This is a genomic window from Duganella sp. BJB476, from assembly GCF_003416895.1.
Classification (GTDB): Bacteria; Pseudomonadota; Gammaproteobacteria; order Burkholderiales; family Burkholderiaceae_D; genus Rugamonas.
In genome coordinates, this window is sequence record NZ_QVIO01000001.1 from 2,008,358 (window position 1) to 2,065,423 (window position 57,066).

52 protein-coding genes and 1 pseudogene (1 of these 53 running past the window's edge) are annotated in these 57,066 nt (G+C 66.1%); 25 read left to right on the top strand and 28 right to left on the bottom strand.

What is annotated here, in order from left to right; all coding sequences use genetic code 11:
- The 8 genes from D0T21_RS08780 to phaC form a co-directional block, all read right to left on the bottom strand.
- A protein-coding gene (locus tag D0T21_RS08780) for a TonB-dependent receptor (protein ID WP_158567985.1) crosses the window boundary here: on the bottom strand, positions 1 to 1,911 show its 5' portion. Its footprint begins 510 nt before the window's first position; the window shows 1,911 of its 2,421 coding nt (coding positions 1-1,911); it begins with the start codon at positions 1,909 to 1,911; the stop codon falls past the left edge of the window.
- A 155-nt stretch (positions 1,912 to 2,066) separates the two neighbouring features.
- Entirely contained in the window at positions 2,067 to 3,152 is a 1,086-nt protein-coding gene (locus D0T21_RS08785) for an ABC transporter ATP-binding protein (RefSeq protein WP_116990948.1), read from the bottom strand.
- Positions 3,153 to 3,154: 2 nt separating this feature from the next.
- Positions 3,155 to 4,093 (bottom strand): carbohydrate ABC transporter permease, encoded by a 939-nt coding sequence (locus D0T21_RS08790; protein WP_116990949.1) that lies wholly within the window; start codon positions 4,091 to 4,093, stop codon positions 3,155 to 3,157.
- 32 nt (positions 4,094 to 4,125) lie between these two features.
- The gene (locus tag D0T21_RS08795; protein WP_116990950.1) at positions 4,126 to 5,010 is read right to left on the bottom strand and encodes a carbohydrate ABC transporter permease; all 885 of its coding nucleotides are present in this window, start codon (positions 5,008 to 5,010) and stop codon (positions 4,126 to 4,128) included.
- A 3-nt stretch (positions 5,011 to 5,013) separates the two neighbouring features.
- Positions 5,014 to 6,273 carry an ABC transporter substrate-binding protein gene (locus D0T21_RS08800; protein WP_116990951.1) on the bottom strand — a complete coding sequence of 420 codons (1,260 nt, stop codon included), beginning with the start codon at positions 6,271 to 6,273 and terminating at the stop codon, positions 5,014 to 5,016.
- 57 nt (positions 6,274 to 6,330) lie between these two features.
- Complete coding sequence (locus D0T21_RS08805) at positions 6,331 to 7,707, bottom strand: GH1 family beta-glucosidase (protein WP_116990952.1); 1,377 nt, start codon at positions 7,705 to 7,707, stop codon at positions 6,331 to 6,333.
- 172 nt (positions 7,708 to 7,879) lie between these two features.
- Entirely contained in the window at positions 7,880 to 8,443 is a 564-nt protein-coding gene (gene phaR / locus D0T21_RS08810) for a polyhydroxyalkanoate synthesis repressor PhaR (RefSeq protein ID WP_020706485.1), read from the bottom strand.
- A gap of 201 nt (positions 8,444 to 8,644) precedes the next feature.
- On the bottom strand, positions 8,645 to 10,381 hold the full coding sequence (gene phaC, locus D0T21_RS08815) for a class I poly(R)-hydroxyalkanoic acid synthase (RefSeq protein ID WP_116990953.1): 1,737 nt from the start codon (positions 10,379 to 10,381) through the stop codon (positions 8,645 to 8,647).
- 46 nt (positions 10,382 to 10,427) lie between these two features.
- Between phaC and D0T21_RS08820 the strand changes: the two genes are divergently transcribed.
- Positions 10,428 to 10,652: a hypothetical protein gene (locus D0T21_RS08820; RefSeq protein ID WP_116990954.1), complete on the top strand. Its 225-nt coding sequence runs from the start codon at positions 10,428 to 10,430 to the stop codon at positions 10,650 to 10,652.
- A 17-nt stretch (positions 10,653 to 10,669) separates the two neighbouring features.
- On the opposite strand, the gene pgeF is transcribed toward D0T21_RS08820, so the two are convergent.
- Both pgeF and D0T21_RS08830 read right to left on the bottom strand, forming a co-directional pair.
- On the bottom strand, positions 10,670 to 11,458 hold the full coding sequence (gene pgeF / locus D0T21_RS08825; protein WP_116990955.1) for a peptidoglycan editing factor PgeF: 789 nt from the start codon (positions 11,456 to 11,458) through the stop codon (positions 10,670 to 10,672).
- Complete coding sequence (locus D0T21_RS08830; protein WP_116990956.1) at positions 11,458 to 12,504, bottom strand: RluA family pseudouridine synthase; 1,047 nt, start codon at positions 12,502 to 12,504, stop codon at positions 11,458 to 11,460. The genes pgeF and D0T21_RS08830 overlap by 1 nt, the downstream gene beginning before the upstream one ends.
- A gap of 65 nt (positions 12,505 to 12,569) precedes the next feature.
- Here D0T21_RS08830 and D0T21_RS08835 point away from each other — a divergent pair, with 65 nt between their 5' ends.
- Positions 12,570 to 13,370 (top strand): outer membrane protein assembly factor BamD, encoded by an 801-nt coding sequence (locus D0T21_RS08835; RefSeq protein ID WP_116990957.1) that lies wholly within the window; start codon positions 12,570 to 12,572, stop codon positions 13,368 to 13,370.
- A 57-nt stretch (positions 13,371 to 13,427) separates the two neighbouring features.
- Here D0T21_RS08835 and yaaA read toward each other — a convergent pair whose 3' ends face one another.
- Positions 13,428 to 14,198, bottom strand: coding sequence for a peroxide stress protein YaaA (gene yaaA, locus D0T21_RS08840; protein ID WP_116990958.1), 771 nt, complete (start codon positions 14,196 to 14,198; stop codon positions 13,428 to 13,430).
- A gap of 35 nt (positions 14,199 to 14,233) precedes the next feature.
- Between yaaA and D0T21_RS08845 the strand changes: the two genes are divergently transcribed.
- The 3 genes from D0T21_RS08845 to D0T21_RS08855 all read left to right on the top strand — a co-directional run bounded on the left by D0T21_RS08845 (position 14,234) and on the right by D0T21_RS08855 (position 16,949).
- Positions 14,234 to 14,683, top strand: coding sequence for a putative toxin-antitoxin system toxin component, PIN family (locus D0T21_RS08845; protein ID WP_116990959.1), 450 nt, complete (start codon positions 14,234 to 14,236; stop codon positions 14,681 to 14,683).
- 69 nt (positions 14,684 to 14,752) lie between these two features.
- Positions 14,753 to 15,943, top strand: a complete 1,191-nt coding sequence (locus tag D0T21_RS08850; protein WP_116990960.1) for a pyridoxal phosphate-dependent aminotransferase — start codon at positions 14,753 to 14,755, stop codon at positions 15,941 to 15,943.
- A gap of 16 nt (positions 15,944 to 15,959) precedes the next feature.
- Entirely contained in the window at positions 15,960 to 16,949 is a 990-nt protein-coding gene (locus tag D0T21_RS08855; RefSeq protein ID WP_116990961.1) for an HD-GYP domain-containing protein, read from the top strand.
- Positions 16,950 to 16,953: 4 nt separating this feature from the next.
- Here D0T21_RS08855 and D0T21_RS08860 read toward each other — a convergent pair whose 3' ends face one another.
- The 16 genes from D0T21_RS08860 to D0T21_RS08935 form a co-directional block, all read right to left on the bottom strand.
- Positions 16,954 to 18,015 carry a tetratricopeptide repeat protein gene (locus tag D0T21_RS08860; protein WP_229211388.1) on the bottom strand — a complete coding sequence of 354 codons (1,062 nt, stop codon included), beginning with the start codon at positions 18,013 to 18,015 and terminating at the stop codon, positions 16,954 to 16,956.
- Positions 18,012 to 18,905, bottom strand: a complete 894-nt coding sequence (locus tag D0T21_RS08865; RefSeq protein WP_116990963.1) for an ExeA family protein — start codon at positions 18,903 to 18,905, stop codon at positions 18,012 to 18,014. Before D0T21_RS08865 ends, D0T21_RS08860 begins: the two co-directional genes overlap by 4 nt.
- A complete protein-coding gene (mshL, locus tag D0T21_RS08870; protein WP_116990964.1) occupies positions 18,906 to 20,711 on the bottom strand; it encodes a pilus (MSHA type) biogenesis protein MshL in 1,806 nt (601 codons plus the stop codon).
- Entirely contained in the window at positions 20,708 to 21,079 is a 372-nt protein-coding gene (locus D0T21_RS08875) for an MSHA biogenesis protein MshK (RefSeq protein WP_116990965.1), read from the bottom strand. The genes mshL (D0T21_RS08870) and D0T21_RS08875 overlap by 4 nt, the downstream gene beginning before the upstream one ends.
- On the bottom strand, positions 21,076 to 21,873 hold the full coding sequence (gene gspM, locus D0T21_RS08880; RefSeq protein ID WP_116990966.1) for a type II secretion system protein GspM: 798 nt from the start codon (positions 21,871 to 21,873) through the stop codon (positions 21,076 to 21,078). The genes D0T21_RS08875 and gspM overlap by 4 nt, the downstream gene beginning before the upstream one ends.
- Positions 21,870 to 22,535, bottom strand: a complete 666-nt coding sequence (locus D0T21_RS08885) for an MSHA biogenesis protein MshI (RefSeq protein WP_116990967.1) — start codon at positions 22,533 to 22,535, stop codon at positions 21,870 to 21,872. The genes gspM and D0T21_RS08885 overlap by 4 nt, the downstream gene beginning before the upstream one ends.
- On the bottom strand, positions 22,532 to 23,470 hold the full coding sequence (locus tag D0T21_RS08890; protein ID WP_116990968.1) for an agglutinin biogenesis protein MshI: 939 nt from the start codon (positions 23,468 to 23,470) through the stop codon (positions 22,532 to 22,534). The genes D0T21_RS08885 and D0T21_RS08890 overlap by 4 nt, the downstream gene beginning before the upstream one ends.
- Positions 23,471 to 23,619: 149 nt before the next feature.
- Entirely contained in the window at positions 23,620 to 26,763 is a 3,144-nt protein-coding gene (locus D0T21_RS08895) for a DUF11 domain-containing protein (protein ID WP_116990969.1), read from the bottom strand.
- 10 nt (positions 26,764 to 26,773) lie between these two features.
- Positions 26,774 to 27,211, bottom strand: coding sequence for an agglutinin biogenesis protein MshP (locus tag D0T21_RS08900; RefSeq protein WP_116990970.1), 438 nt, complete (start codon positions 27,209 to 27,211; stop codon positions 26,774 to 26,776).
- A complete protein-coding gene (locus tag D0T21_RS08905) occupies positions 27,208 to 28,038 on the bottom strand; it encodes a prepilin-type N-terminal cleavage/methylation domain-containing protein (RefSeq protein ID WP_116990971.1) in 831 nt (276 codons plus the stop codon). Before D0T21_RS08905 ends, D0T21_RS08900 begins: the two co-directional genes overlap by 4 nt.
- Positions 28,035 to 28,595 (bottom strand): hypothetical protein, encoded by a 561-nt coding sequence (locus D0T21_RS08910; RefSeq protein ID WP_199538496.1) that lies wholly within the window; start codon positions 28,593 to 28,595, stop codon positions 28,035 to 28,037. The genes D0T21_RS08905 and D0T21_RS08910 overlap by 4 nt, the downstream gene beginning before the upstream one ends.
- A complete protein-coding gene (locus D0T21_RS08915) occupies positions 28,585 to 29,136 on the bottom strand; it encodes an MSHA biogenesis protein MshC (protein WP_116990972.1) in 552 nt (183 codons plus the stop codon). Before D0T21_RS08915 ends, D0T21_RS08910 begins: the two co-directional genes overlap by 11 nt.
- A gap of 31 nt (positions 29,137 to 29,167) precedes the next feature.
- Positions 29,168 to 29,653, bottom strand: coding sequence for a type II secretion system protein (locus D0T21_RS08920; protein WP_116990973.1), 486 nt, complete (start codon positions 29,651 to 29,653; stop codon positions 29,168 to 29,170).
- A gap of 68 nt (positions 29,654 to 29,721) precedes the next feature.
- Positions 29,722 to 30,258, bottom strand: coding sequence for a type II secretion system protein (locus tag D0T21_RS08925; RefSeq protein ID WP_229211389.1), 537 nt, complete (start codon positions 30,256 to 30,258; stop codon positions 29,722 to 29,724).
- Positions 30,258 to 31,493, bottom strand: a complete 1,236-nt coding sequence (locus D0T21_RS08930; RefSeq protein ID WP_116990974.1) for a type II secretion system F family protein — start codon at positions 31,491 to 31,493, stop codon at positions 30,258 to 30,260. Before D0T21_RS08930 ends, D0T21_RS08925 begins: the two co-directional genes overlap by 1 nt.
- Before the next feature lies 1 nt (position 31,494).
- Positions 31,495 to 33,201, bottom strand: coding sequence for a GspE/PulE family protein (locus D0T21_RS08935; RefSeq protein ID WP_116990975.1), 1,707 nt, complete (start codon positions 33,199 to 33,201; stop codon positions 31,495 to 31,497).
- 165 nt (positions 33,202 to 33,366) lie between these two features.
- On the opposite strand from D0T21_RS08935, the gene D0T21_RS08940 reads away from it, so the two are divergent.
- From D0T21_RS08940 to blaOXA, 16 genes are all read left to right on the top strand, one after another.
- Positions 33,367 to 34,083 (top strand): ABC transporter ATP-binding protein, encoded by a 717-nt coding sequence (locus D0T21_RS08940; RefSeq protein ID WP_116990976.1) that lies wholly within the window; start codon positions 33,367 to 33,369, stop codon positions 34,081 to 34,083.
- 2 nt (positions 34,084 to 34,085) lie between these two features.
- Complete coding sequence (locus D0T21_RS08945) at positions 34,086 to 35,003, top strand: ExeA family protein (RefSeq protein WP_116990977.1); 918 nt, start codon at positions 34,086 to 34,088, stop codon at positions 35,001 to 35,003.
- A 63-nt stretch (positions 35,004 to 35,066) separates the two neighbouring features.
- Positions 35,067 to 36,911, top strand: a complete 1,845-nt coding sequence (mshL, locus tag D0T21_RS08950) for a pilus (MSHA type) biogenesis protein MshL (protein ID WP_116990978.1) — start codon at positions 35,067 to 35,069, stop codon at positions 36,909 to 36,911.
- Entirely contained in the window at positions 36,908 to 38,434 is a 1,527-nt protein-coding gene (locus tag D0T21_RS08955; RefSeq protein WP_229211390.1) for a tetratricopeptide repeat protein, read from the top strand. The genes mshL (D0T21_RS08950) and D0T21_RS08955 overlap by 4 nt, the downstream gene beginning before the upstream one ends.
- Before the next feature lie 7 nt (positions 38,435 to 38,441).
- A complete protein-coding gene (locus D0T21_RS08960) occupies positions 38,442 to 40,151 on the top strand; it encodes a GspE/PulE family protein (RefSeq protein WP_116990980.1) in 1,710 nt (569 codons plus the stop codon).
- Positions 40,151 to 41,356 carry a type II secretion system F family protein gene (locus D0T21_RS08965; protein ID WP_116990981.1) on the top strand — a complete coding sequence of 402 codons (1,206 nt, stop codon included), beginning with the start codon at positions 40,151 to 40,153 and terminating at the stop codon, positions 41,354 to 41,356. Before D0T21_RS08960 ends, D0T21_RS08965 begins: the two co-directional genes overlap by 1 nt.
- A 7-nt stretch (positions 41,357 to 41,363) precedes the next feature.
- Positions 41,364 to 42,935 carry a hypothetical protein gene (locus D0T21_RS08970; RefSeq protein ID WP_199538497.1) on the top strand — a complete coding sequence of 524 codons (1,572 nt, stop codon included), beginning with the start codon at positions 41,364 to 41,366 and terminating at the stop codon, positions 42,933 to 42,935.
- Positions 42,932 to 43,600, top strand: coding sequence for a hypothetical protein (locus D0T21_RS08975; protein WP_116991069.1), 669 nt, complete (start codon positions 42,932 to 42,934; stop codon positions 43,598 to 43,600). The genes D0T21_RS08970 and D0T21_RS08975 overlap by 4 nt, the downstream gene beginning before the upstream one ends.
- Positions 43,601 to 43,602: 2 nt before the next feature.
- Positions 43,603 to 44,154 (top strand): hypothetical protein, encoded by a 552-nt coding sequence (locus D0T21_RS08980; protein ID WP_147328058.1) that lies wholly within the window; start codon positions 43,603 to 43,605, stop codon positions 44,152 to 44,154.
- The gene (locus D0T21_RS08985) at positions 44,144 to 44,863 is read left to right on the top strand and encodes a hypothetical protein (RefSeq protein ID WP_229211391.1); all 720 of its coding nucleotides are present in this window, start codon (positions 44,144 to 44,146) and stop codon (positions 44,861 to 44,863) included. The genes D0T21_RS08980 and D0T21_RS08985 overlap by 11 nt, the downstream gene beginning before the upstream one ends.
- A gap of 4 nt (positions 44,864 to 44,867) precedes the next feature.
- Entirely contained in the window at positions 44,868 to 45,572 is a 705-nt protein-coding gene (locus tag D0T21_RS08990) for a prepilin-type N-terminal cleavage/methylation domain-containing protein (RefSeq protein ID WP_116990984.1), read from the top strand.
- Positions 45,569 to 46,357: an ABC transporter permease gene (locus D0T21_RS08995; RefSeq protein WP_116990985.1), complete on the top strand. Its 789-nt coding sequence runs from the start codon at positions 45,569 to 45,571 to the stop codon at positions 46,355 to 46,357. The genes D0T21_RS08990 and D0T21_RS08995 overlap by 4 nt, the downstream gene beginning before the upstream one ends.
- Positions 46,354 to 47,073, top strand: a complete 720-nt coding sequence (locus tag D0T21_RS32030; protein ID WP_158567986.1) for a hypothetical protein — start codon at positions 46,354 to 46,356, stop codon at positions 47,071 to 47,073. Before D0T21_RS08995 ends, D0T21_RS32030 begins: the two co-directional genes overlap by 4 nt.
- Positions 47,074 to 47,135: 62 nt before the next feature.
- Complete coding sequence (locus D0T21_RS09005) at positions 47,136 to 47,690, top strand: prepilin-type N-terminal cleavage/methylation domain-containing protein (protein WP_116990986.1); 555 nt, start codon at positions 47,136 to 47,138, stop codon at positions 47,688 to 47,690.
- Positions 47,690 to 47,944: a hypothetical protein gene (locus D0T21_RS09010; protein ID WP_116990987.1), complete on the top strand. Its 255-nt coding sequence runs from the start codon at positions 47,690 to 47,692 to the stop codon at positions 47,942 to 47,944. The genes D0T21_RS09005 and D0T21_RS09010 overlap by 1 nt, the downstream gene beginning before the upstream one ends.
- Positions 47,941 to 48,711, top strand: coding sequence for a class D beta-lactamase (gene blaOXA / locus D0T21_RS09015; RefSeq protein WP_116990988.1), 771 nt, complete (start codon positions 47,941 to 47,943; stop codon positions 48,709 to 48,711). The genes D0T21_RS09010 and blaOXA overlap by 4 nt, the downstream gene beginning before the upstream one ends.
- Positions 48,712 to 48,714: 3 nt before the next feature.
- Here the strand turns inward: blaOXA and D0T21_RS09020 are convergent, their stop codons facing one another.
- Positions 48,715 to 49,320, bottom strand: coding sequence for a LysE family translocator (locus D0T21_RS09020; RefSeq protein ID WP_116990989.1), 606 nt, complete (start codon positions 49,318 to 49,320; stop codon positions 48,715 to 48,717).
- Positions 49,321 to 49,385: 65 nt separating this feature from the next.
- Between D0T21_RS09020 and D0T21_RS09025 the strand changes: the two are divergent.
- The 4 genes and pseudogenes from D0T21_RS09025 (at position 49,386) to D0T21_RS09040 (ending at position 57,046) form a co-directional block, all read left to right on the top strand.
- Positions 49,386 to 50,292 (top strand): annotated as a pseudogene (locus tag D0T21_RS09025) (LysR substrate-binding domain-containing protein).
- 67 nt (positions 50,293 to 50,359) lie between these two features.
- Positions 50,360 to 51,427: a phosphotransferase gene (locus tag D0T21_RS09030; RefSeq protein WP_116990991.1), complete on the top strand. Its 1,068-nt coding sequence runs from the start codon at positions 50,360 to 50,362 to the stop codon at positions 51,425 to 51,427.
- Positions 51,428 to 51,527: 100 nt separating this feature from the next.
- The gene (locus D0T21_RS09035; RefSeq protein ID WP_229211392.1) at positions 51,528 to 56,123 is read left to right on the top strand and encodes a PAS domain-containing protein; all 4,596 of its coding nucleotides are present in this window, start codon (positions 51,528 to 51,530) and stop codon (positions 56,121 to 56,123) included.
- Entirely contained in the window at positions 56,120 to 57,046 is a 927-nt protein-coding gene (locus D0T21_RS09040; protein WP_116990993.1) for a diguanylate cyclase domain-containing protein, read from the top strand. Before D0T21_RS09035 ends, D0T21_RS09040 begins: the two co-directional genes overlap by 4 nt.
- The last annotated feature ends 20 nt before the right edge of the window (positions 57,047 to 57,066 follow it).

Below are 57,066 nucleotides of genomic sequence, written 5' to 3' on the forward strand. Positions count from 1 at the left end.
GCCGCTGAAACGGTCGGCGCTGGTCGGACGATAGCTCCATTCCGCTTCGACGCCCTTCACCGAGGCGCCGGCCGCGTTGAAGTTCTGCAGCGTGTTGTTCACCACCTGCGATTCCAGCTTGTCCTTGTACTTCATCCAGAACGCGTCCAGGTTCAGCGACAGCTTACGGTCGAACAGGTCCGACTTGAAGCCGACTTCGTAGCTGGTCAGCTTCTCCGGCTTGGTGGTGGCGCCGCCGTCGCCGATGGCCGGCGAGTGGAAGCCGGTGGTCACCGAAGCGAAGGTCAGGATGTCCTTGGCGGGCTTGTACTCGACGCGGCCCAGCCAGGTGGACTGGCCGTATTTCAGGTCGGCTGTGTTGTCGCCGTAGGTATTGCCGCAGGTCTGCTGGTTCACCACGCCGCCAGGGCCGATGTTGTGGGTGTTGATGGTGCCCACGCCCGGCGTCACCAACTGTGCGATCTGGTTCGGCGTCAGGGCGACGGTGCCGCGCGGCGCGTTGTCCGGCCAGTTCGGACAGGCCCAGTTCTGGCCGCCGATGTCGAACTTATGGTCCTTGGTGTAGCGCGCGCCGCCGGTGACCTTCCACAGCGGATCGATGTCGTAGCTGGCTTGCGCGAACACGGCTTTCGAATGCAGTTCGCGGTCGCCCTGGATGAAGGACATCGCCGATGCATACTGGCCGACGGTCGGCTGCACGAAGATCACGCTGCCGCTGGCGATATCCTGGTCCAGCATCGCCTGCGAAATCTGGCTGCGATCGATGTCGAAGCGGATCTTGTTCTTCTCGCGGAAGAAGAACAGGCCGCCCACCCATTGCAGCGGAGATTCCGAATCCGAGCGCAGTTGTACCTCGTTGGAGACGCTGTCGAACTGGCTCCACTCGGTGCGGTTCTCGGCCTTGAAGCCTGGGTAGAAACCGGCGTCGGCATCGCTGCCGTTGGTGCGTTTCAAGCGGCTCCACGCGCCCAGGTACTGCGTCGCCAGGCCGTCCATCGGACGCCATTCAACCTTGGCCTTGGCGGTGATGATGGACTGGTCCAGCGTGCCCGGAGTGTCGATCAGCGCGGAGCGCAGGTTCTGGCCCGGCTTCGGTTCGGCCGACAGGTAGATGTTGCCGGCGCCGGTGTCGCTGTAGTAATCGCCGATGAAGGTCGCCTTCAGGTCCGGAGTGAACTTCCACAGCAGCGAGGCGCGCGCGCCCTGCTGGTCGCCAGCGCCGTATTTCTTGGTGCCCGGCTGGACGTTCGAACCTTTGAGGAAGTCGACGTAGCCGTCGTGCTGGTCCTTGATGGCGGCGATGCGCAGCGCGATGTCCTCGCTGAGCGGGATGTTCATCATGGCCTGGGTCTGGATATGATGGTAGTCGCCCAGCGTGATGCTGGCGGAGCCGAACGTCTTGGCGGTGCTGGGTGCGCCGGACACCAGGTTGACCGCGCCGGCGGTGGAGTTACGGCCGTTCAGCGTACCTTGCGGACCGCGCGCGACTTCGACGTGGTTCAGGTCATACATCAGCGCCGTCGCGCCCTGCGGACGCGGCACGTAGATGCCGTCGACGTAGAACGCCACGGCGGGGTCGCCCAACTCGGTGTGATTGGCCGAGCCGACGCCGCGCATGTAGACGTGCACGCCTCCCGAGTCACTGTGCGGCTCCACTACCAGGCTAGGCACCATGGCGGTCATCGTCGCCAGGTCCTTGACCTGGTTGTTGGCCAGCGTGTCCTGGGTGTAGGCGGTGATCGCCAGTGGCGTGTCCTGCACCAGCGTGTCGCGGCGGGTGGCGGTGACGATGATCTTTTCCACCTCTCCACCCGCTTGCGCCACCGGCGCGGCCTGCTGCGCCAGGGCGCCGCCGGCAAATGCGAACTGCGCGATCTGCGCAATACTCAGGGCTAAAATCGTTTTCTTCATTTTGTCTATCCTCGCTTCTTCCATCAGTTTAGTTTGCGTGCCCCGTTCTGTGTGACGGCTTATGCACGTGTGGAACCGGTGCCACCGCAAGGCGCACCGATGCGGCGGGCCATGCCGTGGCGGCCCGGTCTTACAACACAGCTACTGCTACGGTGTTAGAGCCGCTGTTCGCTGGCCCCGTCAAAAAGAGAAATGCGCTTGGTGCGGATCGAGAAGCTGATGTCCTTCTCGGTTTCGAGATGCTGCTGGTCCTGCACGATGCCCGCGACCTGGGTACCGTGGAAGTCCAGCCACAACACGCGGTGCGCGCCCATCGCCTCGATCAGCGAGACCGATGCGCACACCACGTTTTCAGCGCCGTCGCAATTGCCGACGTCGATGTCTTCAGGCCGCACGCCCAGCACACATTCGTGCTTGCCGGCCGGCTGCTGCTTGAATGGATAATCCGTCACGTCGACGGACATATGATCGTTGCGGAACACGGTGCGGCCGCCCTCCTGCTCCAACTTGCCCTTGAACAGATTCATGCCGGGCGAACCAAGGAAGGTCGCTACGAACAGATTGGCCGGCTCGCTGTAGATATTGGCCGGCGTATCGAACTGCTGAACCACGCCGCCCTTCATCACCGCCATGCGCTGCGCCAGCGTCATCGCCTCGACCTGGTCGTGGGTCACGTAGATCATGGTGGCGCCCAACTGCTTGTGCAGCTGCTTCAGTTCGCGCCGCAGTTCAGTGCGCAGCTTGGCGTCCAGGTTCGACAACGGTTCATCGAACAGCATCACGTCCGCCTCGCGCACGATGGCGCGGCCGATCGCCACGCGCTGACGCTGGCCGCCGGACAGGTTGGCCGGCTTGCGCTTCAACAGCGGCCCCAGTTGCAGCATGTCCGAAGCGCGCGCGACGCGGCGGGCGATTTCCGCTTTCGGCGTGCCGTTGATGCGCAGGCCGAAGGACATATTGGCCTCCACGTTCATGGTCGGGTACAGCGCGTACGACTGGAACACCAGCGCGATGCCGCGATCCTTCGGGTCGGCCCAGGTCATGTCCTTGCCGCCGATTTCGATCTGGCCGGAGGTGGTGTCGATCAAGCCCGCGATGGAATGCAGAAGCGTCGATTTGCCGCAGCCCGATGGGCCCAGCAGCACCACGAACTCCCCTGCTTTCACATCCAGGTTCAACGACTCGATGACCTTGTTGCCGCCCAGCTGAATCTGCAAATTACGAATAGCTACGTTAGACATGTTTAACCCTTCACTGCGCCAGAGGCGATGCCGCGCACGAACCAGCGGCCGGAAATGAAATAGAGAGCCAGCGGCACGACCGACGTCAGGATGGTCGCAGCCATGTTGACGTTGTACAGGCGCTCGCCGGTGGTGGTGTTGATGATGTTGTTCAGCTGGACCGTCATCGGCAGATGCTCGGAACCCGCGAACACCAGGCCAAGCAGGAAGTCATTCCAGATGCCGGTGACCTGCATGATGACGGCGACCACGATCACCGGCGTCGACATCGGCAGCATCAGCTGCAGGAAGATGCGCCAGAAACCGCCGCCGTCGATACGTGCGGCCTTGAACAACTCCATCGGCAGCGCCGCGTAGTAGTTACGGAACAGGAGCGTCATCACCGGCATGCCAAAGATCGTGTGGATCAGCACAATGCCGGGCAAAGAACTGAACAGGTTCACCGCAGCCAGCACGCGCACCAGCGGGTACACCATCACCTGCACAGGAATGAAGGCGCCCATCATCAGGACCGCGAACAGCAGGCCCGCGCCGCGCGGCCGCCAGAACGACAGCGCATAGCCGTTCACCGCGCCGATGGCGATCGACAGGATGGTACTCGGCACCACAATGGCGACCGAGTTCCAGAAGCCGCCGCGTATGCCGTTGCATTCCAGTCCCGTGCAGGCGGACTGCCACGCTTGCAGCCAGGGCTCCAGGGTCGCATGCATCGGCAGCGCGAACAGCGTGCCGAGGCGGATCTCCTCCATCGGCTTGACCGACGTCACCAGCATCACATACAGCGGCAGCAGGAAGAACAGCGCCGCCACGATCAGGAAGCCGTAGACGCCGATGCGGGCCGGCGTCCACGCCAGCTTGCGGCGCGGCTTGATGGCCGGCGGTGCACCAGCGATGCTGTCATTGGCGGCGGCGCCCGGCGCCAGCTCTGCTGCTTTTTCCATTCCTGCCTTATCGAGTTTGACGACCTGCCCCATCATGCCCCCTTCGCGGCGCGACGGTTGCGCACATAGTACAGCGGCGCGACAATGGCCAGCACCGTGGACAGCAGCACGATCGATGCCGCCGAAGCGAGGCCGATGTTGGCGCGGCCGAACAGGTAATCCATGATGAACTTGGCCGGCACTTCGCTGGCCGTTCCAGGCCCGCCCTGCGTCATCGCGACCACCGAGTCGAACACCTTCACCACCATCACGAACAGCAGCACGAAGGCGGTGGACACGGACGCCCCCAGCATCGGCAGCACGATACTGACGTAGACGCGCCAGCGCGGGATGCCGTCGATGCGGGCGGCCTTCCACAATTCCTCGTCGACGCCGCGCAGGCCGGACAACATCAGCGCCATCACCAGGCCGGAAGCCTGCCACACGGTGGCGATGACGATGGTGTAGATCGCCATGTCCTGGTCGACGATCCAGTCGAACTTGGCGTCGGCGAAGCCCAGCTTGTGCAGCACTTCCTGGATGCCCAGTTCGGGATTCAAGATCCACTGCCAGATCAGGCCCGTGGCCACGAACGACATCGCATACGGATACAGGAAGATGGTGCGCAGAGCGCCTTCCGCCATCACCTTCTGGTCGATGAACACGGCCAGCAGGAAGCCAATGACCAGGCAGGCGGCGATGAACAGCACGCCATAAACGGCGACGTTTTGCAGCGACAGCAGCCAGCGCTCGTTGTTAAACAAGCGGATGTACTGCGAGGCGCCGACAAAGTCGCTGGCCGGGAAGGTGCGCGAACTGCTGACCGACACGCGGGCCGTCCACAGCATCGTGCCCAGGTAGGCCAGCAGCACCGTCAATGCCATCGGTATCATGGCGACGTAGGCGGCGATGGAAACGCTTTGACGCTTCTTGGCCATGGCTTATTGGTCCTTCAGCGCGCGGGCAAAGGCTTTTTGCGCGTCGTCCGCCGACTGGTTCTTGTTCCAGTAGCTGGTCAGCACGTCCTGCAAGGCGCCGGTGGTGTCCGGGGTCGCCAGCATTTCGGCGTTCGGCAGCTGGCGGCTCTTGTCCTTGATGATGGCCAGGCCCTGCTTGGCGCAGATGTCCAGCGTCGATTCGTCGACATCGCCGCGAATCGGGATCGCGCCCTTGCGCGAGTTGAAGGCCACCTGCGCAGCCGGCGAAGTAACCACCGTCGCCAGCAGCTTCTGCGCCTTGACGGCGTTGGCGTCCGTGGTTTTCGGGAACACGAAGGCGTCGCCGGCGACGATGTACGGCGCTTTCGGACCGAAGCCGGGGAAGCAGCCGAAGTCCTTGCCCGCCACCTGCTTGGCCGACGAGAACTCGCCCTTGGCCCAGTCACCCATGATCTGCACGCCGGCCTTGCCGCTGACGACCATCGCCGTCGCATCGTTCCAGTTGCGGCCCGGCGAGCCTGCATCCACAAAGGCTTTCAGTTTCTTGAAGTCGACCAGCACTTGCTTGAAGGCCGGCGACATCACGGCCTTTTGATCGCGGTCGCGGTACACCTTCAGGTACAGGTCGGAGCCGCCGACCATCGCGAAGATGGCGTCGAAGGTGATCTTCTCCTGCCATACCTGGCCGCCGAAGGCCAACGGCACCAGGCCTGCCGCCTTCAGCTTGGCCAGCTGCGCCAGGAACTCGTCCCAGGTTTGCGGCTCGTTGGTGATGCCGGCTTTTTTATACGCGGCCTTGGAATAGAAGAACCAGGCCGGCATATGGATGTCCACCGGCGCGGCGTAGAAGTGGCCGTTGATCTTGATCGCGGCCAGTATTGACGGCGGCATGACCTGGTCCCACTTGCCGGTGGCAGCGACGTCGTCGACGTTGTTCAGCAAGCCCTGTTCGACAAAATCGCGGAACTGCTTGGAAGTGTTGAACTGCGCGGCCGTCGGCGCATTGCCGCCGACGATGCGATTGATGGTGGTGGCGCGCGACTGATCGGCGCCGGCGATGGCGTTGTCGATCCACAGGCCGCCGGCCTTGTTGTACGCGTCCGCGAACTGCTTGACCGCCTGGGATTCGCCGCCCGACGTCCACCAATGGATCACCGTTGCCTTAAGCGGTGCCGGCGCCTGCGCTTGCGCAGTCGTGGACAACCCCGCGCATGCGGCCAGGGCGAGCGCCATGGCGCTTCCCAGTTTTGTAGCCTTAATCATTCTGTCTCCTGTGGGCGTCGAGCGCCCATTTTATTCGGATGGCTGCCGGAAGTTCAATTATTTGGCGTCCCGTTTAGCGAGGAAATCCGCCACCAGCCTGGCGCTGCGCTTCAACGTGCGCTTCTGGGTCGCATAATCCACATGGATGATACCGAAACGGCGCTCGTATCCGAAGGCCCATTCAAAATTGTCCATCAACGACCAGATAAAGTAGCCGCGTACATCGACGCCCGCCTTCACCGCCTGGTTCACCGCTTCCAGATGGCGGTTCAGGAACGAGATGCGCTGGCGGTCATCGACTTCGCCGGCGATCACCTCATCGTCGGTGGCCATGCCGTTCTCGGTGATGTAGATCGGCGGCAGGTTCGGGTAATCGCGGCGGAAGCCGACCAGCAGGTGGCGCAGGCCGTCCGGGTAGACTTCCCATCCCATCTGGGTACGCTCCACGCCTTCCAGGTCCACCTCGTGATAACCGTGCTTGCCGTCGCTGACGACATTGGTGCGGAAGTAGTAATTGATGCCGAGGAAATCGAGCTTGCTGCCGATGATGTCCATGTCGCCGGCCAGCACCAGCGGCTCGGCGCCCGGCCACAGCTCCCACAGCGCCGACGGATAGGACTTCTTCAACAGCGGATCGAGGACCCAGTTATTGTGCTGAAGCTCGAACAGCCAAGCCGCGCGCTGGTCGGCGTCGCTGCTGCCGGTGGAGGTGCCGCGGCCGACGTTGGCGACGATGCCCACTTGCGCCGCCGGATCGTTGGCGCGCAGGTGCGCCACCGCCAGGCCGTGGCCCAGCAGCAGATGGTGCATGGCCTGCGTGGCGTAGACCACGTCCTGCTTGCCCGGCGCGTGGTGGCCGGTGCCGTAGCCGTGCATGGCCGAGCACCAGGGCTCGTTCAGCGTGGCCCAGGCGTCCACCAGGCCGGTCAGCTCCTTGCTGATCATGTCGGCGTATTCGGCGAAGCGGTAGGCCGTGTCGCGGTTGACCCAGCCGCCCTTGTCTTCCAGGTGCTGCGGCAGGTCCCAGTGGTACAGCGTGACGTAAGTCTTCAGGCCCTTGGCGCGCAGCGCCGTCAGCAGCTTGCGGTAGAAGGCGATGCCCTTTTGATTCGGCTGGCCGTCCGCCGTCATCACGCGCGGCCAGGAGATCGACAGGCGATAGGCGCCGACGTTCAGGCTGGCCAGCAGTTCGATGTCTTCCGGCCAGCGGTGGTAATGGTCGCAGGCGACGTCGCCGGTGTCGCCGGCCAGCGTCTTGCCCGGCGTGGCCGAGAAGGTGTCCCAGATCGAGGGAATGCGGCCGTCTTCGGCGATGGCGCCTTCAATTTGATAGGCCGCGGTGGCGGCGCCCAGCAGGAAATCCTTATTCCACAGGACCGAATCGGCCGGCGGCGAGAACGTCTCTTCCAGTGCTACTGATGCATCAACAACCACAGCGACTCCTTCGTCTATTCGTGAAGTGGAAGCGCTTCCACTGATGTTGTCGATAGTACTACTGAAGAAATTCTGGTGTCAACGAAATTCTGGAGTTTTTGTAACTTGGCTACAAAAACGGCACAGCGACCGAAGCGGCTGTGCCGTTTTTAATGCAGCGGACCGTGAAGGATTACTTCTTGTCGGTCGGCGGCACGCCCGGAACGAAGGGGAAGGTGCCGAAGATGTTCTTGCTCTGGCTTTGCATCTGCTCTTGCATCTGCACGAACAGGCTCTTGCTCTGGTCGATGTAGTTGTTCATCATGCCCTGCATCATCGGGCCCTGGACGTTCATGAACTGCGTCCACATTTCCGGGCTGAATGGCTTGCCTTCCAGGCCGCCGGCCGTGGTGCCGGTGAACTTGCGCTGGATGTCGGTAAAGGCTTGCACGTTCTTTTCCAGGTACGAGCCCATCATGCCCTGCATGGCGTGGCCGTAGAAGCGGATGATCTGTGCCAGCACGTCGCTGGAGAACATCGGCGCGCCGCTGGCCTCTTCTTCCAGGATGATCTGGAGCAGGATGCTGCGGCTCAGGTCTTCATTGCTCTTGGCGTCGACCACGGTGAATTCTTCGTTGTCCAGCACCAGCTGCTTGACGTCCGTCAGCGTGATGTAGGAACTGGTCTGCGTGTCGTACAGACGGCGATTCGGGTATTTCTTAATCAGACGTTCAGCATTTTTTTTCGCACTACTCATCACAAGTCCACTTATTGCGCCGCAGCGCGTACTCTAACAATTCGAAAAAAAAGCGAACTTCGGTCCGCTTTCCCACTAGCCTACTTTTTCTATTATAGAGGGGAAAAAGCATGTCTTGCACAATCTGATATAACTTTTGGGTTTTATTGCAACGCAACCAAATTTACAGATAGACAATAGTATGCTTTTTCCCTGCTGAAATTAATCTGCACGTACCTTCACATAGCGGCCGGGGGCCGGTTCGATGGCATGGTAACGGGCATTGCCGGGTTTGGCCTTGGGCTTGACGTCCTTGCCGCCGTGCTCGGCCAGGAAGGCGGCCCACTCCGGCCACCAGCTGCCCGGGTTTTCCGTCGCCCCAGCCATCCATGCTTCGCCATCCTGCGGCTTGGCAACGGCGCGGCCCAGCGGCTTGTCGTTGGTCCAGTAGCTGCGCTTGTTCTTCGCCGGCGAATTGATCACGCCCGCGATGTGGCCGGATGCGCCCAGCACGAAGCGGTTGGCCTTGACCTTGCCCGGATTGAGGATGTTCATCGAGCTGAAGGCCGACATCCACGGCACGATGTGGTCTTCCCGCGAGCCGTAGATGAAGGCCGGCGCGTCGATGCTGCTCAGGTCGACCTTCTGGCCCGCCACCTTCAGCTTGCCGGTCTTGAGCTTGTTCTCGAGGTAGGTGTTGCGCAGGTACCAGCAGAACATCGGGCCCGGCAGATTGGTGCTGTCCGAGTTCCAGTACAGCAGGTCGAACGGCGGCGGTTCGTTGCCCTTCAGGTAGTTGGACTGCACGTAGTTCCACACCAGGTCGTTCGGACGCAGGCTGGAGAAGGTGCTGGCCAAGTCGCGGCCGGGCATCAGGCCACCGCCCTTCAGTTGCTGCTCGCGCATAGCTACCTGGGCTTCGTCGACAAACACGTCCAGCACGCCGGTATCGCTGAAGTCGAGGAAGGTGGTCAGCAGGGTCAGGCTGGAGGCCGGCTTTTCGCCGCGCGCCGCCAGCACCGACAGCGCGGTCGAGACCAGTGTGCCGCCGACGCAGAAGCCCAGCATGTTCATCTGGTCCTGGCCGCTGATGTCCTGCACCACGTGGATCGCTTCGATCACGCCCTGGTCGACATAATCGTCCCAGGTGGTGCCGGCCAGCGACTGGTCGGGATTGCTCCACGAGATCAGGAACACGCTGTTGCCCTGCTCCACCGCATAGCGCACCAACGAATTTTCCGGTTGCAAATCAAGGATGTAGAACTTGTTGATGCAAGGCGGCACCATCAGCAGCGGGCGCTGGTGCACCGTGGCAGTGACCGGCTTGTACTGGATCAGCTGGAACAGCGGATTCTCATACACCACCGTGCCCTCGGTCGTGGCCAGGTTGCGGCCCACTTCGAACGCCGATTCGTCGGACAGCGAGATATGACCCTTGTTCATGTCGGCCAGCATATTGGCCAGGCCCTTGGTCAGGCTCTCGCCCTTGGTTTCGATCAGCTTTTGCTGCGCCTCGGGATTGGTGGCCAGGAAGTTGGCCGGCGACATGGCGTCGATGATCTGCTGCACGGCAAAGCGGATTTTCTGCTTTTGCTGGCCGGAGGTTTCCACCGTGTCGACCATGGCATTCAGGAATTTGGCGTTGAGCAGGTATGATGCCGCATTGAACGACGACATGGGATTGCCCTGCCAGGCGTTTGAAGTGAAGCGGCGGTCGGCCACATCGGGCGTTTTGCCGGACAAAAACTCCTGCCATAAATCGCCAAAATCTTGCAGATACTGGTTTTTCAGCTGCTCCATGGCCTCCGGCTTCACCGAGGCGCCCACATCCTGCATCATGGCGGCCAGCGGATTGGCGTCCGTGGTGGGCGCCATATTGAACCAGGATTGCCACTGTCCGGGGTCGCTCATCTGCGACATCCAGGCGTTGGCAATGGCTTGAGGATCTGGCAAATTCATGTTTGATTCCCTAAAAATAGTTTAAATATCTTTACTTGGGCTGCTGATGCTGATTGTTGCTATTGCTTGGATCTACGTGGTCGGACTGATGGCTCTGACCGAGCCCACCGTCGTTGCGGGAATTGTAACGTTTTTGTTCTACTGCGTGCTGCCCTTGGGTACTTTGATTTACATCTCGGGCACCGGCAAGCGCAAAGCCCGGCGCCGCGCGGCCGAACTGGCGGCGCACGAGGCCCGCCAGGCCGCCGCCCAAACCGAAACGGAAGACTAAGCCAGCGGCTGTTCGATTCATTTGATCCAGATCAAAGCGGCCTGCCGTCCGGTGACGCCGTCGCGCCGGTAGGAGTAAAACCGGCCGGAATTGGACACGGTGCAGAACTCGCCGCCATGCACCTGCATCACCCCTGCCCGATGCAGCACGTAGCGCGCCAGGCCGTAGATATCGGCCATGTACTTGCCCGGTTTGCCGTCGATAAGCGAAAACGCCGCTTCCACGTGGCGCACGCCGGACGCATCGAGCGCGCCGGTCAGGAAAGCCTGCTTGACCTCCTGCCCGACCTCGAACTGGTAGGCGCCGATCGCCGGCCCCATCCAGGCCATCAACTCGCCGGCGCCGGCCGCGCGCATCGATTTCACAGTGTTTTCCAACACGCCTGCGGCCAGTCCGCGCCAGCCCGCATGCGCGGCCCCCACGGTCTTGCCTTCGACATCGCAGAACAGCACCGGCAGGCAGTCGGCCGTCATGATGACGCAGGGCTTGCCCGGCGCGACGGAAAAACTGGCGTCCGCCTCCGGCACATCTTGCAGCCCGATCCGGGCCACATCGACCACCGTCGTGCCGTGCACCTGCGACAGCCAGGCCGGCGCTCCCGGCAGCAAGGCGCGCAGGATGTCGCGGTTGCGGGCCACATTGTGCGGCTGGTCGCCGACGTGGGTGCCCAGGTTCAGGCCGCCGCCGCCCATGCCATCGTCATACGGCGCCGGGCTGACGCCGCCGCGCCGCGTGGTCGACAACGCCCCCACATTGTCTGGCAAGCCAGGCCAATGCGGGATCAGCCAATGTGACGGGGTGGACATCAAATGCCTTCCGGTACCTCGATGCCGGCGCGGGCCAGCAACTCGGCAAAATCGTCGGCCAACGGCACGGTCCATTCGCATTGCTCGCCGGTGGCCGGATGAACCAGCCCCAGGCGGCGCGCTTGCAGCGCCTGACGCGGGAAGTAATCGGCCAGATGCTGCTTGCCGTAGGTGGTGTCGCCCACCAGCGGGAAGCCGATCGACATCATGTGCACGCGGATCTGGTGGGTGCGGCCAGTTTCCAGGCGGCACTGAACCAAGGTCACCGGACGGCCTTCGCCCAGCTTGCCGCCGCCCAGCACCTGATAGTGGGTGATGGCCGGCTTGGAGCCCATGCCGGTCGACACCGCCATCTTGATGCGGTCTTTCGGGTGGCGGCCCATCGACGAATCGATCGTACCGCTGATGCGCGGCATGCCCCAGACGATGGCGAAATACTCGCGCTTGACGGTGCGCGCGGCCAGCTGGCGCACCAGGTCGGTCTGGGCCGGCAGCGTCTTGCCGACCACCATCAGGCCGCTGGTATCCTTGTCCAGGCGGTGGACGATGCCGGCGCGCGGCACACCCGACAGTTGCGGACAGTGGTGCAGCAGGCCGTTCAACAGCGTGCCGGACCAGTTGCCTGCGCCCGGATGGACCACCAGGCCGGCCGGTTTGTTGATGACCATCAGGTGCTCATCTTCGTAAACGATGTTAAGTTCCATCGCTTCCGGTTTAAAAGCCTCGTCTTCCGGCGCCGGTTGGGGCAGAATGACGATCTTCTCGTCGCCGTAGACGGTGTCCTTGGTGCTTTTGGCCGGTTTGCCATCGACAGTGACGAAGCCGTCGGTGATCCACATTTGCAGGCGGCCGCGCGAGAATTGCGGGACCAGGTGGGAAATCACCTTGTCCAGGCGTTGGCCGCAGACTTCGGGGGTCAGTTCCAGTTGGATCGGAGCCAGGCCATCGTCTTCGCCAAAATCGCCGTCTTGCTCGACCAACAGGTCGGCATCGGATTCATGATCGGAAGAAGATTCGGCCAAATTCGGCTTTGGAGTTAATATCACAGCATTCCCATCGGCTATAATCAGCCTATTGTAAAACTTTGGTTAAACAGCTTCTTGCAAAACATATGCAAAAAAAATTGAAAGTAGTCGCAGCAACGTTGGTTCTGCTTAGTTTGTCCGCTTGCGGTTTGTTCTCGGAGAAAATCGACGAGACTAAAGGTTGGAGCGCTACGAAATTATACTCGGAGGCGAGCGAAGAGCTGGATGGCCAGCACTACGAACGCGCAATTCAGTTGTACGAGAAGCTGGAATCGAGCTATCCGTTCGGCACTTACGCCCAGCAGGCGCAGATGCAGATCGCTTACGCCTACTACAAATCGCAGGACCAGGCCCAGGCGCTGGCAGCCGTGGAGCGCTTCATCAAGCTGCACCCGAACCACGCCAACGTCGACTACATGTACTACCTGCGCGGCCTGATCAACTTCAACGACCAGATCGGCTTCCTGAACTTCATCTACGAGCAGGACGCCACCGAACGCGACCCGAAAGCCACGCGCGAAGCGTACGCGGCCTTCAAACAGCTGGTGGACAAGTTCCCAAACAGCAAGTATACGCCGGATTCGCTGGATCGTATGCGTTATCTGATCAATGCGATGGCTTCGTATGAAGTTCACGTGGCGCGCTACTACTACCGTCGCGGCGCCTACCTGGCAGCGGCCAACCGCGCCATGGGCATCATGAACGACTACCGCGACTCGCCGGCGATCGAAGAAGCGCTGTTCATCATGATCCGCAGCTACGACAAGCTGGGCATGACCGAGCTGCGCGATGACACGATGCGCGTTTTCAAGCTGAACTACCCTTCCAGCAAGTTCCTGGACGAAGGCAAAAAAGCCGAACGTCACTGGTGGAAGCTGTGGAATTAAGTTAAAAGCTGACAAAAACCGGGACCCAGGTCCCGGTTTTTTATTATTTACCCCGTTTTACGCTTCGACCCGGCGGCGGAAAATCCAGGTCTTGTCGTCCGAGTCTTTCTTGTCGAACGCATAACCATCGACGTTGAATTTCTTCAGTTTTTGCGGATCGGTGATGCCTTTGACGGCGGCGAAACGCGCCATCAGGCCGCGCGCCCGCTTGGCGTAGAACGAAATGATCTTGTATTTGCCGTTTTTCCAGTCTTCGAACTGCGGCGTGATCACCGGCACATCCAGCAGCTTGGGCTTGACCGACTTGAAGTATTCCTCGGACGCCAGGTTGACCAGCGTCTCGGCGCCCTGCTCGGCCGCGGTCTTGTTGAGCGCCTGGGTGATGGTCTCGCCCCAGAAGGCGTACAGGTCCTTGCCGCGCGGATTGGCCAGGCGGGTGCCCATTTCCAGCCGGTGCGGATGGATCAGGTCGAGCGGCCGCAGCATGCCGTACAGGCCGGACAGGATGCGGATGCGCGATTGCGCATAGTCCAGCTGGCCCGGCTTGAGGCTGCGCGCATCCAGGCCGCCGTAGACGTCGCCGTTGAAGGCCATCACGGCCTGGCGGCCCTCTGCGGTGTCGGGAGTCCACGATGCGTAGCGGGCAACGTTGAGCGCCGACAGATTGTCGGACAGGTCCATCAGCTCGCCGATCTGCACCGGCGAAAATTCGCGCAGGCGGGCTATCAGCTGGGCCGAGTGGTCGAGAAAATCAGGTTGGGAGTGCAACTTGGTGGTCGGAGGGGTCTCCAGGTCGAGACTTTTTGCAGGCGAAAGCACTATCAGCATAAGATTCCAGATAAACATTTTTACGAACTAAGCACATGATACCTGTTCCAGAGAAACTCACACCGACGCGCATCGTTATCGACACCAACGTCTGCCTCGACCTGTTCGTGTTCAAGGACCCGCGCTGGGCCGCGCTGCTGGCCGCGCTGGAAGACGGCACGGTCGAAGCCATCACCCGCTCCGACTGCCGCGACGAGTACAACATCGTGTTGCACTACAAGCACCTGCCGCTGGATGACGATTCCCGCCCGCTGGCCGCCGCCCGCTTTGACGAGCTGATCAAGGTGGTCGCCCCGCCCGAGTCCGGCATCCGCCTGCCGGTCTGCACCGACAAGGACGACCAGAAGTTCCTCGAAGTGGCGCGCGACGCCAACGCCGCCATCCTCATCACCAAGGACAAGGCGCTGCTGAAACTGGCGCGCCGGCTGGCCAAGGCCGGCATGTTCAAGGTCATGGTGCCAGAGGCGTGGAGCCCGGAAAGTTAAGGTCTTTTTCACCACACCAAACCCGGCGCGCTGAGCTAGAATAGGCTATCTGTCCACTACACAGCCGCCATGAATAGCCGCAACAATCCGCCGAGCAGCACGCCGTCCACGCCCATCCTGACCAGCCGCCTGCCGGCGGTCGGCACCACCGTGTTCACCCGCATGTCGACGCTGGCCGCGCAAGCGAACGCCGTCAACCTGGGCCAGGGCTTCCCTGATTTCCCCTGCGAGCGCAGCCTGCTGCAAGCCGTCAACGACGCCATGCAGGCCGATTTCAACCAGTACCCGATGATGATAGGCGCGCCCGCGCTGCGCCACGCCATCGTCGCCAAGATCGAATCCATCTACGGCCACCAGTACGACGCCAACACCGACATCACCGTCACCGCCGGCGCCACCCAGGCGCTGACCACCGCCATCCTGTGCTGCGTGCATCCGGGCGACGAGGTCATCGTCATCGAACCGAGCTACGACAGCTACGTGCCGGCGATTACGCTGGCCGGCGGCGTGCCGGTGCTGGTGCAGATGCAGGCCGACGCCGACGGCTACACCGTGCCGTGGTCCGCCGTGGCGGCGGCCGTCAACGGCAAGACCCGCCTGATCGTCATCAACACCCCGCACAACCCCACCGGCAGCGTGCTGCGCGCCGCCGACCTGGCAGCGCTGGCCGACATCGTGCGCGGCACGGACGTGCTGGTCCTGTCGGACGAAGTCTACGAACACATGGTCTACGACGGCCAGCGCCACGAATCGGTGTGCCGCCATCCGGAACTGGCGGCGCGCGCCTTCGTCGTCTCCAGCTTCGGCAAGACTTACCACGTCACCGGCTGGAAGATCGGCTACGTGGCCGCGCCGCCCGCGCTGTCGGCCGAGTTCCGCAAGGTGCATCAGTACAACGTCTTCAGCATCAACACGCCCATGCAGCACGGCATCGCCAGCTACATGGACGATCCCACGCCCTACCTGGAACTGCCGGCCTTCTACCAGTGCAAGCGCGACCTGTTCCGCGCAGGCCTGAAGGGTTCGCGCTTCGAGCTGCTGCCGGCCGACGGCACCTATTTCCAGTGCGTGCGCTACGACAAAATTTCATCGCAAACGGAAGCGGAGTTTGCGGAATGGCTGACCACCGAGATCAAGGTGGCGGCGATACCGGTATCGGCGTTTTACCAGCAAGGCAAGGAATCGGGCATCGTCCGCTTCTGCTTTGCAAAAAAAGATGAGACCCTGGCACTCGCGTTGGAGCGACTGGGCAAAGTTTAATTCGGGGACAAGAATCATGGCCGATACCAACCAGGCGGACGCGCCGCTCATAGCGGGCGAGTTCGCGGAACCAGAGCCGCCGCCGTCGGTGCTGCATCTGCTCAACCAGTCCAACCGCCGGCTGGAGCGGCTGCTGCAAAACCTGCGCAACGAACACAATGCCGAAAGCGAATTGCGCGACATCGCGCGCGACGTGATCCACGCGGTCGATCTCAATCCCGACATCGCGCTGGCCTGCATCTTCCTGTGCCAGATCGCCGGCAGCTACGCGGTGCGCCATTGCATCGAGACGGCCGTGGTGGTGGTGGTGATCGCCCGCAGCCTCAACAAGAACGCGGCCGAAACGCTGACCGTGACGGCGGCCGCGCTGACGATGAACGTCGGCATGCTGCGCCATAACGACACCTTCCAGAACAAGAACACCCCGCTGACCAGCGAGGAAATGTCCATCGTCCGCCGTCACCCCGAGGAAAGCGTGGACATGCTCAAATGCGCCGGCATCGAGGACGACGAGTGGATTTCCTGCGTGCTGCTGCACCACGAGAATGATGAAGGCAGCGGTTATCCGGCCGGCGTCGCCAGTCCCGAGGTGACGCAGAACGCCAAGCTGCTGAGCTTGGCCGACCGCTATTGCGCGCAGGTGTCGGCGCGCAATTACCGCCGCTCCATCCTGCCCAACCTGGCCTTGCGCAACCTGATCGAAGACAAGGCGGCGCCGGTCGACGCCATGCTGGTGCAGGTGTTCCAGCGCGAACTGGGCGACTTCCCGCCGGGTTCGCTGGTGCGTTTGCAGAGCGGGGAGATCGGCGTGATCTGCCGCCGTCCGGGCGGCGCCGGCGGTGTGCTGATCCACTGCCTGCGCGATCCGTCGGGGGCGGTGCTGACGCCGGCCCCGCTGCGCAGCGGAGCCGACGAGGCCGGCGCGATTGCCGAGGCCTTGAGCGAGGACGAGGCGTCGATCCGCTTCAGCATGAAGCAGATCTGGGGCCAGCAGGCCAGCCTCTAGTTCACTAACGCGACAAGGAATCGATCTTGCGGTCGATGAAGGCTTGCAGCTCCGGCGACAGGCCGTTCGACGCGCGGGCGCGGCGATAGGCTTCGCGCGCTTCCGGCAGATGCATGTCGGCTTGCAGCGAGATGCCCAGGCCCATCCACCAGACGCCGTTGCGCGGCGCCAGCCTCAGCGCCTCGCGATAATATTGCGCCGCTTCGGTGTGGCGCTGCTCGCGTTGCAGCACGCCGGCCAGGAAGGCCTGGTACTCGGCACTGCTGCCGGCATACGGCAAGGTCGCCATCAAGGTTTCCAGCGCCGGACCGCCCTTCTCCAACTGCAAACGCGCCAGCACCATCGCCAGCCCGGGCTGGCGTGGATCGATGCCCAGCGCCAGGCGCAGCTGGCGCACGGCGTCGTCGTTGCGCTTTTGTTCCAGCAGCAGGCTGATGTTGGTCTGGCGCGCGGCCTCGTTGCGCGGATCGATTTCCAGCGCGCGGTCGAGGTCGGCCAGCGCGGCGCTGATGCGGCCTTCCTGCAAAGCCACCAGCGCGCGGCGGTAGGTGTTTTCCGCCATCTGCTGCGGACTGATGTCGTGCGTGATCGTGCCCACGCCGGCCGTGTCGTCGGCGCTGCGCGTGGCTGCCTGGCGGACCGGCTTGCGTTCGGCGGGCGCGGCGGCGGGCTTGCGCGGCGCGGCGTCGGCCGGCGCCGCTTCCGGCATTACCGCGACTTTGGCGGCCTGAGCCGCCGGGGCTTGAACCTTTGCCTCGACCGGAGCGGGCGCAGCAGCGGGAGCGGGCGTCGCGGCGGGTGCGGGCGCAGGGGCCGGCGTCTTGACCGGCGCGGCCGCCACAGCAACCGGCTGTGGCGCCGCCGCGCGATGGGCTTGCCAATATTCCCAGCCATACCAGCCGCCGCCCACCACCACCGTCACCAACACCAGCACACCGCCGATGATCAATGGCCGCTTGTCGCGCACCTGTCCGCTCACCGCGAGCAATTGCTGCTGGCGCAAAGCGCCATCGCCCGCCCCGCCGCGCGCATCCAGGTCCTGCAACATTTTATTAATCAAACTCATTTCGTCAACGCCCAAGTCAGGCCGCATGCGGCGATCAGCAAACTGACGCCGGCCATCAGCCATTGCCACCGCAAGCCCGCCCTCGACGGCACGGTATCGACCGCCGCCATATCCACATGACGACGCGTCACCTGCTGCTTGCCTTCGCCGAAGCATAGCATCAACGACTTGTTTGCCATAATGTTCACCAATCGCGGTATGCCGCCGCTGGCCTTGAACAGGCGGCCGATGGCGCTGCGGCTGAACAAACGGCTGCCGGTATAGCCCGCCACGCGCAGCCGATGGGCCAGATAATATTCCAGATCGTCGCGGCTGAGCGGCCCCAGGTGGTAGTGGAAAGTGATGCGCTGCGCCAGCTGGCGGATCGAGTTGGTCTGCAAATGCTGGTTCAGTTCCGGCTGTCCGAACAGCACGATCTGCAGCAGCTTGCGCTTCTCGGTTTCCAGGTTGGTCAGCAGGCGCAAGGCTTCCAGGCTTTCCAGCGGGATCGCCTGCGCCTCGTCCAGGCACATCACCACCTGTTTGTCTTCGCGCGCCAGGTCCATCAGGCGCAAGGTCAGCGACTTCAGCAACTGGTGCTGGTCGACGTCGCGCTGCAGGGGCAGTTCCAGTTCATCGGCCAGCGCCAGCATCAGCGTGCGCGGCTCCAGATAGGGATTGGGGATGTAGGCCGTGACAAAACCCGGCCCCAAGGTCGCCATGAATTTGCGGCACAGCAGCGTCTTGCCGGTGCCGACTTCGCCGGTGATCTTGATGAAGCCCTCACCACTGCGCGCCGCCACCAGCAGCGTGTTGAGCGCCTGCTGCGAATGCGGACTGGTGAAGAAGAAGCTGGTGTCAGGCGTGATCCCGAACGGCATCTCGCCCAAGCCGAAATGGGCCTGGTACATTTATTTGCCTCCTCCGGCAGGCGGCGCCAGTTGCTGGACCCGGCGGCTGGCGTCGTCGAGATCCTGCGCATAGCTGGCCGCGCCATCAACGATGGTGGGCTTGATCAACACCACCAGCTCGCGCTTCTGCGTACTGCGCTCGGTGTTGCGGAACAAGGCGCCGACCACCGGCAGGCTGCCGATGCCGGGCGCCTGGCTGTTGTCGTCGACGCTGGACTGGCGCATCAGGCCGCCGATGGCGACGATGCGCCCGTCCTGGCCGCGCACCATGCTGTCCATCTCCGACGTGCTCGACGCCGCCAGCGGCAGTTGCAGCGAACCGGCGCTGCCCAGGTTGACGACCTTGTTCACGGTCGACACCTGGCTCACCGACGGATGCACGTGCAGCATGATGTTGCCTTCGTCGTCGATCTGCGGCGTTACGTCCAGCACCACGCCGGAGAAGAACGGCTGCAAGGTCACGTTCGGGCTGGTGGTGTTGCCGCTGACGTTGGAGTTGGTGGTGGTGCTGACCCCGGTCACATAGAACTCGTCGGTGCCGATCTTGAGCACGGCCTTCTGGTTGTTCATGGTCGCGATGCGCGGGCTGGACAGCACGTGCACCGAACCCTGCGACTCCAGGAAGGAAATCATGGCGGCGAAATTACTGGTCTGGAACGCCAGGCCGAACAGCGAGCCGGCGTTGTTGGCGGCGTTGGCCAGCGCGGAACCGGTAATGGCCCCTATACCCGCCGTGCCGCCGCTGACGAGCGGCGCCGGCGTGCCGCCGCCGGCCGGCAGCGGCGCCAGGCCGGTGCCCGGCGCCAGGAAGCCAGCCGACAACCGATTACTGCCGCCGCCGCCAAACGAGGCGAAGCTGGCCCAGTTGATGCCGCTCTGGAAGCCGCTGTTCAACTGGACTTCGAGGATCTTGGCCTCCAGGATCACCTGGCGCTCGACGGCCAGGCGGGTCGCCTTCAGATACTGGTCGACGCTGCGCAGCTGTTCCGGCAGGGCGCGCACCACCACCACGCCCGACTGCGGACTGATCACGACGCTGCGGCCTTCGCCGACGCCGCCGACCAGGGCCACCAGCGCCTCCTTCAACTCGGTCCAGAAATCGGTGGCCGACGAGGTCTTGACGTTGCTCGAGTCTTCCATCGCATACTGCTGGTTGCCCTGTCCCTGCTGCTGCGGCTGGTTACTCTGGCCGTTGCTGCCGCTGCCGCTCTGACCGCTCTGGCCGGACACCACCGAGCCCACCGTGTTGACCGACGTCGACGACACCCGCACATTGGACGTGCCCTTGCGCGAGGCGCTCAGGTAGTTGACCTGGAAGATGCGGGTCTGCATCGTCAGCGGCCGGATGTAGATGCGCGTGCCTTCCACCTTGTAGTCGTAGCCGTACATCTCGCGCACCGCGTCGAGCGCCTCGAACAGCGTCACGTCTTTCAGGTTGGCGGTCACGGTGCCGCTGACGTCCGGATGGATCAGCATGTTGTAGCGCGTGCCGGCCACGATGGAATTGTAGAACTGCTGCACCGGCACCTGATTGAAGGACACGTTGAAACGCTCCTCCATCACCGTGCGCGCCTTGGGCAGCTCGGCCGCCATGGTCGCGGCCGGCGGCGGCAGCAGCGCCGCCTCCACCGCCGCCGAACTGGCGGGCTGGGCGTGGGCCTTGGCGGCGGCGTCGCGCACCTGCTGGTCGATGGTGTTGTAGGTGTCGCGCGGCGCCTGGGTCTGGCAGGCCGCCAACGCGGCGGCCGCGCCCAGCATGCCAGCCCATCGCATCAGTTGGTGCAGGGAGTTTTTAGGTTGGATCATTTAGTTTTCCCTGTCGGGTCAGCGGCCTCGGCCGGTTTGGGAAACAGGGTCAGGGTTTCCAGATTCTTGCCACGGCGGAGTACCACCGAATTGTCGTTGATGCGTTCGAGCACCGCGTCGCCCACCTTGCCGCCTATGCGCAGGGTGGCGCCGTCGATCACCGCCAGCCGGCGGCCGTCCGGTGCGCGGCCGATCAGGATCGATTGCAGGCGCGGTCCGGCCGCGACGGCTTCCGCTGCGGCCTCGCTTTCTGGCGCGGCCATCAGGGCCGGTGGACGGGTCGGGTCGGCCAGCTTTTGCGCGGACGCCGGCAACGCCAGCATCAGCGGCAGCATCAACGGCAACAGCGATGTCAGCCGGCGGTTCATAGTGCTATCCATTTCTGGTCCAGGCTCAGGGTGTACAGGGTCAGCGTCAGCCGGGCTTGAGGAAATTGTCCGGCGTCGAGCGCGGCGGCGCCCCAGAGCAGCTGGGTAGGCATGGCCTCCAGCGCTTCCAGGTAATCGATCATCTCCAGGTAGCTGCCTTGCAGCACCAGTTGCACGCCATGGCGGTACAGCAGCGGCGCGGGCGCGGCGGGTGCGGCGGCTGGCGCGCTGGCCGGTGCGGCGCCGGCCGACGGCTGCTTGGCCGAGGCGGCTGCCGCCTGCACGATGGCGGCCGGCGTCAGCTGCGGTGCTGCGGCCGCCTTGGCCGGCGCCGGCTGCGGCGCATCCAACGCGGCGAAAGTACCGTCAACCGTGCCTTGCGGCGGCAGCGTCTTCAACGACACCAGACGCAGCTTGCCGTGACCCTGCACCATTTGCTGTAGCAGCGGGCCCATGCGGTCTGGCGCGACCAGGCCCTTTTGCGCGCTGCGCAGCTTGGCGCGCAGGTCCGCGCTGTCCTGCTGCAACGCGCTCAGCCGCTCGCGCACTTCGCGGTCGGGATCGCGGCGCGCGGCCACATCGAGTTGCACCAGTTCGGAATCGATGCCTGAAATCTGCACCCGCTGCTGCTGCATGGTGGCGCGCAAGGTGCGCTGGCGCGTGTAGGCCGGGTCGAGCACCAGCTGGAACACCATATACACCAGCATCGCCGCTATGGCGCCCACCACCATCAGGCGTTCGCGCTGGCTCAGCGCCATCAGCCAGGTATCGAATTTGATCCAATAGGCTTTCATGGCTGCTCCACCTTGGCGCGCTCGCCGGCGGCGGCCGATTGCAGGCTGAATTCCACATAACGCGGCGCCACCGGCGCTGGCGCTGTCCCGTCCGCGGCGGCTTCTGGTGCGGGCTTGGGTTCATTCATTTCCAACTGGCCGAAGGTCTTGCCACGCAATACGGCCTCGCTAGCCAGGCCGTTCAGGTAGCCAGGCAGCAGGCTGGCCTTGAGTGCCCGCCCCTGCAAGCCGATCGCATCGCCGCTGCCCTGGATGGTCACGCCGGTCAGCCACAAGCCTTCCACGCCGCGCCGCGCGAAGGCACGGAAATAAGCCGAGTAACCACGCGTCGCGCCCGGTTGTCCCTGCTCCAGTATCGCGGCGACTTGTTGCAGATTGCGGAATTGCGCGCCGGCCTGGTCCAGTTCCTGTTGCAATGTTTCGCTCTTGCGCGGCGCCACGAAGGCTGCGGTGGCGGCGGTCCGGCGCGCCTCGCCGCGGTCCAGTCCGGCCTTGACCGTGGCGGCCTCGCTCTCCAACGCCGCCAGCTCGGTCTTGGCCAGGACCGACGCGCCGATCAAGACCAGCGCCAGCACGCCGAGCCCGGCCACCAGCACCGGCGTGCCGGCGTAATTGGTCTTGCGCTGGGTGCCTGCGCTGAACAGGTTGATTTGCTGGCTCATGCGCTCGCCTCCTCGCGCAGGGCCGCGCCCAGCGTACGCAGGAAGCCGGCCTGCTGCGCCGGGTCCTGCAACACCGGCGCCTGCTCCAGGTCCAGCACGCTCGCCAGGTCCAGCTGCTCCACCGGCAGGTAGAGATTGCTGGCCAGGTAGGCGCGCAAGGCGCCCTCGCCCACCGGCGCCAAGATCAGCTTGGCCACGGTGACAAACGAGAACTGCCGCTCGAAGTGGTCCAGCGAGCGTTGCAGTTCGAGCGTGATGCGGTCATGCAGATGCTGCACGCGGTCCGGGTCGGGATCGAGCAGCTGGTTCAGGGTGATGTCGATGCGGCGCGCCAGATAGAGTTCGGTTTGATAGCTGACGGTCAGCAGGCCGCCGTCGGCGTCGAAGGCCAGCAGCGCCAGGCCGCGCCCTTCCGGCTCCAGCAGCGCCGAGATATTCCGCTGCGCCATTTCGCCGATGTCGATGGCCGACAGCGCGATCTTGTTGTCGGCGAACAGCTGCTGGTACGGCTGCAGCACACTGTTGCGGGCCGCCACCGCGAACGCCTGGCGCGCCTGGTTCGAGCCGCTGGCCTGCGGCACCATCGCCATGTCGAGGGTGGCTTGCTCAAGCGGGAAGTCGATCATGTCCTTGACGCGCCAGCCCAGCGCGGTCTTCATTTCCGCTTCCGGCACATTGGGCGCCTCGACCATCAGCAGCTGGTAGCCGCCGGCGCCGAGCAGCGTGGTGCAGCGATAGCGGCCGGCCTGCAATTCCTTGCCCAGGCGCGCCAGGCTGGCGCCGGCCTGGTCGGCCTGGCCCGGGTAGGAAGCGGCCAGCAGCACGCGCGGCAAGCCGTCGGTGCGACGCTCGATCGCCGCAGCCTGCACGCCGTCCGCCGTCAGGCCGATGGCCAGCCAGCCATTCTTTTTCTCCGCTTTTCCAAATAAACGCATCCGAATGTCTCAAATGATTAAGCACGAGATTCAATAATCACCGCACATCGTTGATTATATTCAAGTTTCATTGCACTACCGCGCCAATTTCTGGCCTTGCCTCCAGTTTGCCCTCTTATTGCTCGGAACCCAAATAAAGTGACGCGAATTCAATACACTTCCCGTAAGAAAATCACCGGGCTGCGATAAACGCCGAAGGTTACCCGCCCCTGGCTGGTCGGCAGCCAAACCGGCCCGTTGATGACGGTGACGTTGGCGCCGCTCTTGCCCGTGGTGCTGCCGGCCTTGAGCGCGGCAGTGGCGGCGCCGGACTTCATCGTCAATGACGCCGCCGAATTGGGCGCCAGCGCCGGACAGGCCAACAGGCAGCTGGCGTATTGGAAGTTCGATGCCGGCGTCACCACGGTCACGCTGTCGCTGGCGTTGTTGCGCCAGGCCAGCACGGTGGCGCCGCCGACGGTGCTTTGGCCGTAGTACTGCGCGCCCAAGGCCAGCGCCACCGACAGGCTGGATGAACCGTAGGCGTTCGGCACAAACAGGCGGCCGGACACCACCGCCACGCCGCCTTCGACCGCGCCAGTGCGCAGCGAACTGACGCCGTCGTTGGGGCTGCCGGTCTCGGTGGCGCGCACATACGTCATGGTCGGCGGTACCCAGTTGTTGGCGTACGGCGCGGTGGCGACAAAGGCATTGGGCAAGGTGTAGACCGGGCTGGCGTTGGCCACGCCCATGAGGAAATCGGTGGCGGCGAGGTTGTTGGCGCTCAGCGCCGAGCCGGCCGGCGCGGCCGGCGGATTGGCGGTGGTGGTGGTGCCGGGCGCCGACCAGGCCGACAGTTGTGCCGCGCGCGCCAGGGTGCGCCGGTAGTTGAGCGTGACGGCGCCTTGCAAGTTATACGCCGTCACCCTCGTCGCAAACGGCTGGCGCGAGTACGCCATGCCGGTCACCGAGGCCGGGCAACTCATGCCGAGCGGATCGCAGGCCATCAGGCCGGTCAGCACCGTATCGAAATGGTCCGGCACGAAGCGGCCGACGTTGATCGATACCGACTGCACGTCGCCGCTGCCTAAATAGTTCCCTGCGGTGGCAGGGGAAATCGGCAGGATCGTCGGCGTAATCTCCAACACCCCCACATCGGCGTAGGAAAACGCATTGCCGGTGGCGCTGCCGCCGCTGAAGGCGTTCAAGCTGCCGCTCAAAATGAGCTCCGCCTCGGGATCGGTAGGATCGAGCGGGTTGGCCGGGTCGCTCGGGCCGGCGTGCATGGCTTCCAGCCGGTCGCCGGCCTGGTCCTTGGCGGCTTTCGTGGTCAGCTTGATCTGCACCGGCGCGCTCTCCTTGCCGAAATTGGGCGCCGCCGCGCCGCCATACATCAGCGCGCTGACCGTCAGGCCGAACGGCGTGCCGGCGGTGACGAACTTGGGGTCGGTGGGAGCAGCCGGCGAACCGGCCAGGTTGGAGGCCGGCGCCACCAGCACCAGCCGCTCGGGCCGCTCGACGAACGGTCCGCTGGTGCCAAAGCGGGCGGTATTGTCGCTGACCAGGAACTCGACGCGGCCCACGTCCGAGTAGTGGAAATTGTACTGGTCGGCCGAGCTGGCCTTGCCGCCGGTCATGACCACGTTATTCAGCCCGGTCCAGGTGGACGAGTTCTGCGCCGGCACCGCGCCGGACCTGGCGCACAGCGGCAGCGTGCTGGCGGCGGCGCCGACCTTGGTGAAGGTGGCGCGCACGCCCGCATCCTGGATCGGGTCGTGGCAGGACAAGGCATATTTCATCTGGATCGTGCTGTTGGAGTTCGACAGCGCGGTCGGCACGTTCGATACAACGAAAGTCAGGTACAGCGGAATGTCTTTGTTGGCCAGGTATTGCACGGTGGTGAAATCGACCAGCTTGCACGGCTGGCCCGGATCGCCGAACGACAAGCCGTTTTCGCATGGCACATCAGTGAAGACATAGCTCGGCGTGAACGCCCCCGCCCCCACCAGCGAACTGACGGTCGAGGTGTCGTTGCCGTCGTAGTAGTCGAACAGCTGGCCGCTGACGGTGGCGCTGTTGGTGACCAGGCCGCTGGCGGCGGCGGCCGTGGTCACCCGCAGCGTGATCGGCGGCAGCGTCACGCCGGCCGCCATCGCGCCGCTGTAGCTGCAGGTGAGCGTCTGTCCGTTCATGCCGCAATTCCAGCCGGTGCCGCTGGCGCTGGAAAAGATCAGCGCCGCCGGCAGCACATCGACCACCGTGGTCGGCCCGCCCTCGGTCAGCGGGCCGTTGTTGCTGACGCTGATGATGTAGTTGCTGACCTGCGCAGGCTGCAAGGGGTTCTGCAAAGTCATCGAGACGGCGCGGTCGGCCGCCGGCACATTGGGCGCGGCGATCACCTCGGCGTTCAACAGCACCAGGTCCTGGCCGGACTGGTAGTCGCTGCGGGCCGAGGTCTGGCCAGCCTTGATGGTCGGCGACGAGACGGTGTAGGCGTCGAAATCGATGCCGTAGGACTTGGTATCGCCGTCGATGTTGGAGGCCGAGTTGAACTGGTTGCCGGACGGGTTCATCGCATCGACCATCTCGACGCTGTTGTAGCGCAGGATTTCGCCGCCGCCCGACAGCGTGGCGTCGCCCTCCCAGGTGATGTGGCCGATCTTGCCGGTCAGGTTGCCGATCGGCGTGGGGATCTTGAAGTTGGCCAGCGTCAGCGTCACGCCGGAAAAGCGGATGTACTGGAAGCCTTCGTAGACATTGAGCACCCGGAACGTTTCGCTGGGATCGGAGTACACCACCAGCAGCTGGAAGCCGCCCAGCACGCCCTCCACCGCACAGTAGGGACTGCCGCTGTTGATGGTCAGGTCGTCGATCTTGTAGTTGCCGTTGCCCTTGGCCACCACCTGCGACGTCACGTCCACGGCGCCGGCAAAGAAGTCATAGCCCACCGTGGCGGAGGTGTAGCGGCGGTTGCTGGGCGCACTCACGGCGACGTCGTCGAAGGTCACGTCGTAGTCCGGGGTCGAACTGGAGCCGGCCCAATACAGCTGGGCGCTGAGGATGGTGGCGCTGTGCGGCACGCCGGACAGCTTCAGCTGCAGCTGGCCGTTCTTGAGGGCGCAGGGATCGGTGTCGTTGTCCTTGGCGCGCAGGGTGGTCTGGGCGCCGGTGAAGCTGACGTTGCCGGCAAAGCTCTTGAACAAGGTGATCGGCGAATCGGCGCGCGCCACGCCGGCGGCCAGGCAGCACAGCAGCGCCAGCAAGCAGGCCAGCCAGCGCGGCGCAGGATTCGGGATGTCGATGGTGGTGCGCATGCTGGCCTCCTCAGAACTGCACCGTGACCGTACGCTGCACGTAGTCCGGGCTGGTGGGCGCGGCGTTTGGACAGACGCCGCCGGCCGGCTGGTTGCAGGCGGTGGCGGTGACGGTGGTCTGGTTCAAACTCGCGCCCATGCCGGGCGTGGCGTTGACGGTGCACAGCACCGTCACGGTGAAACTAGACAAGGTCGCGCCAAGCGGGAAGCTGCGGCTGGCCACGCAGCTGCCGTTGATCTGCTGCTGGTACAGGCCGTACTCGACGCCGGCGCGGGACGCCTCGTAGGCGCGCGCGCCCAGCAAGTCCAATGCCGAGCTGGTCTGCTGGGCGGTGGTCAGGCTCATCACCGCCACGGCCAGCGCCGACAGCACCACCACCAGGAACAGCGCGGTGACGATGGAAAAGCCGGCGGCGATCCGGCGCGGCAGGTGGCGCAGCGGCGTCATGGCGTGTTATCCAGGTGAACCTGGCGCGCCAGGCTGATGCTCTCGCCATTGCTGCGGGACAGCGTCAGCGATATCCCGACCAGCGCCGCGTTGGTGTTAGCCAGCACCGAATAGTCGAAGCCACAGGCCGTGACCAGGTTGGCCAGCAACGCCGGCGCACCGAACGGCGGCGCGCCCAGCCCGTTCAGGCCGATGATCTGGTTGGTGAAATTGCGCGTCAGCGTGCCGCCGGCGGCGGCCGGCGCGCACACATAGGTGACGGTGCCGGTCACCACCTGGAAGCGGTTGGTCGGCGACGGCATCGACGGCGACTGCGTGGCGAACGGATTGTTGGCCATGGTGATGCGGGTGCCGTTGACCGCCGTCACGTGCGCGATATTGCCGAAGGTGCGGGCGTCGGCCGGCGCCGTGCCGACATTGAACACGGCGATCCAGTCATTGATCTGGACGGCCTGGCGGCCGCTGGGCGCGACGCCGGCCATGTTGAACGACAGGCTGGCCGCTGGGCTGAAGTCGAGCGGCAGCAGCGCGGCCGGCGGCGAATCGCTGACGTCGATGTAGCGGCCGCCGGTTCTGGTCAGCAGGAACTGCAAGGTCTTGCGGTCGGCCGAGACCAGCACGCTGTTGGGCAGCGCCAGCCGCAACTCGCGCGTCATGCGGCGCAGCGTCAGGTCGGCGACGTCGGTCATGTCGCCACGCGCGGCCGTGTCGACGTAGCTCTGCACCGGGGTCTTGAGAAACACCGCCAGCATGCCGGACAGGATGCCGGTGATAACCATGACGATGATGACTTCGACCAGCGTAAAGCCGCGCGCGCGCTTGTTCATAGCGACCTCGGCGCGTAGCGGGTGCGGTAGCCGTCCAGCACCACGTCGTCGCCACCGCCGGCGTAATGCACGGTGACGGTGATGTGCAGCACATTCATATTAGCGGCGTCGGAACCTATCTGCCCGCCCGCCGGGCCAAAGCTGGGCTCGACAATGACCGCGACGTTGGCCGTGTAACCTGCCGGCAGCGGGTTGCCGGCGGCGTCGTTGGTGTAGCTGCCGCCGTAATCGTTGACATTGTCGAACGGGCGGCTATTGTTGGGCTCCTGGCCCATCACTTCCGGAATCGTACAGTCGGCCGGGCTCAGCGTGGTCGGCAGTTCGGCCTTCGGATCGTTGCCGTCGCAAAAAGTGAAGTGCGCCAGCCGGACTTCCTCCATCATGCTTTCGGCGATGGCCAGCGCCTGCTTGCGCCGCATCGGATCGGGACTGGCGCGCGCGCCGATGTCGAATACCCGCAGCACGCCGACCACCGCGATACCGACGATGACGATGAACATCACCAGCTCAACCAGGCTCACGCCCGATTGCGCGCGCGCGGTCGGTTTAAAAAACATAGCCGGTTACCGGGGTGACGGTGACGTTGTGGGTACCGCCGTCGCCGGTGACTGCCAGCGTCAGCGCGACAAAGGTGGCGTTCAGCGCTTGCGGCGGGTCATTCCCGGCAAACGGCTGGCCGGTGGGATCGAAGAAAAAGGTCGCGGCGGCGGAGACCGCCAGGCCATTGGGCACGCCTTCGCAGGCCCAGCTGCCAACGCCGCCGCAAGTGGCCAGGGTAACGCCGCTGCCGCTGTTGGCGCCGCCCGGCGCCGTCACGCGGGTACCGCATGCGGCGTCGTAGCACAGCGCCACGCTATTGCCATTCAAGCGCACGAAAACGTTGCGGCTCTGGGCGATGGCGATTTTCTGGCCGTAGCGCAGCATGGCGCGCAACTGGTCGGTGTAGGCTGCGGCATCAAAGCCCTGGCGCTGGAAGAAACGCGGCGCCGCCACGCCGGCCATGATGCCGACCACCACCAGGATCGTGATCAGCTCGACCAAGGTGAAGCCACCCGGCCTCAGGGACCGGATGCGGCGCCGTAGCGCCGGTCCCGTCATGCCCCTCTCCGCTCGGCCATTGCCTCGGAGATCAGCAGGTGGCGTTGGTTGCCGCTACCGTTACGACGGCGCCGTTAGCCGCGCTAGCGGTGTAGGTGACCGTGCAACCGGTATGGGTGGTGGGGCTGCCGGCATCAGGGCGCAGCACGCCATCGGCGGCAAAGGTCGATATATCATAATCGGCCAGGCCGCCGGCGGCGACCAGTGCGCCGGCCAGCGTCGGATAGCCGGTCGCGGTATCGACGGTGACCGCTGGCGAGTCATAGCTAACGGTGGCGGTTGCGGTCGGGGAACCGGCCGCCAGCCAGCGCCCATGGTACATATTGGCGCCACTCATTAACGCGGCCCGCGCTCCCTGCATTTTGGCCACCCGCGCATCGGGCGCCAGGTTAGCGAAACGCGGCAGCGCGGTAGCGGCCAGTACCCCGAGAATGACGATGACGACGATCAGCTCGATCAGCGTAAAGCCGCCCTGCTGTGGTCGATAATTGAATGGGCTTGCTTGTTTGGTTTGCATATGAAACTCCAGACCTGACTAAGAAAAGATCATCAACGCCAAACTGCGGCGGATAGCGGCAGCGGCAACTATTGAGCGACTTCATTTAGCGCGATACCGGTTTCATTTCCCGGCTGGCGCTCTGCGTTGGCGTTTTTTGAGGGCAAGCGCAGTAATTCTACCTTGAAACAAATATTCTTTGAGGCACCATTTAACAAATTCTCTTGCGCACCCCTCACGAATATCAGCTTTTGTTGCCTCAGATCAAAATACCAGTTGCCAGCTTTAACACTTTTTGCCGCGTCCGGCGTCAATTCGCCGGCATAGTTATCCGGCGCACGCTCCAGCCAGGCCACCGGATTGGCGCCGGCCAGCGCCGCGATGTCCTTCTCCCTGCCCTGCGCCTGCAGAGCCATCACCTTGCCGGACAAGGCGCTGCGCATATTGATGAGCAGCGTCTGCACGCCGGCCTCGTCCCCGGCGCGACGGTAATACGCCACCCGCTCCAGCGCCACCATCATCAACAGGCCGAAAATGCAGGCCACCACGGCGAACTCGAACAGCGTGAAACCGCCAGCCCGCCGTCGTTGTGGCCGCACAACACTGCCGGGTGCCAAGCGCCCCATCAGTGCGGCAACGCCACTTTGCCCAGATCCCAGATCGGCACAAAAATGCCCAGCGCCAACACCAGCACCATCAAGCCGAGGAAGCTGATCAGGATCGGCTCGATTTGCGCCGCCAGCGTTTTCAGTTCGTAGTCCACCTCGCGCTCGTACATCTGGGCGATTTCGTCCATCAGATCGTCCAGCGAACCGGACTCCTCGCCGACGGCGATCATTTGCAGCACGATGGGCGTGAACACATTGGCGGCCGTCGAGGTGCGCAGGATGCTGTCGCCGCGTTCGACGCCGTCGCGCATCTGCTCGACGCGCGAACACAGGTAGGCGTTGTCGACCGTCTGCGACACCACCGTCAGCGCCTGCACGATGGGCACGCCGCTGCGGCTGGACAGCGAGAAGCTGCGGGCAAAGCGCGCCATCGTGGCTTTCAGGATAATCTTGCCGGCGATGGGGAATTTCAGCTTGTGGCGGTCCCACTGGAAGCGGCCGACGCTGGTATTGACCCAGTAACGGAAGCCGAACACCGCCCCGACCCCGGCCATCAGCAGCTCCGGCCAGTAGTTGACGGTGAAGCGGGAACTGCCGATCAGCAGGCGTGTCATCAACGGCAATTCGGCGTGGAAGCTCTCGAACACCTTGACGAACTGCGGGATCACGAAGATGTTGACGATCACCATCGCGATGATCATGGCGACGATGACGAAGATCGGATAGCGGGTGGCGCTCTTGACGCGGGCGCGCATTTCGCGGTCGAACTCCAGGTGGTCGAACAGTCGCAGGAACACTTCCTCCAGGCGGCCGGTCATCTCGCCCACCCGCACCATCGACAGGTAAAAGTCGTTGAACACGGTGGGATGGCGCCGCATCGCCGCCGACAGCTCGCGGCCGGCGTCCAGCGACTCGCGCAGGTCCTTGATCACCTTGCCGAACGATTTGCTGATCGCCGATTCCTGCAAGCCGGCCAGCCCGCGCATGATGGGCACGCCGGACTTGAGCAGCGTGTACATCTGGCGACTGAACAATTGCACGTCCATCGAGGTCACCTTTTTTTCCAGCAGCGTGCTCCACCAGGCCTCGCCGCCGGCGCCGCCGGTGGCGGCCTTGTTGGTCAGCGCGATCTCGACCGGAATGGCGCCGGCGCTGCTCAGGTGATTGGCCACGGCGTTGCTGTCGGCCGCCTCCAGCACGCCCTGCATCAACTCTCCGCGCGCGCTGCGCGCCTTGTAGGCATAGAACGGCACGTCAATCCTCGGTCTGGTTACTGATGCGCATCGCCTCGGCCACCGTGGTGCGGCCCTGTATCACCAGCGCCACCGCATGCCGGCGCAATGTATCGCCGGCCATCTGCGCCGCCGCCGTCTTGAGGAAATGCGAAGGATCGGGGTCGTTGGCGGCATCGACCACGTCGCGCGTCATTTCCAGCAGCTCGTACACGCCGGTACGGCCGCGATATCCCATGCCATTGCAATGCGAACAACCCTTGCCATGGAAGTAGCGCGCCTTGTCCACCTTGTCGTGCAACTCCATGCGCAGCCACTCGTGTTCGGTCGGCGTCAGCTCGTACGGCGTGGTGCAGCTTTCGCAGATCACCCGCACCAGCCGCTGCGCCAGCACCGCTTGCAGCGAACTACCCACCATGTAGCGCGGCACGCCCATGTCCATCAGGCGCAGCGGCGTGCTGGCCGCGTCGTTGGTGTGCAGGGTCGATAATACCAAGTGTCCGGTCATGGCGGCGCGCAAACCGATCTGGGCCGTTTCCTGGTCGCGCATCTCGCCCACCAGCACGATGTCCGGGTCTTGCCGCAGCGCGGAACGCAGCACGCGCGCGAAGCTCAGCTCGATCTTGTCGTTGACCTGCACCTGGTTGATGCCGGGCAGCCGGTACTCGACCGGGTCTTCCACCGTGATCAGCTTTTTCTCCACCGAATTGAGCTCGGCCAGCGCGCAATACAGCGTGGTGGTCTTGCCGGAGCCGGTCGGCCCGGTCACCAGCACCAGGCCGTTGGGACGCTGGACGATGGCGCGGAACTTCTCCAGTATCGTCTTCGGCATGCCGATCGCGTCCAGCCGCAGCTGGGTGTTGCTCTGGCTGAGCAGTCGCATCACCACCGATTCGCCGTACTGGGTCGGCATGGTGGAGATACGCACGTCGATGCGCTGGTTTTTCACCCGCACGGCGAAGCGGCCGTCCTGCGGCAGCCGTTTTTCCGAGATGTCGAGGTCCGACATCAGCTTGAGCCGCAGCGCCAGCGAGGGCGCGATCTTGATGTCGGCCTCGGTTTGCAGGTGCAGCACGCCGTCGATGCGGAAACGGATCTGCAGCCGGCCCTCCTGCGGCTCGATGTGGATGTCCGAGGCGCGCACCTGGCTGGCGTCGTCGAACACCGATTGCAGCAGCTTGACGATGGGCGCTTCTTCCAGGTTGGCGTTGGCCGCCGCCAGCGCGCCGAAGTCGACCGAGGCGTCGCCCAGGTCCTGCTCCAGCTCGCGCGCCAGGTCGGAGATGTCCTCGGTGCGGCGGTAGATGCGGTCGATCACGCCCAGCACCTCGGTCTCGTTGACCACCGCCAGCTCGATCGGCTGCTTGACGATGCGCACGATCTCGTCATAGGCAAACAGGTCGGTCGGATCGGACATGCCGACCAGCAGCGCGCCGCGGCGGTCCTCCAGCACCAGCGCGCGGAAGCGGCGGGCCTGGGTTTCCGGCAGCAGGCGGACGATCTCGGGATTGACGTTGAAGAACTTCAGGTTCAGGTAAGGAACGTTCAGCTGGCGCGCCAGCGCGCCGGCGATCTGTTCCTCGGTGACATAGCCGTTTTCGATGAACACGCGGCCCAACTTGCGCCCGCTGCGCTTTTGCTCGGCCAGCGCCAGGCCCAGTTGCTCCTCCGTCAGCAGCTTTTGCTGCACCAAAATTTCCCCGAGCCGCACTTTCTCTGGCCTTGCCATCCCCGCTCCTTGTGATCTGCGCCGCCTGCCGGCTTGCGGCCATTCTAGTGCAGAATCCGCCGCTTGCGAGGCCAGACTTGCGCCGCGCGCGACAGGGTGTCGCTTTCTTCGCACGAATACGCTACAGTGTCGTTCGTTTCCCAGCTCCAAGAGTCACCACCTTCCATGACCGCCCCTGCCCTGCGCTTCCAGCAAGTCGTCAAACGCTATGGCCAGGCCAGCGTGTTGCAGGGCGTGGACCTGGAACTGCAAGCGGGGGAATGCTTCGGCCTGGTGGGCGTCAACGGCGCCGGCAAGACCAGCCTGATCAAGTGCCTGCTGGATTTCTGCGCCCTCGACGGCGGCGCCATCGACATCTTCGGCCAGCCGCACCACCGGCCGGCCAGCCGCCAGCCGCTGGGCTTCCTGCCGGAACGCTTCACCCCGCCCTACTACCTGACCGGCGCCGACTTCATCCGCTACCTGCTGACCTTGCAAGGCCTGGCCTACGACCCGGCCGCCGTGCGCGCCATGCTGGCAGCGCTGGACCTGGACCCGGACGCCCTCAAGCGCACGGTGCGCAGCTATTCCAAAGGCATGACGCAAAAGCTCGGCCTGGCCGCCTGCCTGCTGGCGCGCAAGCCGCTGTACGTGCTGGACGAGCCGATGAGCGGCCTCGACCCGAAAGCGCGCGCGCTGCTCAAACAGCAGTTGCGCCAGCTGCACCAGGCCGGCAGCACCGTGTTTTTGACCTCGCATATGCTGGCCGACGTCGACGAGCTGTGCGACCGCATGGCCATCCTGCACCAAGGCCGCATCCGTTACACCGGCTCGCCGGCCGCCTGCCGCAGCCACTACGGCGCGGCCAACCTGGAGCAAGCCTTCCTGGCTTGCATCGCGTGAGCATGTACCAGTCGCACTTCGGCCTGCGCGAATCGCCGTTCGGCATCACGCCTAACCCGGCCTTTTTCTATTCCGGCAATACCCGCGGCGAAATCCTGAACGCCTTGCTGTATGCGGTCTGCCACGGCGAAGGCATCGTCAAGGTGACCGGCGAAGTGGGCGCCGGCAAGACCATGTTGTGCCGCATGCTGGAGCGCGAACTGCCGCCGCATGTCGACGTGATCTACCTGGTCAACCCCAACCTCGACCCGCAGGAAGTGCAGTACGCCATCGCCGCCGAACTGGGCATCGCCGGCCACGGCCTGCGCATCGACGAGGTCCAGCGCCGCCTGCAGGCCGACCTGATCGCCCGCCACGGCCAGGGCCGCCAGGTGGTGCTGCTGGTCGAGGAGGCCCAGGCCATGCCGCTCGACACGCTGGAAGCGATCCGCCTGCTGACCAACCTGGAGACGGCGCGCAGCAAGCTGCTGCAGATCGTGCTGTTCGGCCAGCCGGAGCTGGACCAGCACCTGGCCCTGGCCAGCATGCGCCAGTTGAAGGAGCGCATCACCCACAGCTTCGAGGTGCCGGCGCTGGCGCCGTCGCTGATCGGCGAGTTCCTCGAATTCCGCCTGCGCGCGGCCGGCCACGACGGCCCCACCGTGTTCAGCCCGGCCGCCGCCAGGCTGATCGCCGAGCGCTCCGAGGGCATCGTCCGCCGCATCAACATCCTGGCCGACAAGGCCCTGCTGGCCGCCTACGCGGCCGACGCCAGCGTCGTCAGCGCCCATCATGCGCGCCAGGCGATCCGCGAATCGGCCTTCCACCGCCGTAGCTGGCGGCAAAAATTCCCTTTGCGCGCTGTTGCTGTGGGGGCCTTGGCGGTCCTGCTAATTTGGGCAATTTACAGCACCATCCTTGCGGTAGCACCGAATTTGTAAGATCATGGTGTCTATATTGCAAATACACAACATCCTGCATTCCCCCTGGGCCGGAAAGAAACAATGAAAAAACTCGCCTCCCCCATCGTCCCCATGGTGTGCAGCGTGTTGCTGAGCGCCTGCGCGACCGCCCCCCTGTCCGTTTCGCCGACCCACATCACGGAAGCACCACGTCCCGCCGGCTCCATCCCGGAGACCGTGCAGCAGAGCGCCGCGCTGCCGCCGCCGAGCGCCGCGCCGAAAGTCGAAACCTACAGCGTCACCGTGCACAAGGTGCCGGTGCAGTCGCTGCTGTTCGCGCTGGCGCGCGACGCCGGCCTGAACGTCGACGTCCATCCGGGCATCGAGGGCACGGTCACGCTGAACGCGCTGGACCAGACCTTGCCGCAGCTGCTGAACCGCATCCAGCGCCAGGTCGACATGCGCTATGAAATCAACGGCGGCACGCTGACGGTCTTGCCGGACACGCCGGAGTGGCGCAACTACAAGGTCGACTACGTCAACATCGCCCGCAGCACGGTCAGCAGCGTCAACATCGCCACCCAGATTTCCACCACCGGGGGCGGCGGCAGCTCCTCCAATCCAGTCGTCAACGCGACGCCGCCCGCTGGAGGCACCGGCCAGCCGCAACAGCAAAGCGCCGCGCCGGCCAACAACGGCGCCAACGGCAACGGCAGCAACAACTCGACCACCGTGGTCAACAACCGTTCCGACAACAACTTCTGGTACAGCCTGGAAAAGAACATCCGCGACATGCTGCGCGGCTCCAACCTGAGCGACAACCCGGTCGATCCGCTGGCCGCCGCAACGCCCGGCAGCACCGGCGGGACGCCGCAAAACGCCCAGCCACAGACCCCGTTCGACGCCAGCGCCTTCGGCGGTGCCAAGGCCGGCGGCGCGCAGCGCGGCACCTCGGTCATCGTCAACGCCGAGGGCGGCCTGATCGCCGTGCGCGCGACCGGCCGCCAGCACGAAAAGATCCGCGAATTCCTCGACATCGTGCTCGGCGCGGCCAAGCGCCAGGTGCTGATCGAAGCCACCATCATCGAAGTACGGCTTGGCGACCAGTACCAGCAGGGCATCAACTGGCAATCGCTGGCCAGGGGCGGGCTCAAGCTCAACCAGGGAGCGCTCGGCAGCTCCACCGTGCCGGCCGCCACCAATCCCGGCGTGTTCGTGCTGAACTACACCAATCCGACCAGCCGCCTGGGCAATATCGCCGCCACCATCGAACTGCTGGAGTCCTTCGGCAAGGTGAAAGTGCTGTCCAGCCCCAAGATTAGCGTGCTCAACAACCAGACCGCGCTGCTGAAGGTGGTCGACAACAACGTCTTCTTCTCGATCAAGGTCACGCCGGCGGTGCTGGGCTCGACCGGCACGCCGATTTCGCAGGCCACCTATGAATCGCACCTGGAGACGGTGCCGGTCGGCTTCGTCATGAGCGTGACGCCGCAGATTTCCGACGCGGACGAGGTCACGCTCAACGTGCGGCCGACCATCACCCGCATCGTCGGCTACGTCAACGATCCGAACCCGGACCTGGCCAAGGCCAATGTGGTCAGCAAGGTGCCGGTGATCCAGGCGCGCGAGCTGGAATCGCTGATGAAGGTGTCCAGCGGCCAGGTCGCCGTCATGGGCGGCCTGATGCAGGATTCGGTCGACAACACCAAGGACGGCATCCCGGTCCTGAGCAGCGTGCCGCTGCTGGGCAACCTGTTCGCCCACCGCAACGAGAACACCACCAAGACCGAACTGGTGATCTTCATGCGGCCGGTGGTGGTGAAGGACGCCAGCGTCAACGGCGACTACAAGGACTACCGTTATCTGCTGCCGGGCCAGAAACCCGACAACGCTCCCTATGGCGAGGCCGCGCCGGCCCCCGCCCCAGCCAAGGCGAATGGATCATGAGTCTCTTAATGCAAGCGCTCAAGAAGGCCGAGCGCGCCAAACAAAGCGCCGGTGGCGACGACGAGGCCGACAAGCCTTCGCAAGCGTTCGACGACATCCTGGCGCTGACGCCGGAACCGGCGGCGCCGGCCAAGCCCGGGCTGAGCCTGGACCTGGAGCCGATGGCCGGCCTCAGCCTGGAGCCGATCACGGCCGCGCCGCCCGCCAGCCTGGCGCCGCAGCCCTCGCCCGATCCGCTGCCGCCGCCCAGCGACCACAAGACCGCCGGCCTGACGCTGGACCTGGTGCCCGATCCGTCGGCGCCACCGGCCGCCGCCGCGCCCGCGCCCGCGCCCGTCCCGGCCCCAACCCCGGCACCGGCCCCGGCCAGCAGCGCCGCGCCCGGCGCCGCCAGGGCCGCAGCGGCTGCCGACCACGCGCCACGGGCCGACCAAGCCAACAAAGCCGGCGCCGACCAGCCGCGCGGCGCGGCCCGCGCACGCGCCGCGGCGGCCGCCACCGCGCCGGCCGAATCCGCCGGACTGGACCGCGAACGCCTGCGCCTGTACGGCTGGATCGCGCTGCTGGTGCTGATCCTCGGCGGCATGGGCTACTACTATTGGCAGGCGATCGCCGCGCCGGGCGCCGGTTCGCGCCTGCCGCCGGTGCCGATGCCGCCGCTCGGCGCCACCGGCGCCACCTCGGTCAAGGTCGCCGTCGCGCCCGGCGCCGCGGCCGATCCGCTGCTGATGGACGGCGCGCCGATCGCGCCGCCGGCGCCCGCCCGCGCCGGCACCGAGGAGCTGGAGCGCCGCCTGAACGCCACCGAACAGGCGCTGGTCGCCTCGCAGCAAATGATGCAGCAACAGCTGGCGCAGCTGAGCGCGCCGCGCCAGGACCAGCTGCCGCCGATCGCCGCGCCGGACAACAGCGACATCCGCGTGGCCCGCGCCAGCCAGCAGCCGGTGCTGGCGCCTGCGCTGGAGAGCGGCTACCAGGCCCTCAACAGCGGCGACCTGGCGCAAGCCCAGCAGCAATATGAAGCCGCGCTGCGCGACGCCCCGACCAGCCGCGACGCCCTGCTCGGCCTGGCCACCCTGGCCGCCCGCAAGGGCCAGGGCGAGCAAGCGGCCGGCTACTACCTGCGCCTGCTCGAACTCGATCCCAACGACGCCACCGCCGTCGCCGGCCTGGTCGGCGTGCGCCAGGGCGACAGCGCCCAGAGCGAAACCCGGCTGCGCGCCATCCTCAGCGCCAACCCGGACGCCGGGCCGGTGCTGTTCGCGCTCGGCAACCTGCAGTCGCAGCAGGGCCGCTGGCCGGAAGCGCAGCAATCCTACTTCCGCGCCTACACCGCCGTGCCCGACAACGCCGACTACGCCTTCAACCTGGCCGTCGGCCTGGACCGCCTGAACCAGGGCAAGCTGGCCCTGAAGTACTACCAGCGCGCGCTGGCGCTGGCGCAGGACCACGCCGCCGCCTTCGACCGCAACGCGCTGCGCACCCGCATGCATGAACTGAGCGCGCCTGCGCGTCAACCATAAGAGATCCATGGCAGAACAAGTCAAACTCCCGCTCGGCAAGCTGCTGATCCAGAAAGGCGTGATCAGCGAAGACCAGCTGCGCATCGCGCTGATCGAGCAAAAGCGCAGCACCGAGCCGCTGGGGAAACTGCTGATCACGCTGGGCTTCGTGACCGAGGCCACGGTGCGCATGGCGCTGTCGGAAAACCTCAACCAGCAGAGCGCCGACCTGACCAGCCTGGTCGTGGACGCGATCGCCCTCAAGCTGATCCCCAAGGACGTCGCCAAGCGCTACCACGTGTTCCCCATCGTCTACGAGCGCGCCACCGACAACCTGATCCTGGCCATGTCGGACACCAGCAACATCGTCGCGCTGGACCAGATCAGCGCCATGCTGGTCAAGGGCATCACCATCAGCCCGCTGCTGGTGAACGAGTCCGACATCCAGCGCGCCATCGACCAGTACTACGGCTTCGAGCTGTCGATTGACGGCATCCTGCACGAGATCGAAACGGGCGAAGTCAACTACGCCAGCCTGGGCAGCACCTCCGACGAGTACAGCCAGCCGGTGGTGCGCCTGATCGACGCCATCCTGGCGGACGCGGTGCAGAACAGCGCCTCCGATCTGCACTTCGAGCCGGAGCAATCGTTCCTGCGCATCCGCTACCGCATCGACGGCATCCTGCGCCAGATCCGCAGCCTGCACAAATCCTACTGGCCGGCGATGGCGGTGCGCCTGAAGGTGATGAGCGGCATGAACATCGCCGAGACCCGCGCGCCGCAGGACGGCCGCATCTCGATCAAGTTCTCCGGCCGCCAGATCGATTTCCGCGCGTCGGCGCAAGCCACCACCCACGGCGAGAACTTCGTGCTGCGCGTGCTGGACCGGCAGAAAGGCATCGTGCCGCTGGACGGCCTGGGCCTGGAGGAAAACGAGCTCAACCTGCTGAAGCTGATGATCGCCCGTCCCGACGGCGTGATCCTGGTGACCGGCCCGACCGGCTCCGGCAAGACCACCACGCTGTATTCGATCCTCAACCACATCAACACCGAGAGCGTCAACATCATGACGCTGGAAGACCCGGTCGAGTATCCGATGAACATGATACGCCAGACCGCCGTCAACGAAGCGGCCAAGATGGGCTTTGCCGACGGCATCCGCTCGATGATGCGGCAGGATCCGGACATCATCCTGGTGGGCGAGATCCGCGACCGCGAGACCGCCGAAATGGCGTTCTCGGCGGCGATGACCGGCCACCAGGTGTATTCGACCTTGCATACCAATTCGGCGATCGGCTCGATCTCGCGCCTGCTCGACATCGGCGTGGTGGCCGACATCATGGCCGGCAACATCATCGGCATCATCGCCCAGCGCCTGGTGCGCCGGCTGTGCCCGCACTGCCGCGAAGCCTATCCGGCCGAGGAGCTGGAACGCCGCCTGCTCGGCCTGCCGCAGGGCGAGGACGTGCAACCGTACACGCTGTACCGCGCGGTCGGCTGCGACCGTTGCGGCCACCAGGGCTACAAGGGCCGGCTGGCGATCATGGAGTTGCTGAAGATGACGCCGCAGCTTGACGAAATGGTGGCGCGGCGCGCCTCCTCGCGCGAGCTGAAGAACGCCACCGCCGCGGCCGGCGTGCGCTCGCTGGTGGACGACGGCCTGCGCCGCGTGCTGGAAGGCGTGACCACGCTGGAGGAAATCTCGCGCGTGGTCGATCTGACGGACAGGCTGAGCTGATGCCACAATATCTCTACCGTGCGATGGACCCGAGCGGCCAGCTGACGCTGGGGAATATGGACGCGCTCAACGAGCCCGACCTGGAGCTGCGCCTGCACCGCATGGAGCTGGACCTGATCGATTGCCAGGTGTCGCGCCAGAAGCTGGCCGCCATCGGCCGGCGCGACATCACCCGCAAGGACTTGATCAACTTCTGCTTCCAGATGGAGCAGCTGACCGGCGCCGGTGTGCCCATCCTCGACGGCCTGAACGACCTGCGCGACAGCATGGACCATCCGCGCTTCCGCGAAATCATCACCGACCTGATCGAGAACATCGAGGGCGGCCTGCAGCTGTCGGCCGCGCTGGACGCCTACCCCGACGTGTTCGACAAGACCTTCACCAGCCTGATCACGGCCGGCGAGCGCACCGGCAAGATCGCCGAAGTGTTCCTGAATTTGTCGGACAGCCTGAAGTGGCAGGACGAGCTGGCCTCGCAATCGCGCAAGATCATCATGAAGCCGCTGTTCGTCGGCGTCGTCATCCTCGGCGTGGTGGCCTTCCTGATGATCTACCTGGTGCCGCAGCTGACCGCCTTCATCAAGAACATGGGCAACGAACTGCCGTTCCACACCAAGGCGTTGATCTTCGTCTCCGACATCTTCATCAACTACTGGTACGTGCTGCTGGCCTTGCCGGTGGCGGGCTTCTTCGGCGGCCGCGCCTGGCTGGCGCGCAGCGAGGAGGCGCGCTACCGCTTCGACGCCTTCAAGCTGCGCATCTGGATGATAGGCCCGGTGCAGCACAAGATCATCCTGGCCCGCTTCGCCACCTTCTTCGCGCTGATGTACGGCGCCGGCATCACCATCCTCGAATGCATCCGCCTGTCCGAAGGCATCGTCGGCAACCGCATGGTGGCGGCCGGCCTGCGCCGCGCCGCCCAGCTGATTTCCGAAGGCCAGAGCGTGACGGCGGCGTTCCAGAATACCGGCATCTTCCCGCCGCTGGTGATCCGCATGCTCAAGGTGGGCGAGGCCACCGGCGCGCTCGACGGCGCGCTGCGCAACGTCAGCTATTTCTACAACCGCGAAGTCAAGGAGATGATCGAGAAGGTGCAAGCGATGATAGAACCGGCCATGACCGTGGTGCTGGGCCTGCTGCTGGGCTGGATCATGCTGTCCGTGCTGGGGCCGATTTACGACACCATCTCCAAGATTCGACCCTGAGGCCGCCGTGTTGCACAGCCATTTACTCTATCTCAGCAGCGAACATGTGTGGGCCTATCCGTGGCACAAGGGGCGGCTCGGCGACGCCGTCCGCTTCGGCAACGACCGCGCCGGCGTCGACGCCTTCATGGACTACCTGGACGCCCAGCCCTACGGCCCGGTCTACCTGCTGGTCGACCTGATCGAGGAAGACTTCCAGCGCATCACCTTGCCGCACGTGACGGGCCGCTCCGGCCGTCGCCTGCTGGCGCGCCGCCTGCTGCAGCAGTACCGCGAAACGCCCTACCGCTATGTGCAGGTGCAGGGGCGGGAAACGGCCGGCCGCCAGGACGATATCGCCCTGCTCAGCGCGCTGACCAACCCGGCGCTGGTGCAACCCTGGATCGCCGCGCTGGAACTGCTGCGCACGCCGCTGGCGGGCCTGTACTCGACCACGCTGATGAGCGCCTCGCTGGTGCGCAAGCTGGGCCTGGCCAACCAGCGCCTGCTGCTGGTGACGCAGCAATCGGCCGGCCTGCGCCAGAGCTACTTCCTCGACGGCCAGCTGAAATTCTCGCGCCTGACCTTGGCCGTGGACCGCGACGGCGCCCCGGTCGACGTCGCCCGCGAGACGGCCAAGACCCAGCAGTTCCTGACCAGCACCCGCCTGATCGGCCGCGGCGAAGTGCTGCACACGGTGATCGTGGCGCCGGAAAGCACGCTGGACCGGCTCGAACCGCAATGCCAGGACGGCCCGGAAACCGCCTACCACTTTATCGACATGGACAACGCGGCGCGGCGCACCGGCCTGCAGCAGACGCCGGCGCTGGCTGATGCGCTGCTGCTGACCTTGCTGGGCCGCGAACGCCCGGGCAGCCAGTATTCGCTGGGCGAGGCGCGCCGCTACTTCCAGCTGTGGCGCGCGCGGCTGGCCCTGTTCGGCGCCAGCGCGCTGCTGGCGGCCGGTACGCTGGCCTGGCTGGGCATCAACGTCTGGCGCTACGTCGACGCCACCTCGGCCACCTCCGCCATGTATGCGGAAGGCAAACAGTACGACCAGCGCTACCGCGCCGCGCTGTCGAGCATGACGCCGGCGATCGACAAGACCGTCAACATGAAGGCCGCCGTCACCGTGGCGCAATTGCTGGTGCGCCAGGGGCCGCAGCCGCTGCCGTTGATGGCGCAGCTGAGCACGGCGCTCGACAAGGTGCCGCAAATCCGCCTGCTCCAGCTGGACTGGAAGATCACGCCGCCGGCCGCGCCGGCCGAGCCGGTCGCCACCGGCTTCATGACCAGCACCTCGGGCACGGTGATGGAGCCGATCTCGTCGCTGATGCTGGGCCTGCCGGCCAAGGTGCCGCAGGCGCTGCGGCTGGAGGCGGAGATCATGGTGCCGCCGGAAAATTACCGCGAAGTGGTCGACAGCATGAACGCCTTCACCCAGGAACTGGCGCGCCAGCCGCGCATGACGGTGGAGATCGTGCAGCAGCCGGTCGACACCCGCTCCAACGTCAAGCTCAGCGGCAAGGCTGGCGCCGGCGCCCCCGGCGGCGTCGAGACCAAGGCCCGCTTCATCCTCAACCTGGTATGGCAGCCATGAGCGCGACTCCCGCCCCCTTCAGCAAAAAACCGGCGCGCGCCGCCAGGCCGCTGCCGTACTGGCTGCGCGAATTCGCGCTGGTCCGGCTGGCCGTGGTGATGGCGGCCGGCGCGCTCAGCATCGGCGTCGTCACCGTGGTCGTCAGCAACTGGTATGTCAGCCAGGCCGAGCAACAGCGTGCGCAGGCGCAGCAGACGCGCGACGCCGCGCGCCAGCGCTACGCCCAGGTCGAGACGGAAAAGCGCGAGATCCGCGCCTTCCAGCCGCAATTCGTCATGCTGCGCAGCCGCGGCCTGATCGGCGATGAAAACCGCCTGGACTGGGTCGAGCAGATCCGCCAGATCCAGGAGCGCCGCAAGCTGCCGCCGCTGAGCTATGAGATCGAGCCGCAGCAGGCCGTCAAGCTGGATGCGCCGCTGCCGCTGGGCGACTACGCGCTGCGCGGCAGCCGCATGAACCTGCGCATGGAGCTGCTGCATGAAGGCGACCTGTTCAACTTCCTCGACGACCTGCGCCAGCGCAGCTATTACGCGGTGCAGGAATGCACGCTCAAGCGCATCGGCAGCGTGCAGAACTTGCCGAACACGCCGACCATGGGCGCCGAGTGCAAGCTCAACTGGCTGACCTTGGCGCCAGCCGCCGCGCTCAAGAAAGGCGCCGGATGACCATGATTCAACGACAGCGACGCGCAGTGCGCTTCACCCTGCTGGCCCTGATGGCCGCGGCCGCCATGCCGGCTTCGGCCCAGCAACCAGCGCTGGGCCGCCTGTTCGCCTCGCCTGCCGAGCGCAGCGCGCTCGACCGCCAGCGCGACGCCGGCCCGGCCGCCGCACCGGCCATGCCGGGCGCAAGCGTCCCGTCGCAAGCTGGCATGGCGGCCACGGCCCAGGCACAGATGGCGGACGTCGCGACCCCGATGCAGATGGCGGCCGCAGCCCAGGCACAGATGGCGGCCGGCATGCCGCCGCCTGGGGCGGCACAGCCGGTGGCGCCCGCCGCCGGCGCTCCGCCCTCGTCCAGCGTCCAGCTGAGCGGCGTGCTGCGCGGCAGCAGCGGCCGCACCACGGTCTGGCTCAACCAGGTGCCGCAGTCCGACAGCGCCAAGGCCGGACCGGGCCAAGCGGTGTCGCTGCGCTTGTCGTCCGGCCGCCAGCTGATCCTGAAACCCGGCCAGAGCTTCGATCCCGCCAATGGCAGCGTACAAGAAATTGGCCATTAACCGCCGGCGCCAGCGCGGCGCGGCGCTGTTGCTGCTGCTGGCCATGACCAGCGTCGGCGCGGCGACCTTGCTGGTGAGCGCGCTCAACCACGACAACAACCAGCTGCGCCGCAACCAGCTGACGCTGACGCGCATGGCGCAGGCGCGCGACGCGTTGATCGGCTTCGCCGCCGCCAACGGCCGCCTGCCGCGTCCCGCCACCTCGGCCACCGACGGCCGCGAGGCGCTGGCGCCCTGCGCGGCCGAACAGGACTGCACCGGCTTCCTGCCCTGGGTGACGCTGGGCGTCGATGGCGCCGACGCCTGGGGCAAGCTGCTGCGCTACAGCGTCACGCCGGGCTACACCCAGGCGCCGTTGCAGCGCATTACCCTGGTCGCCACCAAGACCGTGCAGGAGCGCGGCAGCGACGGCGAGTTGTTTTACCGCGCCGGCCAGTCCAGCTGCGACCTCGGCGCCCAGTGCGCGCCGCTGGTGCTGCTATCGCACGGCCGCAGCAATTTCGGCGTGTCGATGCTGGGCCTGGCGCAGCCCAACACCGACGCCGGCAACCTCGACGAGCAGCAGAACGCCGGCGCCAGCACCCACTTCATCAGCGGCGCCGCCAGCACCGACGCCAACGGCCCCGGCGGCGCCTTCGACGACCTGGTGCTGAGCGTGCCGCTCGATACCCTTTACAAACAAATGGCGGCGGCCCGCCGCCTGCCTTGACGCCATGACGAAACCCAGACAATCCGGCTTTACGCTGGTCGAAATCGCGATCGTGCTGATCATCGTCGGCCTGATGGTCGGCGGCCTGCTGGCGCCGCTCGGCATGCAACTGGAGCAGCGCAAGATCTCGGAAACCCAGAAGGCGATGGAGGACGCGCGCGAGGCGCTGGTCGGCTACGCGCTGCGCAACGGCTACCTGCCCTGCCCGGCCATCTCGGCCAGCAACGGCCTGGAGGCGCGCATCGGCAACCGCTGCGCCGGCGAGCGCCGCAGCGGCTACCTGCCGTGGGCGACGCTGGGCTTGGGCAAGCTCGACAGCTGGAACCATTTGTTCCGCTACAGCGTCACGCCAGCCTTCAGCGACAGCGGCACGCTGTTCAACCTGAGCACGCCGCGCGACATCACCGTCGCCACCCGCGACGGCAGCGGCCAGCTGGTGGCGGCCACCGCCGTCAACGACATCCCGGCGGTGATCATCTCGCACGGCAAGAACGGCTTTGGCGGCAGCAACGAGCTCGGCGGCCTGATCGCCAACGGCGGCGCCAACAACACCGACGAGCAGCTCAACGCCGGTTCGGACACCCAGTTCGTCAGCCGCTACGCCAGCGACAGCGCCACCGCGCCGGGCGGCGCCTACGACGACATCGTGGTCTGGCTGTCGCCCAACATCCTGTTCAACCGCATGGTCGCGGTACAGAAGATCCAATGACGGCCGCGCCGCTGCCTCTGCCACATGCGGCGCTGGTGATCGCCCGCTACACGCTGCTGGAGGCGCTGCGCAACCGGCTGCTGTGGCTGCTGCTGCTGGTGCTGGCGGCGGCCGTGTGCGCCGGCGGCTTCCTCGGCCAGCTGGCCCTGACCGAAAGCCGCCAGCTGCAGGCGGCCCTGCTGGCGGCCGTGCTGCGGCTGGCGGCGGTGTTCCTGATCGCCACCTTCGTCATCAGCAGCATGGCGCGCGAGGCGGCCGACAAGGGCGGCGAACTGCTGCTGGCGCTGGCGCTGCCGCGCGCGGTCTACCTGCTGGGCAAGCTGGCCGGCTTCGGCGCGCTGGCGCTGCTGCCGGCGCTGCTGTTCGGCGCGGTGGCGCTGGCCTTCGCGCCGCTCGACCAGGCGGCGCTGTGGGCCGTGTCGCTGCTGGGCGAGCTGTGGATCGTGGCCGCCTTCAGCCTGCTGTGCTCGCTAACCCTGAACCAGACGCTGCCTGCGCTGACGGCCGCCGGCGCCTTCTACCTGCTGGCGCGCGTGGTCGGCACCCTGCAGCTGCTGGGCCACGCCGGCACCGCCCAGGCCGACGCCGGCCAGCGCTGGCTGACGCGCGGCATCGACGCGCTGTCGCTGCTGCTGCCGCACCTGGACGCCTACACCCGCACCGAATGGCTGCTGTACCACACCGGCACCCTGGCCGACCTGGCCACGGTGGCCATGCAGACCGCGCTGACGGCCGGCCTGCTGACGGCCGCCGCGCTGTTCGACCTGTACCGGAAGAACCTGTGAACACGCCGTCCCGCCCGCTGTCGTCGGTGCCGCCGGCCGTGCGCTGGCTGCTGGCGGCGGCGCTGGCCTTGCAGCTGGGCTGGCAGGCCAGCCGGCCGCCGCCGCATGTGCGCGCCGAGGCGCTGCCGCCGGCACCGGCGCCGGCCGCGCTGCAACTGGCCAGCCTGGGCGATCCGCTGGCGCTGTCGCGGCTGTTAATGCTGTATGTGCAGGGCTTTGACGAGCAGGCCGGCGTCACCATCGCCTGGCGCGACATGGACTACGGCCGCATCCGGCAATGGCTGGAGCGCGTGCTGGAGCTCGATCCGCGCAGCCAGTACCCGCTGCTGGCGGCCAGCGAGGTGTACGGCGCGGTCGGCGATCCGGCGCGAGTGCGGCTGATGCTGGACCTGGTCTACGCCCGCTTCGACGAAGACCCGAACCGGCGCTGGCCGTGGCTGGCGCACGCGGCCGTGGTGGCGCGCCACCGCCTGCACGACCTGCCGCTGGCGCGCCGCTACGCGCAGGCGATCCGGCTACGCGCCACCGGCCCGCAGGTGCCGGCCTGGGCGCGCGAACTGGAGCTGTTCGTGCTCGAAGACATGAACCAGGCCGAGGCGGCGCGGGCGCTGATCGGCGCGCTGCTGGCCAGCGGCCAGATCACCGACGCCAACGAACTGCGCTTCCTCGAGCAACGGCTGCAAAACCTGGCCCCGCCGGCTCAGCCGTCGCGCTAGGCGGCCGCGCAGTTTCCGTCTATCATGATGTATCACCGACACCCGTTACGAAAGGATGCCCCATGCAGCGAGCCCAACGCGGCTTTACCCTGGTTGAGATTGCGATTGTCCTGGTCATCATCGGCCTGCTGCTGGGCGGCGTGCTGAAGGGACAGGGGTTGATCGACAGCGCCAAGGTCAAGAACATCATCCAGCAATCGAACGCCTTGTCGGCGGCGGTCAACTCCTACCAGGACAAGTTCCACGCGCTGCCGGGCGACGATCCGCAGGCGACCACCCACGCCCCCGGCGCCACCGGCAACGGCAACGGCGACGGCCAGATCGCCGAATACCAGCTGGCGCCGCAGCACCTGGCGCTGGCCGGTTTCATCACCGGCTCGTTCAACGGCACCACCGACTTCATGACCAGCGCGCAGGGCGGCGCGGTCTACATCTACAACGACGTGGTCGGCGGCCGCGGCGGCAACGGCGTGCGGCTCGACAACCTGCCCGACTCCTTCGCCGAGCAGGTCGACAGCAAGCTCGACGACGGCAAATACAACACCGGCTCGGTGCGCGCCACCGCCGTCTACACCAACAACGGCACGGTCATCCAGCGCACCGCCCTGTTCTTCTGATGCGACGGCTGTCCGGCCTGCAGATCCTCAACCTGCTGCTGGCGGCCGCCTGCCTGGTGCTGTGCGCCGGCTATTTCGCCTCGGGCCGGGCGCAGGATGGCTTCTGGAGCGTCGGCACCACGCTGGCCTTTGCCGCCCTGCTGCTGTTTAACGCCTTCTGGAAGCGCAAGGAAATCAAGCCGGCCTACTTCTGCTTCATGCTGGCCGCCGGCGTGCTGCAAGTCTATGTCTTCATCCTGAAAGTAAGCACTTGACATCACGCCTTATCTTGCTGGCCGGCCTGCTGGCGCTGGCCGCGCTGCCGGCCCGCTCGACAACACTGTGCACCTTGATCGCCGACGCCGGCAGCGGCGCCGTACTGCTGGAACAGGGCGACTGCGCCACCCGCGTCACGCCCGCCTCCACCTTCAAGATCGCCATCAGCCTGATGGGCTACGACGCCGGCGTGCTGCGGGACTTGCACGCGCCCGCCCTGCCTTTCGTGCCAGGCTACGTCGACTGGCGCGACAGCTGGAAGCAGACGACCGATCCCAGCCGCTGGATGAAGTACTCGGTGGTGTGGTACTCGCAGCAGACCGTCAAGGCGCTGGGCGCGCAGCGCTTCCAGCGTTATGTGCAAGCTTTCGACTACGGCAACCAGGACGTCGCGGGCGACCCGGGCCAGCACAACGGCATGACCGGGTCCTGGATCAACTCCTCGCTGCGCATCTCGCCGCGCGAACAGCTGGCCTTCGTACGCAAGATCGTCCAGCGCCAGTTGCCGGTCAGCGCCCGCGCCTACGACATGACGGCGGCGCTGATGCTGGCCGAGCAGCGTCCCGGCGGCTGGGAAGTACACGGCAAGATCGGCGGCGCCGGCGGCTACGGCTGGTATGTGGGCTGGGCGCTCCAGGGCGGCCAGACCCGCGTCTTCGCGCGACTGATCCAGGACGGCCCCGCCGACGCCGACAACCCGACGCCGACCGGCATCCGCGCCGGCGAACAATTCCTGCAAGAGATCCCGGCGCTGCTGAAGCAATAAGACTCAACGCGCGGCCAGCAACGCGCCCAGGCCCACCAGCAGCCCGCCGAACACGCGATCTATCCAATGCCGGAGCCGCAACAGGCGCGCGCGCACGGACCCAGCCGAAAAGCATAGCGCCACCAGGCAGAACCAGACGACGTGGGCCGCCGCGATGAACGCCCCATACGCCAGTTGCACCGAAAACGGCGTCTCCGGCCGCACCGCCTGCATGAACAGGCTGACGATGAACACCGTGGTCTTGGGATTGAGCACATTGGTGAGGAATCCCGTGCGCAAGGCCGCCAGGTCGGACAGCGCCACCGCCCGCTCCGGCCCGCCCGCCGCGCCGGGCCGCGCACGCAGCATGCGCACGCCCAGCCAGACCAGGTAGGCGGCGCCGGCCAGCTTGATGGCGTTGAACAGCCACAGCGAATTTCGTATCAGCAGCCCCAGGCCCAGCAAGGTGTAGCCGACGTGGATCACCACGCCCAGCCCGATGCCGACGGCGGTGAGCACGCCGGCGCGCCGCGACAGCATCAGGCTATTGCGCGTCACCATCGCGAAGTCCGGCCCGGGGCTGATCACGGCGAGCAAGGTAATGGTGATTACAACTATCAATTCCGTCATGTCATTTCCTTCGATCGAATTAAGCCAGCCCTCATGCTAAAGGCTACAATCGCCTGAACATAACGATGATTGCTGACCATGACGGTGACTCCAACTCACAGAATGCCCTCACTGACGGCGCTGCGCTGTTTCGAGGCCGCCGCCCGGCTGGAGCATTTCGGCCACGCCGCCGAAGCCCTGCACCTGACCCACGGCGCCATCAGCCGCGCGGTGCGCGCGCTGGAGGACGACCTCGGCGTCCAGCTGTTCGAGCGGCGCAGCCGCCGGGTCTTCCTCACCGAGGCCGGGCAAACGCTGGCGCGCGCGGTGCAATCGGGCTTCGGCCTGATCCAGCAGGCGGTGGGCGAGCTGCGCGCCGGCGCCGGCCGCCAGCGGCAGCTGGTGCTGTCCTGCGAGCCGACGCTGCTGATGCGCTGGCTGATCCCGCGCTGGCCGGATTTCCAGGCCGCCCATCCCGAGGCCGACTTCCTGCTGGTGGCCGGCGGCGGCCCGTTTTCCTTCGACAGCGGCATCGACCTGGCCATCCGGCGCGGCGATTTCAACTGGCCCGGCCACTACCACGCCCATGAACTGTTTGCCGAACAGGTCGGCCCGGTCTGCCGCCCGGACAAGGTGGCGCAGTGGTTCGGGCCCGCCCTGCGGGCGGACGCGCCGCGCCTGCATGCCCGCAGCCGCGCCGACGCCTGGCGCGACTGGGCCGGCGCCGCCGGCGCCCCGCAGCGGCAACGCGGGACCGAGCTATCGTTCGAACATTTCTACTTCAGCCTGCAGGCGGCCGTGGCCGGACTGGGCGTCGCCATCGGCCCGCGCCACCTGGTGTGCGACGACCTGAAAACCGGCTTGCTGGCGGCGCCGCTGGATTTCGTCGCCGACGGTTCCAGCTACTATCTGCTGTCGGCCGCGCCGCTGGCGGCGGCTGCGCCCCAGCAAGCCCTGCTGGAGTGGCTGAAACACACGGCAGCGGCTGATTGAAAATAAAAAGCACGTGCGTACTATTATTGGACTAGAATAGCTGATACACACAACAGCGGGAGACAGCATGTTCGAAGAATTCATCGGCACCAAGGCGGTGTCGGCGCGCCACCAGTTCGACGTGGCGGCGCTGGACGCCTATCTGCGCCAGCACGTGGCCGGCTACCCGGACGGCACGCTGAGCGTGGAACAGTTCAAGGGCGGCCAGTCCAACCCCACCTACAAGCTCAGCATCGGCGGCCAGCACTATGTGTTGCGCACCAAGCCGGCGCCGGCCGCCAAGCTGCTGCCGTCGGCGCACGCCATCGAGCGCGAGTACCGCGTGATGGATGCGCTGAGCAAGCACGGCTTCCCGGCCGCCCGCCAGTACGCGCTGTGCACCGACGAGGCGGTGATCGGGCGCGCCTTCTACGTGATGGAATTCGTCGAAGGCCGGGTGCTGTGGGACCAGGCCCTGCCCGGCATGACGCCGGACGAACGCGCCGCCATCTACGACGAACTCAACCGCGTGATCGCGCAGCTGCACACGGTCGACTACGCGGCCATCGGCCTGGCCGACTACGGCAAGCCGGGCAACTACTTCGCGCGCCAGATCGAGCGCTGGAGCAAGCAATACCTGGCCTCGCAGACCGAGACCATCGAGGCGATGGACCGGCTGATCGCCTGGCTGCCCGGCAATATCCCGCCCGGCGAAGACACCGCCATCGTGCACGGCGACTTCCGCCTCGACAACATGCTGTTCCACCCGACCGAGCCGCGCATCCTGGCGGTGCTGGACTGGGAGCTGTCGACCCTGGGCCACCCGTTCGCCGACTTTTCCTACCACTGCATGAGCTGGCACATCGAACCGGGCCAGTTCCGCGGCATCGCCGGGCTGGACCTGGCGGCGCTGGGCATCCCCTCGCAGCAGGACTACATCGCCCGCTACGCCGCGCGCACCGGCAAGACCATCCGGCTGGAGGACTTCAATTTCTACCTGGCCTTCAATATGTTCCGCCTGGCCAGCATCATGCAGGGCATCATGAAACGCTATGTCGACGGCACCGCCGCCAGCGCCCAGGCGCTGGAATCGGGCCGCATGGCGCGCCCGATGGCCGAGCTGGGCTGGAGCTACGCCTGTGGCAAGCCGATCTGACCGTTGCCTGTAGTGGACAAAATCGCTTTCTGAAACGGCCGGCGTCGGCTACTATCGTGCTGCCAGCCCGATGCTGGCCGCCGCCGCCGGGGTCCACTACGTGCCATTGTCAAAACGTCCACGCCTGCCCTCCATCCGCTCGCAGATCGCGCTGCTGGTGCTGGCTTGCGCGTTGCCGACGGTGGTCGGCTTCGGCGCCGTGGTCAGCCAGTTCTACCAGCGCGAACGCGACACCCTGATGGAAGACACCCGGCAGTCGGCCCGGCTGGTGGCCGCCGCCATCGACCGCGACCTGCTGCAGGCGGACAGCGCGGTGCGCGCGCTGGCCGCCTCGCCCAGCCTGCACAGCGGCGACCTGGCGGCGCTGCGCGTCCAGGCCGCCGCCCTGCTCGGCCCGCAATTCCCGGTCGCCCACTTCCTGCTCAGCGACGCCGCCGGCAAGGTCGCGCTGCACCTGGGCCCGGACTTGCCCGCCAACTTCAGCAACGCCGACAACCGGCGCCGCCTGGCGCTGCTGTACGCGCAATCGCGGCCGCAATTGACCATGCTCACCGTCGACGGCCAGGGCCTGCTGGCGATCGATGTGCCGGTCATGCTCGACAACCACCTGAGCTACGCCCTGACCGCGCTGCTCAAGCCCGAACGGCTGGCCAGCATCCTGGGCGACGAGAAAATCGGCCAGCACCAGGCCATGTCGCTGTACGACACCGAAGGCATGTTCGTCGCCCAGGCCGGCGGCCGGCGCCAGCTGCTGGCGCGCCCGGCCGAAGAAGCGATGCGGACCCAGCTGCGCACCACCGGCGAAGCCCTGCTGTCGACCGAAGCGGCCGACGGCACGCCGATTTACTTCGGCTTCAGCCGGGCGCCGGTCAGCCGCGTCACCATCGCCATCGCCACGCCGCAGCACCAGGCGCTGCAGGAATTGCTGGACTCCGTCACCACCATCTCGCTGACCATGACGGCGCTGCTGCTGGCCGGCTTTTCGCTGGCCTGGTGGGTCGGCGGCCGCATCGCCCGCTCGGTGCGCGAGCTGGTCGGGCCGGCCCAGGCGCTGGCCAGCGGCAGCCCCTTCACGCTGGGCGCGCTGACCTTCCGCGAAGCGAGCGAGGTCGGCCAGGCTTTCCTGGCGCTGGAGGGCGACCTGCGCCGCAACCAGGCCCAGCTTGAACAGCTGGTGGCCGAACGCACCATGCAGCTGGAAAAAAACCGCGCCCAGCTGGAAACCCTGTACGCCACCGCGCCGGTCGGGCTCAGCTATGTCGACAACGAGCTGCGCTTCGTCCGCCTGAACGACTACCTGGCCGCGCTCAACGACCAGCCGGTGATCGCCCACCTGGGCCGCCACGTGGGCGAGATGATTCCCGACCCCGAGGTGCGGCGCAGCGTGCTGGCTGACTACCGCGCCGTGCTCGACAGCGGCCGGCCGCTGACCGGCCTGCAGCGCTCGGGCTACCCGGCCGCCTCGCCCAAGCAGCTGTGCTACTGGGTGCTGAGCTACTATCCGCAGTTCGGCACCGACGGCCGCATCATCGGCATCACCGCCCTGCTGATGGACGTGAGCGAGCTGAAACGGACCGAGGCGGAACTGCGGCGCTCGCGCCAGTTGCTCAGCTCGATGCTGGAAAACATGCCGGCGATGATCTTCCTGAAGCGCGCCGCCGACCTGCGCTACGAGCTGTTCAACCGCCACGGCGCGCAGATGTTCGGCCGCCCCGGCGAGGCCTTCATCGGCAAGAGCGACTACGACCTGGTGCCCACCGCCCAGGCCGACTTCTTCGCGGCCGCCGACCGCCGGGTGCTGGCCTCGGCCGCCGGCGAGGTGACCGAGATCGCCGAGGAGCCGATCACCGACGCCAGCGGCCAGACCCGCTACCTGACCACGCGCAAGGTGGCGCTGCGCGACGAGCTCGGCGCCGCCACCCACGTGCTGGGCATCTCGCTCGACATCACCGAGCGCAAGGCCGCCAAGGAGGCGCTGCGCGCCACCGTGGCGCAGCTGGCGCAGAGCGAGCACTTCGTGCGCACCGTGACCGACAACCTGCCCGGCATGGTGGCCTACTGGGACGCCGGCCTGCGCTGCCGCTTCGCCAACCGCTACTTCCTCGAATGGCACGGCCGCCGCACCGGGCAGATGCTGGGCGCCCACATGCCCGAGGTGCTGGGCGAGGCCCAGTACGCCGTCAGCGCGCCCTTTGTGCGGGGCGCGCTGGCCGGCCAGCCGCAAGCCTTCGCCGACCAGCTGCGCTGGCCGTCGGGCGAGCTCAGCCACACCTGGGTCAACTACATCCCGGATGTCGACCAGGGCGGCCTGGTGAGCGGTTTCTTCGTGCTGGTGTCCGACGTCAGCGAACTCAAGGAAACCGAACTGCACCTGCAGGAACTGAACGAGGAGCTGGTGCTGGCGCGCGACCGCGCCGAGGCCGCCAGCCGCGCCAAGAGCGAATTCCTGGCCAATATGAGCCACGAGATCCGCACGCCGATGAACGCCATCATCGGCCTGGCGCGCCTGCTGGAGGAAGCCGGGCTGGCGCCGCGCGAACGCGGCTACCTGGACAAGATCCAGCTGGCCACGCAATCGCTGCTGGGCCTGGTCAACGACGTGCTGGACTTCTCGCGCGTGGAGGCCGGCCAGCTGGTGCTGGAGCACGCCAGCTTCAGCCTGGAGCGCGTGCTCAGCAGCATCAGCGTGCTGGTCAGCGGCAGCGCCTGCGACAAGGGCATCGAGCTGGTCTACGACATCGACCCTGGCCTGCCGGCCGAGCTGGCGGGCGACCCGATGCGGCTGCAACAGGTGCTGCTCAATCTGATCGGCAACGCCATCAAGTTCACCAAGCGCGGCGAGGTGGTGCTGCAGGTGCGGCAGGCGCCGGGCGCCGTCCCGCCGCCGCAGCCGGACGCGCCGGGTTTAAGGGCCATGTTGCTGGAATTCCGCGTGCGCGACACCGGCATCGGCATCACGCCGGAACAGCAAGCCCTGATCTTCGGCGCCTTCTCGCAGGCCGACAGCAGCACCAGCCGCCAGTTCGGCGGCGCCGGCCTGGGCCTGGCGATCTGCCGCCAGCTGGCCGACATGATGGGCGGCGCGATCGAGGTCAGCAGCGAGCCCGGGGCCGGCTCGGAATTCCTGTTCACCTGCCCGCTCGAATGCGGCGCGCCGGCCGCCGCGCCGCCGCCCGTGGCCGCCGGCCTGGCGGTGCTGATCGTCGACGACAACGCCAGCGTGCGGCAAGCCTTGCTGCGCGCCTGCGACCACCTGGGCTGGGTCGCCAGCGGCGCCGCCGACGCCGATGCCGCGCTGGCCCTGCTGCAGGAACGCCAGCAGCTGGGCCAGCCCTACGGCCTGATGCTGCTGGACTGCCACCTGCCGACGCCGGACGGCGCCGCCCTGCAGGACTGGCTGCAGGCCGGCCAGCCGCTGCCGCCGGTGCTGCTGATGGCGTCCGAACACGTGGTCGCAGCACAGGCCCAGCAGTGCAGCGGCCTGGGCGCGGCCGGCATGCTGTCCAAGCCGGTCAGCCCGGCGCGCCTGCTGGAGCGGGTCGCCTCGCTGCTGGGGGGCGACAACCGCGACGCCGGCATGGCGCCGCTGAGCGAGCATTCGCCGCTGCACGCGCGGCTGGCCGGCATGCGCGTGCTGCTGGTCGAGGACAATGAAATCAACCAGGAGGTGGCGCAATACATGTTGCACCACGCCGGCGCCAGCGTCGAGACGGTGGCCAACGGCCAGTTGGCGGTCGATTTGCTGCTGGCCGATCCGCAGCGCTGCGACGTGGTGCTGATGGACGTGCAGATGCCGGTGCTCAACGGCTACGACGCCACGGTGGCGATCCGCGCGGCCGGCGGCGCGCTGGCGCGGCTGCCCATCGTCGCCATGACCGCCAACGTGATGGAGGACGACCGCCGCCGCGCCGACCAGGCCGGCATGAACGCCCATGTGGCCAAACCGATCGACGTCGAGGAAATGATCGCCGCGCTGACCCGGCTGGTGCACGGAAGCGCCGGGGCGGCGGGCGCGCCGGATGCCGCGCCGGCCGTGGCCGCGGAGGCGGCCGAGGCGGCGCCGGCGCCCGCCGCGGACGCCGCGCTGGCCCGGCTGGGTGACAACGCCGCCGCGCTGGCGGCGCTGCCCGGCGTCGACCTGGACGCGGCGCTGGCGCGGCTGGGCGGCAACGCCGACGCGCTGGTGGCCTTGCTCAAGCGTTTCGAACAGTCGCAGGGCGACACCGTCACCGAAGTGCGGGCGCTGCTGGCGGCCGGCCAGCCACAGCAGGCGGCGCAAAGCCTGCACCGGCTGCGCGGCGTGGCCGCCAACCTGGGCGCGACCCAGATCGCCGGCCTGACCGCCAACGTCGAAGCCGTGCTGCACCACGCAGCCCCCGAGCCGGCCGCGCTGCACGCCGCGCTGGAGCAGCTGGAGTCCGCCCTGCAGCGGCTGACGGCCGCCGCCCGCCAGCTGGCGGCGCCGGATGTTCTGCCGAGCAACACTGTGACACACGACTTGCCGCAAAAGCTGGCGGAGTTACAGTGTTTGCTTCAGAATAACAACTTGAAAGCCTTGGAACACTTCCGGGCGCTGCGCCCGGCGCTGGCGGCGACGGCGCAGACCGGCGCGCTGGCGGAAGCGGTCGAGACGCTGAATTTCACAGTTGCGCAAAAAATGGTGGACGATATGTTGCAACGAAAGGACAGTGCATGAGCTGGACCAACCTGGCCAGGAATGGACGCATACTCGTGGTCGACGACGCCATGGAAAACATCCAGATCCTGCATCACGCCCTGCGCGACGAGCACGACGTGCTGTTCGCGCTGGACGGCGAGAAGGCGCTGGAAGTGGCGCTCGAGCAGCAACCCGACCTGATCCTGCTGGACGCGGTGATGCCCGGCATGGACGGTTACGCGGTGTGCGCGGCGCTGCGCAACTCGCCGCGGCTGCAGGACATCCCGGTGATCTTCGTCACCGCGCTGAGCCAGCCGGAAGACGAGACCCGCGCGCTGGAGGCCGGCGCGGTCGACTTCATCAGCAAGCCCTTCAATGTGGCGGTGGTGCGCGCGCGCGTGCGCAGCCAGCTGACCATCAAGCGCCAGGCCGACGCCATGCGCGAGCTGAGCATGACCGACGGCCTGACCGGCGTGGCCAACCGCCGCAGCTTCAACGACGCGCTGGAGGCCGAATGGCGGCGCTGCGCGCGCGCCGGCCTGCCGCTGTCGGTGATCATGATCGACATCGACCACTTCAAGCTCTACAACGACAATTACGGCCACCAGGCGGGCGACCTGTGCCTGCAACAGGTGAGCGCGGCGATGGCGCGCTGCGCCGCGCGGCCGCAGGATTTGCTGGCCCGCTACGGCGGCGAGGAATTCATCCTGCTGCTGCCGCAGGAAGGGGCGGAAGGCGCCGACGTGGTGGCGCGCCGCATCCTCGACGAGGTGCGCGGGCTGGCCATTCCGCACGCCGCCTCGCCGACCGCGCCGCACGTCTCGGCCAGCCTGGGCATCTGCACGGCGCTGCCGCCGCTGGACGCCAGCGGCGCCGACGCCGCGGTCCGGGTCGCCGACAGCCAGCTCTACCTGGCCAAACAGGGCGGGCGCGACCGCCACTGTGCGGCGCTGGCGCCCTAACCCCGCACAGCGGACGCCGG

Bases quoted from the DNA above. Each gene is read 5' to 3' on its own strand.
- D0T21_RS08785 (WP_116990948.1), bottom strand. From the start codon at position 3,152: ATGTCTAACGTAGCTATTCGTAATTTGCAGATTCAGCTGGGCGGCAAC.
- D0T21_RS08790 (WP_116990949.1), bottom strand. From the start codon at position 4,093: ATGGAAAAAGCAGCAGAGCTGGCGCCGGGCGCCGCCGCCAATGACAGC.
- D0T21_RS08795 (WP_116990950.1), bottom strand. From the start codon at position 5,010: ATGGCCAAGAAGCGTCAAAGCGTTTCCATCGCCGCCTACGTCGCCATG.
- D0T21_RS08800 (WP_116990951.1), bottom strand. From the start codon at position 6,273: ATGATTAAGGCTACAAAACTGGGAAGCGCCATGGCGCTCGCCCTGGCC.
- phaR (WP_020706485.1), bottom strand. From the start codon at position 8,443: ATGAGTAGTGCGAAAAAAAATGCTGAACGTCTGATTAAGAAATACCCG.
- phaC (WP_116990953.1), bottom strand. From the start codon at position 10,381: ATGAATTTGCCAGATCCTCAAGCCATTGCCAACGCCTGGATGTCGCAG.
- D0T21_RS08820 (WP_116990954.1), top strand. From the start codon at position 10,428: ATGCTGATTGTTGCTATTGCTTGGATCTACGTGGTCGGACTGATGGCT.
- pgeF (WP_116990955.1), bottom strand. From the start codon at position 11,458: ATGTCCACCCCGTCACATTGGCTGATCCCGCATTGGCCTGGCTTGCCA.
- D0T21_RS08835 (WP_116990957.1), top strand. From the start codon at position 12,570: ATGCAAAAAAAATTGAAAGTAGTCGCAGCAACGTTGGTTCTGCTTAGT.
- yaaA (WP_116990958.1), bottom strand. From the start codon at position 14,198: ATGCTGATAGTGCTTTCGCCTGCAAAAAGTCTCGACCTGGAGACCCCT.
- D0T21_RS08845 (WP_116990959.1), top strand. From the start codon at position 14,234: ATGATACCTGTTCCAGAGAAACTCACACCGACGCGCATCGTTATCGAC.
- D0T21_RS08850 (WP_116990960.1), top strand. From the start codon at position 14,753: ATGAATAGCCGCAACAATCCGCCGAGCAGCACGCCGTCCACGCCCATC.
- D0T21_RS08855 (WP_116990961.1), top strand. From the start codon at position 15,960: ATGGCCGATACCAACCAGGCGGACGCGCCGCTCATAGCGGGCGAGTTC.
- D0T21_RS08860 (WP_229211388.1), bottom strand. From the start codon at position 18,015: ATGAGTTTGATTAATAAAATGTTGCAGGACCTGGATGCGCGCGGCGGG.
- D0T21_RS08865 (WP_116990963.1), bottom strand. From the start codon at position 18,905: ATGTACCAGGCCCATTTCGGCTTGGGCGAGATGCCGTTCGGGATCACG.
- mshL (WP_116990964.1), bottom strand. From the start codon at position 20,711: ATGATCCAACCTAAAAACTCCCTGCACCAACTGATGCGATGGGCTGGC.
- D0T21_RS08875 (WP_116990965.1), bottom strand. From the start codon at position 21,079: ATGAACCGCCGGCTGACATCGCTGTTGCCGTTGATGCTGCCGCTGATG.
- gspM (WP_116990966.1), bottom strand. From the start codon at position 21,873: ATGAAAGCCTATTGGATCAAATTCGATACCTGGCTGATGGCGCTGAGC.
- D0T21_RS08885 (WP_116990967.1), bottom strand. From the start codon at position 22,535: ATGAGCCAGCAAATCAACCTGTTCAGCGCAGGCACCCAGCGCAAGACC.
- D0T21_RS08890 (WP_116990968.1), bottom strand. From the start codon at position 23,470: ATGCGTTTATTTGGAAAAGCGGAGAAAAAGAATGGCTGGCTGGCCATC.
- D0T21_RS08895 (WP_116990969.1), bottom strand. From the start codon at position 26,763: ATGCGCACCACCATCGACATCCCGAATCCTGCGCCGCGCTGGCTGGCC.
- D0T21_RS08900 (WP_116990970.1), bottom strand. From the start codon at position 27,211: ATGACGCCGCTGCGCCACCTGCCGCGCCGGATCGCCGCCGGCTTTTCC.
- D0T21_RS08905 (WP_116990971.1), bottom strand. From the start codon at position 28,038: ATGAACAAGCGCGCGCGCGGCTTTACGCTGGTCGAAGTCATCATCGTC.
- D0T21_RS08910 (WP_199538496.1), bottom strand. From the start codon at position 28,595: ATGTTTTTTAAACCGACCGCGCGCGCGCAATCGGGCGTGAGCCTGGTT.
- D0T21_RS08915 (WP_116990972.1), bottom strand. From the start codon at position 29,136: ATGACGGGACCGGCGCTACGGCGCCGCATCCGGTCCCTGAGGCCGGGT.
- D0T21_RS08920 (WP_116990973.1), bottom strand. From the start codon at position 29,653: ATGCAAACCAAACAAGCAAGCCCATTCAATTATCGACCACAGCAGGGC.
- D0T21_RS08925 (WP_229211389.1), bottom strand. From the start codon at position 30,258: ATGGGGCGCTTGGCACCCGGCAGTGTTGTGCGGCCACAACGACGGCGG.
- D0T21_RS08935 (WP_116990975.1), bottom strand. From the start codon at position 33,201: ATGGCAAGGCCAGAGAAAGTGCGGCTCGGGGAAATTTTGGTGCAGCAA.
- D0T21_RS08940 (WP_116990976.1), top strand. From the start codon at position 33,367: ATGACCGCCCCTGCCCTGCGCTTCCAGCAAGTCGTCAAACGCTATGGC.
- D0T21_RS08945 (WP_116990977.1), top strand. From the start codon at position 34,086: ATGTACCAGTCGCACTTCGGCCTGCGCGAATCGCCGTTCGGCATCACG.
- mshL (WP_116990978.1), top strand. From the start codon at position 35,067: ATGAAAAAACTCGCCTCCCCCATCGTCCCCATGGTGTGCAGCGTGTTG.
- D0T21_RS08955 (WP_229211390.1), top strand. From the start codon at position 36,908: ATGAGTCTCTTAATGCAAGCGCTCAAGAAGGCCGAGCGCGCCAAACAA.
- D0T21_RS08960 (WP_116990980.1), top strand. From the start codon at position 38,442: ATGGCAGAACAAGTCAAACTCCCGCTCGGCAAGCTGCTGATCCAGAAA.
- D0T21_RS08965 (WP_116990981.1), top strand. From the start codon at position 40,151: ATGCCACAATATCTCTACCGTGCGATGGACCCGAGCGGCCAGCTGACG.
- D0T21_RS08975 (WP_116991069.1), top strand. From the start codon at position 42,932: ATGAGCGCGACTCCCGCCCCCTTCAGCAAAAAACCGGCGCGCGCCGCC.
- D0T21_RS08980 (WP_147328058.1), top strand. From the start codon at position 43,603: ATGATTCAACGACAGCGACGCGCAGTGCGCTTCACCCTGCTGGCCCTG.
- D0T21_RS08990 (WP_116990984.1), top strand. From the start codon at position 44,868: ATGACGAAACCCAGACAATCCGGCTTTACGCTGGTCGAAATCGCGATC.
- D0T21_RS08995 (WP_116990985.1), top strand. From the start codon at position 45,569: ATGACGGCCGCGCCGCTGCCTCTGCCACATGCGGCGCTGGTGATCGCC.
- D0T21_RS09005 (WP_116990986.1), top strand. From the start codon at position 47,136: ATGCAGCGAGCCCAACGCGGCTTTACCCTGGTTGAGATTGCGATTGTC.
- D0T21_RS09010 (WP_116990987.1), top strand. From the start codon at position 47,690: ATGCGACGGCTGTCCGGCCTGCAGATCCTCAACCTGCTGCTGGCGGCC.
- D0T21_RS09020 (WP_116990989.1), bottom strand. From the start codon at position 49,320: ATGACGGAATTGATAGTTGTAATCACCATTACCTTGCTCGCCGTGATC.
- D0T21_RS09030 (WP_116990991.1), top strand. From the start codon at position 50,360: ATGTTCGAAGAATTCATCGGCACCAAGGCGGTGTCGGCGCGCCACCAG.
- D0T21_RS09040 (WP_116990993.1), top strand. From the start codon at position 56,120: ATGAGCTGGACCAACCTGGCCAGGAATGGACGCATACTCGTGGTCGAC.